This window comes from Allochromatium warmingii (genome assembly GCF_900107145.1).
Classification (GTDB): domain Bacteria; phylum Pseudomonadota; class Gammaproteobacteria; order Chromatiales; family Chromatiaceae; genus Thermochromatium; species Thermochromatium warmingii.
The window spans coordinates 57,672-115,342 of sequence record NZ_FNOW01000002.1; the positions used below are offsets into that span (position 1 = coordinate 57,672).

General features: G+C 56.7%; 51 protein-coding genes (2 of these 51 cut by a window edge). 25 read left to right on the forward strand and 26 right to left on the reverse strand.

Going from position 1 to position 57,671, the window contains the following annotated elements; all coding sequences use genetic code 11:
• Positions 1-688: the end of an amino-acid N-acetyltransferase gene (argA, locus tag BLW10_RS00995; protein ID WP_091331606.1), read on the forward strand. Its footprint begins 704 nt before the window's first position; the window shows 688 of its 1,392 coding nt (coding positions 705-1,392); the start codon falls outside the window, past its left edge; the stop codon is at positions 686-688.
• On the opposite strand, the gene BLW10_RS01000 is transcribed toward argA, so the two are convergent.
• Entirely contained in the window at positions 685-1,893 is a 1,209-nt protein-coding gene (locus BLW10_RS01000) for an exo-beta-N-acetylmuramidase NamZ family protein (protein ID WP_091331608.1), read from the reverse strand. The two genes, argA and BLW10_RS01000, sit on opposite strands and share 4 nt — an antisense overlap.
• A gap of 119 nt (positions 1,894-2,012) precedes the next feature.
• Here BLW10_RS01000 and queA point away from each other — a divergent pair, with 119 nt between their 5' ends.
• From queA to BLW10_RS01030, 6 genes are all read left to right on the forward strand, one after another.
• On the forward strand, positions 2,013-3,044 hold the full coding sequence (gene queA, locus BLW10_RS01005; protein WP_091331610.1) for a tRNA preQ1(34) S-adenosylmethionine ribosyltransferase-isomerase QueA: 1,032 nt from the start codon (positions 2,013-2,015) through the stop codon (positions 3,042-3,044).
• A gap of 119 nt (positions 3,045-3,163) precedes the next feature.
• Positions 3,164-3,553, forward strand: coding sequence for an H-NS histone family protein (locus BLW10_RS01010; RefSeq protein WP_091331612.1), 390 nt, complete (start codon positions 3,164-3,166; stop codon positions 3,551-3,553).
• A gap of 241 nt (positions 3,554-3,794) precedes the next feature.
• On the forward strand, positions 3,795-4,070 hold the full coding sequence (locus BLW10_RS01015) for an RNA recognition motif domain-containing protein (RefSeq protein ID WP_091331613.1): 276 nt from the start codon (positions 3,795-3,797) through the stop codon (positions 4,068-4,070).
• A 163-nt stretch (positions 4,071-4,233) separates the two neighbouring features.
• The gene (locus BLW10_RS01020) at positions 4,234-6,096 is read left to right on the forward strand and encodes a M61 family metallopeptidase (protein WP_091331615.1); all 1,863 of its coding nucleotides are present in this window, start codon (positions 4,234-4,236) and stop codon (positions 6,094-6,096) included.
• Positions 6,089-7,078: a bifunctional biotin--[acetyl-CoA-carboxylase] ligase/biotin operon repressor BirA gene (gene birA / locus BLW10_RS01025; RefSeq protein ID WP_091331616.1), complete on the forward strand. Its 990-nt coding sequence runs from the start codon at positions 6,089-6,091 to the stop codon at positions 7,076-7,078. The genes BLW10_RS01020 and birA overlap by 8 nt, the downstream gene beginning before the upstream one ends.
• A 9-nt stretch (positions 7,079-7,087) precedes the next feature.
• Positions 7,088-7,810 (forward strand): type III pantothenate kinase, encoded by a 723-nt coding sequence (locus BLW10_RS01030; protein ID WP_091331617.1) that lies wholly within the window; start codon positions 7,088-7,090, stop codon positions 7,808-7,810.
• A gap of 298 nt (positions 7,811-8,108) precedes the next feature.
• Here BLW10_RS01030 and sucD read toward each other — a convergent pair whose 3' ends face one another.
• Together sucD and sucC are read right to left on the reverse strand one after the other, a co-directional pair.
• A complete protein-coding gene (gene sucD / locus BLW10_RS01035) occupies positions 8,109-8,993 on the reverse strand; it encodes a succinate--CoA ligase subunit alpha (protein WP_091331619.1) in 885 nt (294 codons plus the stop codon).
• On the reverse strand, positions 8,990-10,171 hold the full coding sequence (sucC, locus tag BLW10_RS01040) for an ADP-forming succinate--CoA ligase subunit beta (protein ID WP_091331622.1): 1,182 nt from the start codon (positions 10,169-10,171) through the stop codon (positions 8,990-8,992). Before sucC ends, sucD begins: the two co-directional genes overlap by 4 nt.
• Before the next feature lie 189 nt (positions 10,172-10,360).
• Here sucC and BLW10_RS01045 point away from each other — a divergent pair, with 189 nt between their 5' ends.
• From BLW10_RS01045 to BLW10_RS01055, 3 genes are read left to right on the forward strand one after another with little or no spacing between them, the layout of a single operon-like run.
• Positions 10,361-12,124, forward strand: coding sequence for a hypothetical protein (locus tag BLW10_RS01045; RefSeq protein WP_091331624.1), 1,764 nt, complete (start codon positions 10,361-10,363; stop codon positions 12,122-12,124).
• A gap of 12 nt (positions 12,125-12,136) precedes the next feature.
• Positions 12,137-12,928, forward strand: coding sequence for a DUF2272 domain-containing protein (locus BLW10_RS01050; protein WP_091331626.1), 792 nt, complete (start codon positions 12,137-12,139; stop codon positions 12,926-12,928).
• 16 nt (positions 12,929-12,944) lie between these two features.
• Positions 12,945-13,505 carry a hypothetical protein gene (locus BLW10_RS01055; RefSeq protein WP_245709042.1) on the forward strand — a complete coding sequence of 187 codons (561 nt, stop codon included), beginning with the start codon at positions 12,945-12,947 and terminating at the stop codon, positions 13,503-13,505.
• Positions 13,506-13,582: 77 nt separating this feature from the next.
• On the opposite strand, the gene recJ is transcribed toward BLW10_RS01055, so the two are convergent.
• Positions 13,583-15,310, reverse strand: a complete 1,728-nt coding sequence (recJ, locus tag BLW10_RS01060) for a single-stranded-DNA-specific exonuclease RecJ (protein WP_091331628.1) — start codon at positions 15,308-15,310, stop codon at positions 13,583-13,585.
• Positions 15,311-15,445: 135 nt separating this feature from the next.
• Between recJ and BLW10_RS01065 the strand changes: the two genes are divergently transcribed.
• Both BLW10_RS01065 and lnt read left to right on the forward strand, forming a co-directional pair.
• A complete protein-coding gene (locus BLW10_RS01065) occupies positions 15,446-16,042 on the forward strand; it encodes an ankyrin repeat domain-containing protein (protein WP_091331715.1) in 597 nt (198 codons plus the stop codon).
• Positions 16,043-16,130: 88 nt separating this feature from the next.
• Positions 16,131-17,669 (forward strand): apolipoprotein N-acyltransferase, encoded by a 1,539-nt coding sequence (gene lnt / locus BLW10_RS01070; protein ID WP_091331630.1) that lies wholly within the window; start codon positions 16,131-16,133, stop codon positions 17,667-17,669.
• Here lnt and orn read toward each other — a convergent pair.
• Complete coding sequence (gene orn, locus BLW10_RS01075) at positions 17,639-18,187, reverse strand: oligoribonuclease (RefSeq protein ID WP_091331632.1); 549 nt, start codon at positions 18,185-18,187, stop codon at positions 17,639-17,641. The two genes, lnt and orn, sit on opposite strands and share 31 nt — an antisense overlap.
• 259 nt (positions 18,188-18,446) lie before the next feature.
• On the opposite strand from orn, the gene BLW10_RS01080 reads away from it, so the two are divergent.
• The 11 genes from BLW10_RS01080 to BLW10_RS01130 all read left to right on the forward strand — a co-directional run bounded on the left by BLW10_RS01080 (position 18,447) and on the right by BLW10_RS01130 (position 33,107).
• Positions 18,447-19,259, forward strand: coding sequence for a TOBE domain-containing protein (locus BLW10_RS01080; protein ID WP_091331634.1), 813 nt, complete (start codon positions 18,447-18,449; stop codon positions 19,257-19,259).
• Positions 19,260-19,372: 113 nt separating this feature from the next.
• Positions 19,373-20,125, forward strand: coding sequence for a molybdate ABC transporter substrate-binding protein (gene modA, locus BLW10_RS01085; protein ID WP_091331637.1), 753 nt, complete (start codon positions 19,373-19,375; stop codon positions 20,123-20,125).
• 16 nt (positions 20,126-20,141) lie between these two features.
• A complete protein-coding gene (modB, locus tag BLW10_RS01090) occupies positions 20,142-20,819 on the forward strand; it encodes a molybdate ABC transporter permease subunit (protein WP_091331639.1) in 678 nt (225 codons plus the stop codon).
• Between the two features lie 9 nt (positions 20,820-20,828).
• The gene (gene modC, locus BLW10_RS01095) at positions 20,829-21,914 is read left to right on the forward strand and encodes a molybdenum ABC transporter ATP-binding protein (protein ID WP_091331640.1); all 1,086 of its coding nucleotides are present in this window, start codon (positions 20,829-20,831) and stop codon (positions 21,912-21,914) included.
• A 176-nt stretch (positions 21,915-22,090) separates the two neighbouring features.
• Positions 22,091-22,315, forward strand: a complete 225-nt coding sequence (gene tatA, locus BLW10_RS01100) for a twin-arginine translocase TatA/TatE family subunit (protein WP_091331717.1) — start codon at positions 22,091-22,093, stop codon at positions 22,313-22,315.
• Positions 22,316-22,377: 62 nt separating this feature from the next.
• Positions 22,378-22,674, forward strand: coding sequence for a Sec-independent protein translocase protein TatB (tatB, locus tag BLW10_RS01105; protein WP_091331642.1), 297 nt, complete (start codon positions 22,378-22,380; stop codon positions 22,672-22,674).
• A gap of 159 nt (positions 22,675-22,833) precedes the next feature.
• Positions 22,834-24,012 (forward strand): efflux RND transporter periplasmic adaptor subunit, encoded by a 1,179-nt coding sequence (locus BLW10_RS01110; protein ID WP_091331644.1) that lies wholly within the window; start codon positions 22,834-22,836, stop codon positions 24,010-24,012.
• A complete protein-coding gene (locus BLW10_RS01115) occupies positions 24,009-27,131 on the forward strand; it encodes an efflux RND transporter permease subunit (RefSeq protein WP_091331646.1) in 3,123 nt (1,040 codons plus the stop codon). The genes BLW10_RS01110 and BLW10_RS01115 overlap by 4 nt, the downstream gene beginning before the upstream one ends.
• A 116-nt stretch (positions 27,132-27,247) precedes the next feature.
• Positions 27,248-30,127 carry a response regulator gene (locus tag BLW10_RS01120; RefSeq protein ID WP_091331648.1) on the forward strand — a complete coding sequence of 960 codons (2,880 nt, stop codon included), beginning with the start codon at positions 27,248-27,250 and terminating at the stop codon, positions 30,125-30,127.
• Positions 30,128-30,216: 89 nt separating this feature from the next.
• Positions 30,217-30,555 carry a hypothetical protein gene (locus BLW10_RS01125; protein ID WP_091331650.1) on the forward strand — a complete coding sequence of 113 codons (339 nt, stop codon included), beginning with the start codon at positions 30,217-30,219 and terminating at the stop codon, positions 30,553-30,555.
• A complete protein-coding gene (locus BLW10_RS01130; RefSeq protein ID WP_091331652.1) occupies positions 30,549-33,107 on the forward strand; it encodes a two-component system response regulator in 2,559 nt (852 codons plus the stop codon). The genes BLW10_RS01125 and BLW10_RS01130 overlap by 7 nt, the downstream gene beginning before the upstream one ends.
• 24 nt (positions 33,108-33,131) lie before the next feature.
• Here BLW10_RS01130 and BLW10_RS01135 read toward each other — a convergent pair whose 3' ends face one another.
• A complete protein-coding gene (locus BLW10_RS01135; protein ID WP_091331654.1) occupies positions 33,132-34,997 on the reverse strand; it encodes an LTA synthase family protein in 1,866 nt (621 codons plus the stop codon).
• A 226-nt stretch (positions 34,998-35,223) separates the two neighbouring features.
• Between BLW10_RS01135 and BLW10_RS01140 the strand changes: the two genes are divergently transcribed.
• Both BLW10_RS01140 and BLW10_RS01145 read left to right on the forward strand, forming a co-directional pair.
• On the forward strand, positions 35,224-38,583 hold the full coding sequence (locus tag BLW10_RS01140; RefSeq protein WP_091331656.1) for an ABC transporter substrate-binding protein: 3,360 nt from the start codon (positions 35,224-35,226) through the stop codon (positions 38,581-38,583).
• 134 nt (positions 38,584-38,717) lie between these two features.
• Positions 38,718-39,407, forward strand: a complete 690-nt coding sequence (locus tag BLW10_RS01145; RefSeq protein ID WP_091331658.1) for a DUF3334 family protein — start codon at positions 38,718-38,720, stop codon at positions 39,405-39,407.
• 45 nt (positions 39,408-39,452) lie between these two features.
• On the opposite strand, the gene BLW10_RS14085 is transcribed toward BLW10_RS01145, so the two are convergent.
• The 20 genes from BLW10_RS14085 to BLW10_RS01245 all read right to left on the reverse strand — a co-directional run.
• Positions 39,453-39,899 carry a DUF2934 domain-containing protein gene (locus tag BLW10_RS14085; RefSeq protein ID WP_218139681.1) on the reverse strand — a complete coding sequence of 149 codons (447 nt, stop codon included), beginning with the start codon at positions 39,897-39,899 and terminating at the stop codon, positions 39,453-39,455.
• A 176-nt stretch (positions 39,900-40,075) separates the two neighbouring features.
• Positions 40,076-41,185, reverse strand: a complete 1,110-nt coding sequence (locus BLW10_RS01155; RefSeq protein WP_091331660.1) for a sensor histidine kinase — start codon at positions 41,183-41,185, stop codon at positions 40,076-40,078.
• On the reverse strand, positions 41,178-41,759 hold the full coding sequence (locus tag BLW10_RS01160; protein WP_245709043.1) for a SpoIIE family protein phosphatase: 582 nt from the start codon (positions 41,757-41,759) through the stop codon (positions 41,178-41,180). Before BLW10_RS01160 ends, BLW10_RS01155 begins: the two co-directional genes overlap by 8 nt.
• Before the next feature lie 17 nt (positions 41,760-41,776).
• On the reverse strand, positions 41,777-42,244 hold the full coding sequence (locus BLW10_RS01165; protein WP_143116982.1) for an anti-sigma regulatory factor: 468 nt from the start codon (positions 42,242-42,244) through the stop codon (positions 41,777-41,779).
• A gap of 11 nt (positions 42,245-42,255) precedes the next feature.
• The gene (locus BLW10_RS01170; RefSeq protein WP_091331664.1) at positions 42,256-42,666 is read right to left on the reverse strand and encodes an anti-sigma regulatory factor; all 411 of its coding nucleotides are present in this window, start codon (positions 42,664-42,666) and stop codon (positions 42,256-42,258) included.
• Entirely contained in the window at positions 42,659-43,051 is a 393-nt protein-coding gene (locus BLW10_RS01175; RefSeq protein WP_091331666.1) for an STAS domain-containing protein, read from the reverse strand. Before BLW10_RS01175 ends, BLW10_RS01170 begins: the two co-directional genes overlap by 8 nt.
• The gene (locus tag BLW10_RS01180; RefSeq protein WP_091331668.1) at positions 43,048-43,905 is read right to left on the reverse strand and encodes an STAS domain-containing protein; all 858 of its coding nucleotides are present in this window, start codon (positions 43,903-43,905) and stop codon (positions 43,048-43,050) included. The genes BLW10_RS01175 and BLW10_RS01180 overlap by 4 nt, the downstream gene beginning before the upstream one ends.
• A 202-nt stretch (positions 43,906-44,107) precedes the next feature.
• Complete coding sequence (locus tag BLW10_RS14375; protein ID WP_091331669.1) at positions 44,108-45,376, reverse strand: methyl-accepting chemotaxis protein; 1,269 nt, start codon at positions 45,374-45,376, stop codon at positions 44,108-44,110.
• Positions 45,377-45,396: 20 nt separating this feature from the next.
• A complete protein-coding gene (locus BLW10_RS01190) occupies positions 45,397-45,771 on the reverse strand; it encodes a response regulator (RefSeq protein ID WP_091331671.1) in 375 nt (124 codons plus the stop codon).
• Positions 45,764-46,021, reverse strand: coding sequence for a hypothetical protein (locus BLW10_RS01195; RefSeq protein WP_091331672.1), 258 nt, complete (start codon positions 46,019-46,021; stop codon positions 45,764-45,766). The genes BLW10_RS01190 and BLW10_RS01195 overlap by 8 nt, the downstream gene beginning before the upstream one ends.
• A 53-nt stretch (positions 46,022-46,074) precedes the next feature.
• Positions 46,075-48,480 (reverse strand): chemotaxis protein CheA, encoded by a 2,406-nt coding sequence (locus BLW10_RS01200; protein ID WP_091331674.1) that lies wholly within the window; start codon positions 48,478-48,480, stop codon positions 46,075-46,077.
• Positions 48,477-48,851: a response regulator gene (locus BLW10_RS01205; RefSeq protein WP_091331675.1), complete on the reverse strand. Its 375-nt coding sequence runs from the start codon at positions 48,849-48,851 to the stop codon at positions 48,477-48,479. The genes BLW10_RS01200 and BLW10_RS01205 overlap by 4 nt, the downstream gene beginning before the upstream one ends.
• Positions 48,851-49,699 carry a CheR family methyltransferase gene (locus BLW10_RS01210; RefSeq protein ID WP_091331677.1) on the reverse strand — a complete coding sequence of 283 codons (849 nt, stop codon included), beginning with the start codon at positions 49,697-49,699 and terminating at the stop codon, positions 48,851-48,853. Before BLW10_RS01210 ends, BLW10_RS01205 begins: the two co-directional genes overlap by 1 nt.
• An 8-nt stretch (positions 49,700-49,707) precedes the next feature.
• Positions 49,708-50,331, reverse strand: coding sequence for a HEAT repeat domain-containing protein (locus BLW10_RS01215; RefSeq protein WP_091331679.1), 624 nt, complete (start codon positions 50,329-50,331; stop codon positions 49,708-49,710).
• A 4-nt stretch (positions 50,332-50,335) separates the two neighbouring features.
• Positions 50,336-51,415, reverse strand: coding sequence for a chemotaxis-specific protein-glutamate methyltransferase CheB (gene cheB, locus BLW10_RS01220; RefSeq protein ID WP_091331681.1), 1,080 nt, complete (start codon positions 51,413-51,415; stop codon positions 50,336-50,338).
• A 27-nt stretch (positions 51,416-51,442) separates the two neighbouring features.
• Positions 51,443-52,114 (reverse strand): DUF3782 domain-containing protein, encoded by a 672-nt coding sequence (locus tag BLW10_RS01225; protein ID WP_091331683.1) that lies wholly within the window; start codon positions 52,112-52,114, stop codon positions 51,443-51,445.
• A 156-nt stretch (positions 52,115-52,270) separates the two neighbouring features.
• Positions 52,271-53,923, reverse strand: a complete 1,653-nt coding sequence (locus tag BLW10_RS01230; protein WP_091331723.1) for a chemotaxis protein CheW — start codon at positions 53,921-53,923, stop codon at positions 52,271-52,273.
• A gap of 317 nt (positions 53,924-54,240) precedes the next feature.
• On the reverse strand, positions 54,241-56,157 hold the full coding sequence (locus tag BLW10_RS01235; protein WP_091331685.1) for a methyl-accepting chemotaxis protein: 1,917 nt from the start codon (positions 56,155-56,157) through the stop codon (positions 54,241-54,243).
• 221 nt (positions 56,158-56,378) lie between these two features.
• Positions 56,379-57,374 (reverse strand): sensor domain-containing diguanylate cyclase, encoded by a 996-nt coding sequence (locus BLW10_RS01240; RefSeq protein ID WP_091331686.1) that lies wholly within the window; start codon positions 57,372-57,374, stop codon positions 56,379-56,381.
• 12 nt (positions 57,375-57,386) lie between these two features.
• On the reverse strand, positions 57,387-57,671 hold the 3' end of the coding sequence (locus tag BLW10_RS01245) for a chemotaxis protein CheX (RefSeq protein WP_091331688.1). Its footprint extends 333 nt past the window's final position; 285 of the gene's 618 nt are visible here — the last part of the coding sequence; its start codon lies off the right edge, out of view; the stop codon is at positions 57,387-57,389.

Consider the following 57,671-nt stretch of genomic DNA (forward strand, 5'->3'; position numbering starts at 1 on the left):
TTTATTGGCACGCGAAGTGGATACACTGCTGGCAACCGAGTCGCTGCCGGATGAATTGGCGACCTGTTTGCGGGCGGGCGCTGCGGCGTGCCGACAGGGGATTCGGCGCGTGCATCTGGTAACACGGAGCACGCATGGTGCCCTTTTGCGCGAATTGTTTACGCATGATGGACACGGAACGCTCATTTCTGCTGAACCCTATGAAGAACTGCGTCCAGCGCGGATCGACGATGTGACCGGCATTTTAGAGTTATTACGTCCGCTTGAAGAACGCGGTGTGTTAGTGCGTCGTTCGCGTGAGCGGTTAGAAACAGAAATTGAGCGGTTTTATATCACAGAACGTGACGGATTGGTCACGGCCTGTGCTGCGCTCTATCCCTATCCGGCGGATAATATGGCCGAACTCGCCTGTCTTGCGGTGCATCAAGATTATCGCGGTGGGCGGCGCGGTGAGCGATTATTAGCGCATCTTAGCGCCCTAGCACAAGCGCAGGGAATTGCGCGGTTATTTGTGCTAACGACGCAAACCGCGCATTGGTTTCAAGAGCGCGGATTTCAGCCCGCTGGATTGGATATGCTGCCAATGGAAAAGCGGGCGCTCTATAATTTTCAGCGAAATTCTAAGGTGTTTATTAAAGAGCTGTTGGCTTTGAGCCATCAGCTTTTAGCTTCCAGCCACCCGCTTTAAGAATACAACCACACCCCACGCGCTGATTCCGCCCACTGCGCTTCATCAGCGCCCAAACGCTGCTTTAAATCCAAGGGTTTCGCATCTGGATCATCGACCCATTCGCGTAAAAAAGTGCCGCCACTGAGTAAATCAATCGCCAGCCGTTCGCGCTCGTATTCATAATGAAATTGCCGCCACAGCGGATAGTCTGGATACTCTAATCGAATACATTTCAGCAGCAGTGCGATCAAGCGATAGGGCTTAAATTCAGTGTGACAATAGGCGCTGCTATCCGTGTGCAGTTGTAAACCGGCACAGCGTTGACCAGCATGTTTATGAAAAGTCGGCTCAAACCAACACGGACGTATCAGCACGCCGCCTAGCCAGGCTGCGCATTCGCGCTGCATCCGCGCCAGTAACCGTTCCATCGCTAAATCCGGGGCACCGACTAATTCGAGTGCTGTCGTTGTGCCGCGCCCTTCAGATAAAGTTGTCCCTTCTAATAAGACCGTTCCGGGAAAGCAACGCGCCATATTGAGGCTGGACGCATTTGGGCTGGGATTGATCCACGGCAGTTCAAAAATCGGCCAGCCATAGCCGGGCGCGGTCTGCGGTTGATAGCCTTCCATTGCAATGACTTGCAACGCTAAATCCAGCTTAAAATGCTGCGTAAACCAGATTGCTAATTCTCCGAATGTCAAACCATGCCGCATTAAAATTGGGCCAGCGCCGACAAAACTCTCCCAACCTGGCTCTAATAAATTGCCCTCAATTGGACGCCCCGCCGGATTCGGACGATCTAATATCCAGACTGTTTTACCCTGCGCGGCACAGGCGCGGAGCATATAGACAAGCGTTGTGACATAGGTATAAATGCGCGTGCCGATATCTTGTAAATCCACTAATAACACATCAAAGGACGCGAGCATTTCCGGCGTTGGTTCACGCACTGCGCCATAAAGACTATAAACCGGCAGTTGATGACGTGTATCTAACTCATCCGGGGTTTCAATCATATTATCTTGTTTATCACCGCGCATTCCATGCTGTGGCCCAAAAGCGGCTGTGATGTGCAAGTCTGAGCATTCCATCAGTGCATCAAGCGCATGACGCCCAGTGCGGGTGACAGATGCCGGATGACCGAGTAACGCCAAGCGCCGTCCGTGCAGTGGTTGGCGTAATGTCGGGTTATCAAGTAAACGATCCAGACCGAGTTTAAACATGATGAAGGATGAAAGCCGCTGCTGTTGTAAGATGAGAGAGGTGAATGTGAGTCGGTGCCGATCCGCTCACTGTAATTGGTGCTATCCAAACGCCGCAGTTTTAGCCTAGAATAATGCCAATGCGCCGCTCTGATTTCCATTATGAACTACCCGCCGAACTGATTGCCCAGCATCCCCTGCCCGAGCGGTCGGGGTCGCGGTTGTTGGTGTTTGATGCCGCGACCGGTCAGCGATCTGATCGTCTGTTTACCGATTTACCCAGTCTGCTTCAGCCCCATGATTTGCTGATTTTCAACAATACCCGCGTGATGCGGGCGCGGCTATTTGGTCAGAAAGAAAGCGGCGGGCGTGTGGAAATATTGATCGAGCGCCTACTGACTGCCAATACCGCGCTGGCGCATGTTCGTGCAAGCAAAGCGCCCAAAGCAGGCACGCGCCTGCGTATCACAGATGGTGCTTGGCTGCTGGTTGAGGGGCGCGAGGGTGATTTATTTCGCTTGCGGGCGTTGGATGCCAATTTTGATGAACAAATGCGCCAACATGGGCATATTCCGCTGCCGCCCTATATCCAGCGACCTGATGATGCGCTTGATGAAACGCGCTATCAAACGATTTTAGCGCGGCATCTCGGTGCAGTAGCGGCACCGACTGCGGCATTGCATTTTGATCCGGCGCTGTTAGCGCGACTGGATGCGCTCGGTATCGCCCGCGCTGAAATTACCTTGCATGTCGGGGCGGGTACATTTCAGCCGGTGCGTGAGGATGACCTTGATCGCCATCCAATGCATTCGGAATGGCTGGAAGTCAATGCGCAGGTTTGTGAACAAATCGCCACCACGCGCCAATTCGGTGGGCGCGTGATTGCAGTTGGGACAACCAGCGTGCGCAGTTTGGAAACCGCCGCTGCTACGGGTATGCTCGCGCCCTTTTGCGGTGATAGTCGTCTGTTTATTCGCCCGGGTTATCGCTTCAAAGTCGTTGACGCACTGATTACAAACTTTCATTTGCCGGAATCGACCTTGCTGATGTTAGTGTCAGCTTTTGCTGGTCACGCCGCGATCATGGATGCCTACCGTCACGCCATCGCCGAACGCTATCGTTTTTTTAGCTATGGCGATGCCATGTTTCTGACCCGCTGCGACCCTGACTAAATATTTTTTCAGATGATCTGGAATTTCTATTCCGTTTTGTCATAGAATTGTGACACCGTTGATCGAAAAGCCATCAACGTCAACAACTGCATCATTCATAATCCACCGGAGAACTATCAGTGGAATATAACAATCTGAGTCTCGAAGAACTGCAACGTCAGTTGCAAGAAGCAGATGCCAAGCGCTCTGAACTTGAAAAAGTGCTCGAAGGTAAGCGTCAAGAAGGTAAAGGCGAGATCGTCGAGCGGATCAAAAGCATCATTCTCGATAATGGCTATGATCCAGAAGATATTATGAGTCTGGTGCTGCGTCGGCGCCGCAAATTCCTCGGCTCGCGTCAATACCGCCATTATGTCGATCCGAACAATCCGGATAACGTTTATTCGCGTGGCGTGCTGCCCGGTTGGATGAAATCGCGCATGATTGAGCAGGGCTATGATCCGTCCTCGAAAGAAGATCGTGAGACGTTTAAGTCCAATTCGCTGCGTTTAGTTGAGCCGCAAGGCTAATTATGTTCTCTCCCTCAGCGTGACCCACTGCGGTCGCGTTCTGTGCGCCGGACGTGTTGCACCGTATCTCTACGGATATACCGCGCCCGGCGTTTGCTCTATCGTCCCCCCCACTTTAAGCAACGGACGGCTTCTCTGACTATGCCCCGCGTCTGGGGACTAGGGCTGTCGAATTAGTTGTGCATTGATTTTTCGACTGTTTTCCTCTTCTCTTCAATGCGCTTTCCACGGAATTTGAACGATGAATATCTATGTCGGCAACCTGGCCTACAGTGTTACCCAGGATGAGCTGCGTGAGGCATTTGGTGCCTACGGTGAGATTTCTAGCGTGAATTTAATCACCGATAAATTTACCGGCAGTTCTAAGGGCTTCGGTTTCGTTGAGATGCCGAATAACTCGGAGGCTGATGCCGCAATCAAGGCTTTGAACGAGACTCCGCTCAAGGGTCGCAATCTGAAAGTCAATCAGGCCAAGCCGCGTGGCGAGCGCCCTGCCAGTCGCGGGCCGCGTTGGTAAGCGGTCTGTCGTGTTAAGTGTCTCGGGCGCGGTAAACGGTGAGCATAACTCGCTGTCACCGCTGCCCGAGGTGAGCGGGTTGCGGTCAGCGAACAGTTAACCACCGCCGCTCGATCTGTTACCGTTCTGACATTCGTTTCTCTGTTGTTGCGGATGTCGTCTCATGCTTCCCCCCGTTGTTTCTGCTCGTCCGGCACCGCGCTATCGCGTCTGTCCCGTCGCCCCGCACGCGCATCTGTTTGAAGTTGCAATCTGGATTGATGCGCCACCTGATGGCCCGCTGACGTTTTCGTTGCCGGCCTGGATTCCTGGCAGTTACATGATCCGTGATTTTGCGCGGCATCTGGTTAGCATCGCGGCCTATACGGTTGCGGATTCTGCTCCTCTAATATTGACGAAACTGGATAAGCAGACTTGGACGCTCGATCCGGCTGGTGCGTCCTGTCGCTTGGTTTATCGCGTGTATGCGTGGGAGCTGTCCGTGCGTGCCGCGCATCTCGATCACACTCATGCCTATTTCAATGGCCCGGCGCTGCTGCTGCGGGTACATGGCTTGGATCATTTGCCCTGCGAGTTGGAGCTGTTGCCGCCGCCCGCTGATCTGGGCGCACACTGGCAGGTGGCGACCAGTCTTACGCCGAGCGCGGTCGATGCGCACGGGTTCGGGCGTTATGTGGCCGAGGATTACGCCGATCTGATCGACCATCCGGTTGAGATGGGCGCGGTCAAGATGCTGACATTTTGGGTGCAGGATGTGCCGCATCGGGTGGCGCTCACCGGCCGCTGTGCGTTCGATTCAGAGCGATTTTTAGCCGATTTGACGCGCATCTGTGTCGAGCATGGGGCGCTGTTTGGGGAATTACCGCTGGATCGCTATTTGTTTTTAATCACGCTGTTGGGCGATGGCTATGGCGGGCTGGAGCATCGTTATTCCACCAGTTTGCTATGCGCCCGCGATGATTTACCGCCAATTGGTGAGGATGCGCCGAGCGACGGGTATCAGCGGTTATTAGGGCTGTGCAGTCATGAGTATTTTCATCTTTGGCTGGTGAAGCGTATTCGACCGCAGGCGCTGATTGACGCCAGCTTGGCGCATGAAGCCCCGACGCGCACGCTCTGGGCGTTTGAGGGGATTACTGCGTATTACGATGAATTGGCGTTGGTGCGGGCCGGTTGTATGACGCCGACCGATTATCTCAGTTTGATTGCGCAGAATGTAACGCGCTTGGCCCGTACACCAGGGCGGCGCGTGCAATCACTGGCTGAGTCAAGTTTTGATGCCTGGATTAAGTTTTATAAAGCCGATGAAAATGCGCCGAATGCGCTGGTGAGTTATTACGCGAAGGGTGCATTGGTGGCGCTGATGTTGGATTTAACGCTTCGGCGTGAGACCGAGGGCCGCTGTTCGCTCGACACCGTGATGCGCGAACTCTGGCGCGTACACGGACGAACTGGTGTTGGCGTCGCGGAACGTGGCGTTGAGGCGCTGGCGACAGCGGTCAGTAGCGTGGATCTCAGTGGCTTTTTTGCGCAGGCGCTGGATAGCACGGATGAACTCGATCCTACAGCATTGCTTGCCAGTGTTGGCGTGGCGCTGCGGTGGCGACCGAGTCGCGGTGAAAAAGACCTCGGCGGTGCGGTTGCAGCGTTCGCGCCGCTTGACGATAAACCACGTTGGACGTTGGCGATTCGACTGCGGTCGGGTGAGACCGTGATTCAAACTGTGCTCAGTGGCGGGGCCGGTGAACAGGCCGGTTTAGCGTCGGGCGATCAGCTGTTAGCGATCAATGGCTTGCGCGTTACGGCGACCAATTTCGATGCGCTGTTGAATCGTCTCGCTGCGACCGGTGAGCCGCTGACGCTGCATCTATTTCGGCGCGATGAATTGTTGACACTGACCGCCCAGCCGCATCCGGCCGCAGCGGATACTTGCGAACTGTGTTTGATGGATAACCTGACTGAGCCGGTGCGTCAGGCGCAGGCGGCTTGGTTGGCAAGTTGTGTTGTAGGTCAACAGGATGGATGAACGTCAGTGGGCGCTGGTGCGCTGTTTGGCCGACGGGCAGTTTCATTCGGGTGAAGCGTTGGCGCGGGCATTGGGGTTGACGCGCTCGGCGGTGTGGAAAATGCTCCACAACATAGCGGCAACCCTCGGCCTCGCGCTTCAGGCTGAACGTGGGCGCGGTTATCGGCTCGCGCAGCCGCTGGAATTGCTCGATGCGGCCTTGATTGCGGCGGACTTATCCGCAGTCGGGCGGGCGCGTTTGCAGCGACTTGCTATTCATCCCGTGATCGATTCGACGAATAGCGAATTGATGCGTTTGGCTGCTGCTGGTGCGCCTTCGGGGAGCGTGTGTCTGGCCGAACGTCAGACCGCCGGACGTGGGCGGCGCGGGCGGGATTGGGTGTCACCATTTGGGGCGAATCTGTATGCCTCGCTGTTGTGGCGCTATCCGTTCGCACCGACGCATCTGGGTGGGGCAAGTCTCGCTGTCGGCGTCGTGTTGGCCGATACGTTGCGCGAACTTGGTGCGACCGGATTGGCGCTCAAATGGCCAAACGATCTGCTTTGGCAGCAGCGCAAGCTCGCCGGTTTGCTGCTGGAAGTGGCGGGCGAATCGCAAGGGCCGTGTTATTTGGTTGTCGGGTTGGGGCTGAATCTGCGCATGACGGACGCGCAGGGTAGCGCGATTGATCAGCCCTGGACGAGTCTCGATGTGGTACTCGGTGAGCGGCAGATTGGGCGTAATCAGTTAGTCGCTCGGCTGCTCGACCGGTTGTTCGACGCGCTCGACCGCTATGAACGCGACGGACTCGCGTCTGTTCTCGACCGTTGGCGTGTGTATGATGCTTATTTGGGTCAGCCGGTGCAGGTGCAGATCGGCGAGCGTGTGATGATCGGCATTGCGGCAGGCATTGCCGCAGATGGGTCGCTGGTGGTCGATACGCCAGACGGACGGCGCATGTTTCAGAGTGGCGAGGTTAGTTTGCGTCCGGTGGATAGGTAAATAAATAACATGAATATGCTGATTGATATTGGCAATACGAATCTGCGTTGGACAGCGGATGCGACGTGGTCGGTTGGGATTGCGCGGCATTCGGGGGCGATTCCGCTCGATCTGCTGGCAACTTGGGAGCAACTGGCAGCACCGGAGCGGGTGCTTGTCAGTCAGGTTGGGGCGGCATCTGTAGCCGATGCGTTGGCGCGGGTGACGCGGGCGCTGTGGCAGGTGACACCGGAGTTTGTCCGCGTTGTACCGGGTGTTGCTGGGGTGCAGATTGCGTATGAATATCCTGAGCGTTTTGGTGTGGATCGTTGGCTGGCGCTGATTGCGGCTTATGCCGAGTGTCAGCAGGCGACGTTGATTGTGGATGCGGGGAGTGCCGCGACCTTTGATTTATTGCAGGCCGATGGTCGGCATCTCGGTGGGCTGATTTTGCCCGGCGTGGAGCTGATGCGCACCAGTTTGCTGCTCGGGACGCAGATTCCGCGTGTTGAATATGAGCCGACGGATGTGATTTGGGCGACGGATACGACGACGGCAGTTGCAGCGGGTAGTTTGGGGGCTATCGGTGCGTTAGCGACACGGCTGTATGATCGGTTGTGCGCCGAGACGGGTAGTGTGCCGCGTTTGCTCCTCACCGGCGGCGATGCCGAGCGGTTGCGTCCGTATCTCGACCGCCCGTATAGGGTGCAGCCAGATTTGGTGTTGCGTGGGTTGAGTGTTTTTTGCCGCTGAAATCGCTGAATAACGCAGAAAAAATCTTTTTTGTGACGAAGCTCCGTCTTCGTCACCAGAGAAAACTAAAACACCTCACCGCTACTAAAAACCTATGAAAATCTCACAGGTCTGTATACGCCGTCCCTGCCATTGCCTTAAAAGAATTTCAAGGTCTTACATGACTCTTGCGTACGGATTAACGTCCAGCCGTAGCGTGTCTGGACGGCGCAAAAAGCGCAAATGAAGTGTATTCGACGGCTGTTGTAGCGTCAAACGCCGATTAAAAACCACAGATTATCAAAGATAAGCAGAGATTTTATGGCGCAGTTACAAGCCCCAACCGCTCGGCCAACCGCACTCCCATCTGTGCCGGCGAGCGCACCGTTAGCACGCCAGCGGCCTCCAGCGCCGCATATTTGCCAGCCGCCGTGCCCGCGCCGCCGGTGATAATCGCGCCAGCATGACCCATGCGCTTGCCCGCTGGTGCGGTCACACCGGCGATATAGGCGACTACGGGTTTGCTGATTTCGCTACGGATCACCGCAGCGGCTGCTTCTTCGGCTTCGCCGCCGATCTCGCCGACCAAAATGATCCCTTCGGTCTGTGGATCGCGCTCGAATAGCCGCAAACAGTCACTAAAATCCAGCCCCTGAATCGGATCACCGCCGATGCCAACACAGGTGCTCTGTCCTAAACCAGCCTGCGTGGTCTGATACACGGCTTCATAGGTCAGGGTGCCCGAACGCGACACGATCCCGACCCGCCCCGGCTGGTGAATATGGCCGGGCATGATGCCAATTTTGCACGCACCCGGCGTGATAATCCCCGGACAATTTGGGCCAATCAGCACCGCTTCCGTTCGGCACAACGCTGCCTTGACGCGCAGCATATCGAGCACCGGAATGCCCTCAGTGATGCAGACGATGACGCGAATCCCCGCATCAGCGGCTTCGAGAATCGCATCAGCGGCAAAACGCGCCGGTACATAGATCATGCTGGCATCCGCGCCCGTGGCCTGCACCGCTTCGCTGACCGTATCAAACACCGGGCGGTCGAGATGACGTTGACCGCCTTTGCCGGGCGTTACGCCGCCGACCAGATTGGTGCCATAGGCAATGGCTTGCTCGCTGTGAAACGTCCCTTGCTTGCCGGTGAAGCCTTGACAAATCACCCGCGTGTTCGCGTCAACCAAAATGCTCATGCGTGACCCCCCGCGCTCTGTGCCGCTGCCGCGACCGCTAACTGTGCCGCTGCCTCCAGTTCGCTGGCCGTTTGCACGGCTAAACCGCTCGCAGCAAGCAACTGCAAGCCTTGCGGCGCGTTGGTGCCTTCTAAGCGCACAACAATAGGGACGGAGACGCTAACCTCGCGCACGGCTTGAATAATGCCTTCGGCGATCAGATCGCAGCGCACAATGCCGCCGAAAATGTTGACCAGAATCGACGCAACATTGGGGTCAGAGAGAATCAGCTTGAATGCCTCGGCGACCCGTGCCGCTGTTGCGCCACCACCGACATCGAGAAAATTCGCTGGTTGTCCGCCCTGAAGCTGAATCAGATCCATCGTCGCCATCGCTAATCCGGCCCCATTGACCATGCAGCCAATGTTGCCGTCGAGACTGATGTAATTCAGTTCATGGGCGCGGGCAGCGGCTTCGCGGGGATCTTCTTGACTCGGATCGCGCAGCGCGGCCAGCGCCGGATGCCGCATCAGGGCATTGTCATCGAGCGTAAGCTTGGCATCGAGCGCCAGCAGTGTGCCGCTTTCGGTCACTACCAGCGGGTTAATCTCGATCAGACTCGCGTCACTGTCGATGAAAAGCTGATACAGCCCATCAAGCAGGGTGGCGAGTGCGGGGATCAGCGCGGCATCCAGCCCCAGCCCGAATCCGAGCCGGCGGGCGTGATACGGCTGAACACCGACCACCGGATGCACGGCAAGGCGCAGTATCTGCTCCGGCGTTTCGGCGGCCACGGTTTCGATGTCCATGCCACCCGCAGCCGAGGCAATGAACAGCAGCCGTTCGCTGGCGCGATCCACGACCAGACTGAGATAGAGTTCGCGGGCGATAGCTGTCGGCTGTTCGAGCAGCACGGCGCTCACCGGCAGACCATTGGGGCCAGTCTGCGCGGTGACGAGTCGCGAACCGAGCAGACGGCGTGTTTCGTGCTCGACCTGTTCGCAGCTATCGGCCAGCACCACGCCGCCCGCTTTGCCGCGCCCGCCGCTGTGCAGTTGCGCCTTGACCGCCCAGCGTGTGCCGCCGAGGTGCGCACAGGCAGCGGGTACGGCTTCGGGTGTATCAAGCAAGATGCCCGCTGGAACCGCGAGACCGCGTTCCCGTAATAACTGTTTGGCTTGAAATTCGTGTAGATTCATAGAGATATCGTGAGCAGTCAGCGATCAGCAGCCAGCGATTAGCCGCCAGCCGCGTGGGCGATTGAAGCCTGTTGTCAGCGCGTCGCATCATACAACTGCATACAACCAATGACACGCGAAGCGCGAAGAACGCCACATCGGGAAACTGCTAAAATCCCCATCCAACTGGATTCAAACAGGGTGTGCGTTATGCGAGGACGGGGATTCGCAGTCGTCATCGGCTTGATTGTGCTGGGAGCTGTCGCGGCGACATCGGTGCTTGCCCAGCCGATGCCGCAGGAAGCGGTGCGTATCTGGACTGCACCGCTGCGTCCACAACCCGGTCAGCCGCTCGAAATCTTTGCTGTTGCCACCGATGGGGCGCTCGATGAACTGCGCTTGACCGATCCATCAGGTCAGGAGCAGCGCTTACAGGCGCTGGCCGATGGAGGGCCGCCCTGGAGTCTCTACAGCACCGTGTTTCGTCCCGAGGCAGGCCGACATCGTCTGGTCGCGGTGCGCGATGGCTACCGCGTCGCCGAGACTGAGCTTGAGGTCGGCGGCGGGCACAGTGAACGCGGCAGCGGTCAATGGGATTTAGCGACCGAAGCTTTGTATTCAGCCTGGATTGAGCATTTATTTAATGCCCCACCTGATGAAGCAGTCAGCTTTGAATCACTGACCCCCGTTTTGCGCGATCCGGCGCAGAATTTTTTATTTAATTATCTTGGCGCAAATGAAGATAACCAATTACGCGCCGAACCTGATTGTGCCGATCTTCCTTATTATTTGCGTACCTATTTTGCGTGGAAACTCGGTCTGCCGGTCGCTTATCGCGCCTGTAATCGCGGCAGCCGTAATAGTGCGCCGCGTTGTGAATCGCCGCGTTTAGAAACCCGTTTTATTGACAATCGTGCGTCTATTAACACCTTTCGCGAAGCTACACGCCGCTTAGTCGATACCGTGCATTCGGGCAGTGCCCGTACCGATTTACGCGAGACCGCAACCGATTTTTATCCCGTCGCACTCAGCCGCGAAACACTTTGGCCCGGTACACTTTATGCCGATCCTTATGGGCATGTTTTAATTCTGGTTAAATGGCTGCCGGGTGATGGACGCCGCGCCGGGCGTTTATTCGCAGTCGATGCCCAACCGGATAATTCCGTCGCCCGCAAACGCTATTGGGAAGGGAATTTTTTATTTGCCCAGACGCCCAGTGCCGGGCCGGGGTTTAAAGCTTTTCGTCCGCTGGTGCCGCAGGGCGCAAGTTGGCGACCGCTGACGAACCGCGAACTCGATGGCCGCAGTGGGCATCCGGCCTTTTCACTCGAACAAGCGACGCTCGATCCCGACAGCTTTTATGCGCGGGTCGAGGCACTTATCAATCCGCGTGGACTCGATCCCAGCGCCGCCTATGAATCCGCGCTGGAGGCGCTGTTAGAACAGCTCGCAACCCGCGTGATCTCAGTCGATACCGGCGAGCAATACATGCGTAAACAGGGCGGCGCTGTGGTCGCTATGCCGAGCGGCGCGGCGATTTTCGAGACCGTCGGCGCTTGGGAAGATTACGCCACACCCTCGCGGGACATGCGGCTGTTGATCGCCCTCAAAACCGTTGAACAACTGCCCGAGCGCATCCGTCAGCATCCTGAACTCTACGCGCTCGGCGGCGAGAGTCCATTTAGTGCTGCCGAGCGCGTTGCGCAACAGCACGCCCGCCAACTCAACGCTCCGGCGATCACCTACACCCGTAGCGACGGCCAGCCGCAACGTCTGAGTTTGGGCGATCTCTATGCGCGACGCGCCAATCTGGAGGTCGGCTATAACCCCAATGATTGCGTTGAAATCCGTTGGGGCGCGAGTGCTGAGAGCGATGAAGCTGCCGTCTGTCGGCGTCGTGCGCCACGCGAGCAGCAAGCGCGGATGGAGCAGTATCGCGCTTGGTTCCGCGACACCACCCGCCCGCCACGCTGAGGAATGCGGCTTATGTTTTCGTGTGATTTTCGGGCGCGTGCTGGCGCAATGCTCATGGCGCTGGCGGTGAGTCTGGCACTGGTGGCCTGTTCATCGCCGCCATCAAAACCAACGGGGTCAGGTAAGCGCCCCGGCACCTGGTCGGATTATCGCAGCGGCACCGCGCCGCGCCCGAATCCGGCATTCAAGCGGGCGATCATTGCCCGTGCTGAACAGGAATGGCAGTTTTTTGGTCGGCAAGAAGTCGTCTTTCAGGGTGAGCTAGAGAGTATTCCGCGTGTTGGCGCGTGGGAAGATGAGGATGCGCAACATAGCGAGCGCGTGAATGCTTATTGGCGATCAGCGGGTCAAACCCAATTAACCGGCATGGATTGTCAAAAACCCTGGTCAGCGGCATTTATTAGCTGGATTATGCGCAATGCTGGGGTTCCGGATTATCAATTTCCGTCCGCAATTGCGCATTGGAGCTATATCGCCGATTTAATCGAATATGCCAGTTTACCCGGGCGCTATTTTGTGCCGCGTCGCTTGCAGGATTACAGCCCGGAGCCAGGTGATTTAATTTGCGCTTATCGGCAACCATCGCGGGCACCGCTCAAAGATGGATATGTGCGAGCGAATTTACTGATGGGCTTGCGGGCGCATTGTGATTTAGTGACTGCAAAACACGAACAAACGCTCGAAGTCATCGGCGGCAATGTCCGCAATTCGGTCTCAAAAGTACGACTTCAGCTTAATCAGCGCGGCTATTTGCAGCCGATGCCGCGCCGTCCGTGGTTTGTGATTTTGCAGAACCGTTTATGATTCGGAGAATGCGCCCATGTTTTCACGTTTTAGCCTGTTGTTATTGCTGTCATTGAGTGTATTAAGCTTTGCGCTGGTGCTCGGCGGCTGTGCTGCTGCGCCGCCCGGACAGCGCGGGCCGCTGGTGCAGTCGATTACGCCGGATGAATATGGTGAGCGGCTCTGTCGGCATTTGGATTTGGAAGAATATTCAGCCTGTTTGAGTGAAGTGCTTGAATATTTTGAAACGCATCAATCAAATACGCTTGCTGATGGGCGTAATTCGACCAGCGGCCCGATTGCTTTGATTTTAGAGCGTCAGGTTTATCTCGGTCAGTATGCGATTTCACCGCTGGCAGCGCGATTTCGTGTGACGCGGGGTCAGCAGTGGTGCGAGGGCAGTTATAATGCGATGACCGGATCAGCGGATGCAATTCATCGTGTGGTGTGTTCCGATGGTCGTCGTGGGCAAGCTGAATTAACATCGGATTTAGATGGGCGCAATGGGATCGGCGAGTTAATCCTCGATGATGGCACCCGCGCTGATTTGGTTTTTGGTTATCGGGCGCTGGGTATTCCAGATGCAATTAAAAAATAAAGCCGCTGAATGCGCGGAAAATCGCAGAATAAAGACAGTAATTTAGGATTTTGACCTAAGAACTGAGCAATGCGGCATCAATTCGGCGCAGTCAAATAATCAACCAATAATTGCAGCGTCTGGCGCCCGCGATAGTGATTCACATCAAGCCGATACACCAGCCGCACCGCGCCGTGCGCCTGCTCTAACTGCGCCCCAAGATTAAACCCAATCGCCTCGATCACCGTGCCGCCGGTTGCGCTGACCTTGAGTTTCAAATGCTGCTGTTCATCGCCGACACCCCGCGCTTCGATAATCTGGAATACGTCATCAAAACGCGGTTCGGGAAAATCCTTGCCCCAAGGGCCAGCAACGCGCAGGGCTGCTGCCGTTTCCAGCGTCAGCAGCGCCGCCGGTAGTGCCCCATCAGAGCGCAGTTCCGGCGTCGGCGGCACCTCGCCAAGCTGTATCCGCACTGCGTCGATAAAGGCGGCACGAAATCGCTCGAACATCCCCGCGTGTAAGGTCAAGCCCGCCGCCATCGCGTGACCGCCAAAATATTCGATCAAGTCGGGATACTGACGATTGACCCAATCTAGTGCATCGCGCAGATGCAGCCCCTCAATCGAGCGCCCCGAACCGCGCAAGCGCCCATCGCCCGCATCAGCAAAGGTGATCGTTGGACGATGATAGTGCTCGCGAAGGCGAGCGGCGACGATCCCTAACACGCCCTGATGCCAGTCCGCACCGAACAGACACACCCCCGGCGGCAGTGCCGCGCCGTCGAGCATCAGCGCCACGAGTGCCGCTTCTGCCGCCTCTTTCATTTCGCCCTCAATCGCCTTGCGCTCGCGGTTGAGGGCGTCGAGCTGCTGCGCCATCGCCCGCGCTTGGATCGGATCGTCGGTCAACAGACATTCAACGCCGAGTGACATTTCGGTCAAGCGTCCGGCAGCATTGAGGCGCGGCGCAACAAAAAAGCCAAAATCCGTTGCCGTCGCCCGCGTCGGCTCACGTCCGGCGACCTCTAGCAGCGCCAGCACACCCGCACACGCCCGCCCAGCGCGAATGCGCCGCAAACCTTGCTCGACCAGAATCCGATTATTGCGATCCAAACTGACCACATCTGCGACCGTGCCGAGTGCAACGAGATCAAGCCGGTCAGCTAGATTCGGTTCTGGCCGTGCTGCACTGAACCAACCCAGCTCGCGCAGGCGTCCGCGCAGTGCGGCAAGCAGATAAAACACCACGCCGACACCAGCTAGATGTTTGCTCGGAAAGTGGCAAGCGGGTTGATTCGGATTGACAATCGCGTCTGCGGTCGGCAGTGCATCGCCGGCCAAATGATGATCGGTGATGACGACAGCGATGCCCAGTTCATTTGCCCGCGCAATCGCCGCGTGACTCGAAATGCCGTTATCAACCGTCAGAATCAGATCCGCGCCCTGTGCGTGCGCCGCATCGACCAGCGCCGGACTCAAGCCATAACCGTTAGAAAAACGACTCGGCACCAAAAACGAGACGCGCCGCGCTCCCAGATCGCGCAAACCGCGCACCGCAAGCGCACTGCCGGTTGCGCCATCGGCATCGTAATCACCGACAACCAAAATCTGCTGATCCGCTTGCAGCGCCGCAATCAGCCGCGTCACCGCGCTGTCGAGTCCATGCAGCGTGGTCAGTGGCGCAAGGGCGCTGAGTCCGGGCGCGACCTCCGCCGGATCGGTGACGCCGCGCTGCGCATAGAGCCAGTTGCAGAGTTCATCTGGCGTGTGCGCCGGAATCGCGGCAAGCTGTTCGGGAAAACGACGAATGCGAAGAGTGGACACGTTCGTAACCGCGCATTGCAATAATCAAAAAATGAGCTTGGCAGTGTGTCGAGAATACGCGCACGCATCAAGTCGCCCGCTGTGAACTGCGCATTGTCATTGGCCGTTGCTGGTTTGCGCATAAGAATGCAGGCCATGAACACATCCTATACACACTTGCTTGTTATCTTGCTCCTGACCGCATTAGTTGGGTGCGATACCGCTACAGCGCCATCCGCGTCTACATCCGGTTCTAACACTGGATTAGCAGCCGCTGGCGCTGGTACTGCGCTCATTGAAGCAGCGGAACAGGGCGATCTCAGCAGCGTCGAGCAACTCTTAACCCGCCAGCGCCAGCCCAACATCCGTGATAGCTGCGAGTGGACGCCCTTAATGAAAGCGGCGCTCAATGGTCATGCCGCCGTAGTCGAGCGGCTGTTGCAGGCCGGTGCCACGGTCGATGCCCAAGATACCGGCGGCTACACGGCGATGATGTTGGCCGCTTCCAATAATCACGCCGCGATTGTCAAGCGTCTGCTCGAACGCGGCGCGATGGTCGATCATCAAGAAACAACGAAAGGCTGGACGGCGCTGATTTGGGCCGCGAAACAAGGACATACCGCGAGCGTGCGCGTGTTGCTTGAACAGCGTGCTGATCGAACGCTCAAGGATTTTGCGGGTAAAACCGCCGCAGAGTGGGCACGCGAGGCGAGTCATCAATCAGTGTTAGAACTGTTGTCATCGCAACCGTAACCGTAACCGTTGCGGCACTGCGGGCGCAGGCAGCTAACGCTATAGTTAGGTAATCCGTTAGCCGCCACGCCCGCGTCCGCTTTCCATAATGAATCTCCGCATCCGCCCCCTGCCACCGGCACTCCTCGCCCTCAGCGCCGGTGCCCTCGCTGTTCTCAGCTTCGCGCCTTTTTCGCTGTTTCCGCTGGCGGTGCTCGCTCTCGCCGCTTGGTATGAATCACTCACCGCCACCACACCGCGCCGCGCTTTTTGGCGCGGCTGGCTGTTCGGACTGGGACTATTCGGCTGTGGCGTGTTCTGGATTCGCATTAGCCTCAACGAATTTGGCAACATGGATGCGTGGATTGCGCATCTGCTCGCCGCGCTGTTTATTGCCGTCGTCGCGCTCTACAGCGGCGCAAGTGCTTGGCTAATCCGCCGTCTGGACAGCAACAGCGCGTTATCACACTGGCGCGGGCCGCTGCTGTTGCTGCCTGGCGCGGTGGTGCTGCTGGAATGGGTGCGCAGTTGGCTATTGACCGGCTTTCCCTGGTTGAGTTTCGGTTATGGGCAGATCGCTGGGCCGCTGGCTGGCTATGCGCCACTCGTCGGGATCTATGGGGTCAGTTTACTGGTCGCGCTCTCAGGCGGCTTGCTCTGGGGTGCGATCCGCTGGCCGACGCGCCGCGCTCGCCTCAGCGCCCTCAGTGCGCTCGCTGTCATCTGGATCAGTGGGGCCGGACTCCAGACGCTTGATTGGACACAACCGCTCGGCGCACCACTCCGCGCCAGCGTGATTCAAGCCAATATTCCGCAGTCGCTCAAATGGGATCCCGAAGCGCGGCTGATGATCGCCGAGACCTATCTGGATCTGACGCTGGCGCATTTGGATGCTGATGTGATCGTGTGGCCCGAAACCGCCCTGCCGGATTTTGTGCATCAGATTCGCGCCCCATTGCTCGATCCGCTCGCCGCCCGCATCCGCGCTGAAGGCGTAGAACTGGTGCTCGGCGTGCCAGTGTTGGAGCCGGAGAGTGAACGCTATTTCAATGGGGTCTTAGCTATCGGCAGTCAGGAAGCCTTATACATGAAGCGGCATTTGGTGCCCTTTGGTGAATATCTGCCGTTCAAAACTTGGCTCGGGCCGTTGGTGGAGCTGTTCGCGGTGCCGATGTCGGATTTTAGCGTTGGGGATGCCGCCCGCCCGCTGCTTCAGGTCGGCACCCATCCGGTCGGCGCGTCAATTTGCTACGAAGATGCGTTTCCGGCTGAGGTGCGCGAGGCGTTGCCCGAGGCGGCCTATCTCATCAATGTCAGCAATGATGGCTGGTTTGGCGATTCGCTCGCGCCGCCACAGCATCTGGAGATAGCGCGGATGCGGGCGCTCGAAAATGGCCGAGCGTTGCTGCGCGCTACCAATACTGGCGTGTCGGCGCTGGTCGATCATCGCGGGCGCGTGCTGGCCACCGTGCCACTGTTTGAGCGCGGCGCTGCAACAGCGGAAATTCAGCCGCGTCAGGGCGCAACGCCCTTTAGTTATCTCGGCAATGCGCCAGCGGTCGGCATGGCTCTGACCCTGTTGTTAGTCGGCGGCTGGCGGCAGCTTTGGCGTGCGATTCAATCAATCTTGAGCAAATGGGTGCGATAGTGGCGCAATTCGTCGATAGATTCGCGGATATCGTCGAGTGCCAGATGCCGTGACGCTTTCTTAAAACTCCGCGCCACCTCCGGTGCCCACCGCTGCGCGAGGATTTTGAGCGTGCTCACATCCAGATTACGATAGTGACAATAGGCTTCCAGACGCGGCATCCAGCGGGCCAAAAAGCGCCGATCCTGACAGATGCTATTGCCACAGAGCGGCGACGCCCCAGCGGGCACATAGTGCGCGAGAAAATCGAGCGTCGCGGTTTCCGCGTCGCTGACGCTATAAGCACTCAAACGCACCCGCTCCAGCAGCCCAGATGCGCCATGATGGGTGCGATTCCACTCATCCAGATCGGCCAAAATCGCTTCATCCTGATGAATCGCCATCACCGGCCCTTCGGCAAGAATGCGCAGTTCGCTGTCGGTAATCAGGGTGGCGATCTCTAAAATGCGGTCGCGGCTGGGATCGAGTCCCGTCATCTCCAAATCAATCCAAATCAGATTGTGCTTGCTCTTACTCATTTCGTGCCCATATCCGGTCGCTGGTTCACTGGTTCAATTGCGCTCGGCATTGTCGCATCATTGTTTGAAGCACGACGCCGTTTGCAGCGGAGTCGCAGCGATCCGCCTTGCTGGGTTTAGCGCCCGGCGCTGCTAAAGTATTGACTAGCCGCACATTTGATAGACAGATCCATGAATTACAGATAGCCGGCCTGAAATTTGCTTAATTACTGGCGTTATGTCGTCTATGATATAACGCCCCACTCGGAGCGCGAGACCAATGACACAGCGCCTAGAACAGGGTTTAGCGACCAGCGGCGCACTGCGGCTGGATCTCAACCAGCAGCGGTTTGCTGGGCATGGCCGCATCGATCTGTTGCGCCAGATTGCTGCAACCGGCTCGATCTCGCAGGCGGCCAAATCGCTCGGTTTGTCTTACAAACAAGCGTGGGATGCGGTCGATGCGATGAATAATCTGGCACCAGAACCGCTGGTGCGGCGTCAGGTCGGCGGGCGGCAAGGTGGCGGGACGGCGCTAACCGAGGCGGGGCAACGCCTGATTGCAGTGTACGCGGCAGCAGCGCGTGAGCATCAGCGGTTTTTGGCGCGGCTGAACGCGAGCATTCAGGATTTCGACCAATTTAATGCCCTATTAGGAACACTGAGTATGAAAGTCAGTACCCGCAATCATTTACGCGGTCTGGTATCCGCGATCAAACTCGGCGCGGTCAATGCCGAAATCACGCTCGATATCAATGGCGATCCATTGGTTGCCATTATTACGAATGACAGCGTTGAGGCGCTCGGATTGACTATTGGCGCGGAAGCTTTCGCGCTGATTAAAGCTTCATTTGTTATTCTGGCAACCGAAGATGGCGGCCTCAAAACCTCAGCACGTAATCGGCTGTGCGGTGTTGTTGAACGCATTGTGACCGGCGCAGTGAATACCGAAGTGGTGCTGGCGCTCGATGGTGGCACGCGCTTGACGGCGATGATTACCAATGACAGTACAACTGAATTAGGTTTGACGGTCGGCGGTCGTGCTTGTGCTTTAATTAAAGCGCCGCATGTCATTCTCGCCGTCAAAGATTAAGCGGCCCGCGCTCATGTTTAATATTTAACGATTTTTTAAGGTCAATCGTTATAGTAATTCTAATATAGCGATTGACTGAATAACCCGATCAATCATTCTCTGGAGTTCTCACAATGCACAGCCTGACCAAAACAATCAGCGCCTTTGCTTTATTAATAATGACTGCAACCACGCACGCCGAAACCGTACAGATTGCAGTCGCGGCTAATTTCACTGCGCCGATGAAAGAACTTGCCGTCGCATTTGAAGCCGAAACCGGACATCGCGTCGAAGCCGCGTTCGGCTCATCGGGCAAGTTTTACGCGCAGATTAAAAACGGTGCGCCCTTCGCCATGCTGCTTGCTGCTGATGCCGCCACGCCCGCAAAACTCGATGAAGAAGGTCTGGCCGCGCCCGGCACGCGCTTTACCTATGCCATCGGCTCGCTCGTGCTGTGGAGTGCGGATCCCAAGCGCGTGACCGATGGGGCCAAAGTACTCAGTCGCAACGACTTCCGCAAGCTCGCTATTGCTAATCCGACGCTTGCGCCCTATGGCGCGGCGGCGGTCGAAGTGATGCAGGCACTTGGCTTGGAACAGATGCTCGAACCCAAGCTGGTCAAGGGTGACAACATCGCGCAGACCTATCAATTTGTTAGCACCGGCAATGCCGAACTCGGCTTTGTTGCGCTCTCTCAGGTCGCCAAAAATGGCCAAATTCGTGAAGGTTCTGGCTGGATTGTGCCAGCGGAACTTTACACGCCGATTCGTCAGGATGCGGTGACGCTCAAATCCGGCGCGGACAATCCGGCAGCGCAGGCGTTCGCCGACTATCTCAAGGGCGAGAAAGCGCACACGATCATTGAAGCTTACGGTTATCGGTTCTGAGCGGGGGTGACAGGCGATGGGATTTTCTGACGCCGATCTACAGGCTATTGGGCTGACCCTGCGGCTGGCCAGTTTAACTACGGTGCTGCTGCTGCTGATTGGGACGCCGATTGCGTGGTGGCTGGCGCGTACCCCATCGCACTGGAAAGGGCCGGTTGGAGCGGTGGTCGCGCTGCCGCTGGTGCTGCCGCCGACGGTGCTTGGGTTTTATCTGTTAGTGGCAATGGGGCCGAATGGCCCGCTCGGTCAGGTGACACAAGCGCTCGGCATCGGGCTGCTGCCGTTTACGTTTTGGGGCTTGGTGATTGCGTCGGTGTTTTATTCGATGCCGTTTGTGGTGCAGCCGATCCAGAACGCGATTGAAGCACTCGGCGACCGGCCGCTCGAAGTGGCCGCGACCTTACGCGCTGGCCCCTGGGATCGGTTTTTTACTGTCGTCGTGCCATTAGCGCGACCGGGCTTTTTGACCGCCGCGATTCTCGGCTTTGCCCACACGGTCGGCGAATTTGGCGTAGTGCTGATGATCGGCGGCAATATTCCGGGCGAAACGCGCCTCGTCTCGGTGCAAATCTACGATCACGTCGAGGCAATGGATTATGCCCAAGCGCATTGGTTAGCGGGCAGCATGGTGCTCTTTGCCTTTTTGGTGCTGCTCGCGCTCTACACTCTCAACCCGACGCAACGCCGTTTTTAAGCCACGCTCATGTCTGATACCCATATTCACGCCCGTTTTCAGCTCACCTATGCCGATTTTGCGCTCAACGTTGATCTCACCTTACCCGGACGCGGGGTCACGGCGCTGTTTGGACATTCAGGTTCGGGCAAAACGACGCTGCTGCGTCTGATTGCGGGCTTAAAAACCGTGCCAACTGGCTATCTGTGCGTCAATGGCGAGGTCTGGCAAGACGGAACAACCTGTGTGCCGACGCACAAACGACCGCTCGGCTATGTGTTTCAGGAAGCAAGCCTGTTTCCGCATCTCTCGGCACGCGGCAATCTCGAATACGGCATGAAGCGCGTCGGCAGCGCGATGGATCGCGCCGCGCTAGAACAGGCCGTCACATTGCTGGGCATCGGCCATCTGCTCGAGCGGCGGGCGCATCAGCTCTCCGGCGGCGAGCGGCAGCGGGTGGCGATTGCGCGGGCGCTGGCACTGCATCCACGTTTATTGCTGATGGATGAGCCGCTGGCGGCGCTCGATCTGGCGCGTAAACAGGAAATTCTGCCGTATCTGGAGCGCCTGCACGATGAACTCGAGATTCCGGTGCTCTATGTCAGCCATGCGCCCGATGAGGTGGCGCGGCTGGCTGATACCGTAGTGATGATGGAGCAGGGCGAGGCGCGGGCGGTCGGGCCGGTCGCCGAGGTGTTTAGCCGACTGGATCTGACGCTGGCGCAGGATCAGGAGGCAAGCGCGATCATCGAGGGCGTGGTGTTGAGCCATGATGATGACTATGCGTTGACGCGGCTGACGATTCCCGGCGGACGGCTGACCGTTTCGCGGCTGGCGCGGGCGCTTGATGAGCGGGTGCGGGTGCGCATCCATGCACGGGATGTCAGTATAGCGCGGGATGAGCCGGGGACATCGAGTATCGTCAACATTCTGCCAGCGCGGATTGTCGAACTACGCGAACTCGATCCAGCACAGGTGCTGGTGAAACTGGCCACCGGCAGCGGTGAGCAAACGCCACTGCTGGCGCGGATTACCCGCTATTCCTGCGACCGACTGCATCTTCAGGTCGGACAGCCGGTGTTTGCGCAGGTCAAGGCGGTGGCGTTGATGGATTAGGCTGTGCTAGAGCGGTCAGCAAGAAAACAGTCGCTTCATACTGGCCGCTGGAAGCTGGTGGCTGATAGCTGGAAGCTCCCCGCCGCTTGCGTTATCATCCGCGCCCTGATTGTTTCAATTATTTCACTAATTTTGATCCCAGTCGTGAGCAGTCACGGGGATCAGCGGAGCACAACATGGGTGTCGGCGGCATCAGTATTTGGCAACTGTTGATTATTCTGGTCATCGTCGTGTTGTTATTCGGCACCAAGCGCCTAAAAAACATCGGCGCTGATCTCGGTGACGCGATTCGCGGCTTTCGTAGCTCAATGTCGAACTCCGAAAACAAAGCGGACGCCGATGCCGCCTCTCAGCCCAATGACACGACCACCACAACGACTACCAAGTCGGATCGCGCTTGAACTGCGCCGTATCTGTCCTGTTTCTATCCTTTTAGCGACCTGATTTCAGTGAGCCTGCCGCGATGTTCGACGTTGGCTTTCAAGAACTGATTCTAGTGGCGATTGTCGCCCTGGTCGTCATCGGCCCCGAGCGCCTGCCGCGTGCGGCGCGGGTGGCCGGTAAATGGGTCGGTCACGCTCGCCGCACGCTCTCTAATGTCAAGCACGAGATCGACCGCGAACTCAAGGCCGAGGAACTGAAAAAAGTGCTTGATGAGCAGGCACGCTCTTATCCGCTCGATACCCTGCTCGACGATCCCGCGCCGCCAACCACGCGCCGCGCCGATCCGTCTCCGCCCTCGCAAACTCCCCGTTCCTGATTGATCGCACGGCATCAAACCGATCTATCTCATTGATCTGTTTGATCGATTTGCGCGAACTGACCGATGCGTCCCCAGCGGGCGCTTGTTCCAACGCCGTGCATCCCTCATGTTGTCGTGGCCACACTCCATTCACTTTAGCGAGTCTAGCCAACGTTCATGCTGCGTCGAAGCCTCCCGATCCTGATTCTGCTTGCCGGCGTTGGGATCTTCGTTTTACTCAAATTAACCCGCCCCGCGCCGCATCCGGTTGCGCCAACTGAACGCATTTGGCGGATCGAAGCCGTCGCGGTGCAGCCGAGCGCCCAGCATCCGATACTGCCGCTCTTCGGTCAGGTCGAAGCGCCCGACCGTGTGCAGGTTGCGGCACCGGTCGCCGGACGCCTGCTGGAACTGCGCGTGCGCGACGGCGAACAGGTCGCCGCTGGTACTGTTCTGGGGCAACTCGATCCGCGTGATCTGCAACCGCGTGTCACCAAAGCCCGCGCCGAGTTGGAGAAAGAGCGCCTAAAACTCAGTCACGATCAACAAGCATTGGCGCAAGAGCGCGAGATTTTGCGTTTGGCACAGGTGGCGCTCGAACGCGCCGAGACCGTGCAAGCCAAGCAACTGGGTTCGGTGTCGAGTGTCGATGACGCCCGCGAGCGTCATGCACGAGCGCAACTAGCCGTGACCCTGCGTGAGCAATCACTTGCCGAGCATCCGGCACGGCTTGCGGCGCTTGAAGCCGTGCTGTCGGAAGCTGAACGCGATCTGGCACGCGGCACGCTGCGTGCGCCCTTTGCCGCCCGTATTGGCGTGGTCAAAGCGGCGGCGGGCGATCAACTGCAAGCCAATCAAACGCTGCTGACACTCTATCCGCTTGCTGGTCTCTATGTACGCGCCAAGATCCCCGGCCGCTATAGCGACGAATTGCGCCAAGCACTGGCCGCCGGGGAACAGCTCACCGCCAGCGGCCAGTCTGCCGGACGGACTCTACAGGCGGTGCTCGAACGGCTGTCCGGTGAAGCTGATGCACGCGGAGTCGATGCGCTGCTGAAGCTCGCGCCCGACGCGCCGCTGCCACTCGGGGCGCTGGTTGAACTGCGCTTACAACGTCCGCTCGCGCCTGACACCATCGCCGTGCCCGTTGCTGCGCTGCATGGCGGGGATCGGCTGTTTGCGGTGCGCGATGGGCGCTTGCAGAGCGTGCCGATTGAGCGCGTCGGCGAACTCGATACCGGCGCGGGAGCTGGTCAGGTATTGCTTCGGGTGCCGACGCTGCAACCCGGTGAGCGGGTGATGACGACCCATCTGCCCAACGCGATTGATACGCTCAAAGTCGAGGTTGTGGAATGAATCCTGGGCTGATCGCCGTCTTTGCGCGTCATCGGCTGTTGGCCAATCTGTTGATGGCGGCACTGCTGATTCTCGGCGTCATCAGCTTGACGCGGATGAATATTCAGTTTTTCCCGACCTTTGCGCTCGATGTGATTTCGGTGCGTGTGGTCTGGAGCGGCGCATCAGCGGAAGATGTCGAGCGCGGTATTGTGATTCCGCTCGAAGAACGGCTCAAAACCGTCGATGGCCTCAAAAAACTCACCGCGACCGCCGCGCAGGGCATCGCCAGTCTGTCGGTCGAGCTGCAAGAGAACACCGATCCGCTGCTGGCGCTCGATCAAGTCCGGCAGCGCGTCGATGAGTTCCGCAATCTGCCCAAAGATGCCGAAACGCCGCAGATTAGCCGCGTCTCGCGCTATGAATCTGTCGCACGGGTGCTGGTTTCGGGGCCGAGTGTCGAAGCCCTGCGCCCCTGGGTGCGGCAGTTCGAGCGCGATTTGCTGGCACGCGGCATTGATCGCGTCGATCTCTCCGGTTTGCCTGAAGAGCGGATTGCGATTGAAGTGCCCGGGCCGGCGCTAGAGACACTCGGCCTCTCGCTCGATGGCATCGGCGAGCAGGTGGCGCGGATCGCCCGCGATCTGCCAGTTGGCATCGCCGGTGACGCCGACGGCGCCCGCGAACTGCGCAGTTTGGAGCAGCGCCGCGAGCCGCTGGCTTTTGAAGATCTGCCGATTCTCACCGATACGCGCACGCTGGTGCGGCTTGGTGATGTGGCGACCATCGTGCGCGAGGCGCGTCCGGCGAGCTTGGCGCTGGCACCGATTCCGGTCGGGCTGGATGCTGAAGCCTTGCAACAGACGCCGGTCACGGTCGAACTGCTGGTGCAACGCGCCGAGCAAGGCCATTCGCTCAAAGCAGCGAAGATTTTCGAGCAGTGGTTAGCTGATACCGAACCGACCTTGCCGCCCGCTATTGAACTGACTGTTTTTGATGCGCAATGGCAGGTGATCGAAGATCGCATTGATCTGCTGATTCACAACGGCCTGCAAGGGCTGACGCTGGTGTTGGTGATGCTGTTTGTCTTTCTGCCCGGGCGCGTCGCGTTCTGGGTGGCGATGGGCATTCCGGTTGCGTATATGGCGGCGCTGGCGCTGCTGTGGGCGTTCGGCGGCACCATCAACATGATGAGTTTATTTGGACTGCTGCTGACACTCGGGATCATCGACGATGATGCCATTGTGATTGGCGAACATGCTGAGGTGCGGTTTCGGCAAGGTCTCTCGCCGACGGATGCGGCGATCAGCGGCGCACAACGCATGTTCTGGCCGATTTTCGCCTCCGGTTTGACGACGATTGCCGCTTTTTTGCCGCTGATGCTGGTCGGCGGTGTGATGGGGAATATTTTGGGTGATATTCCGTTCGTGGCGATCATGGTGCTGCTGGCGTCCTTGATCGAAGTGTTTTTAATCATGCCGGCACATCTGCGCTCGGCCTTTGAGCATCACGCCGAGGCGATTGTCCCGCGCTGGCGCGTGCGCGTGAATGCGGCATTTGACCGCTTCCGCGATCAAGTTTATCGGCCTATCGTCGTCTGGGCGCTGCATTGGCGCGGGGTGACGGTGAGTATCGTCGCGGTGCTGCTGCTGTTGGCGATTGGGCTGCTGGTCGGCGGGCGGGTGGCGTTCGTGTTCTTCCCGACGCCCGAATCTCAGGTCGTCTTTGCCAATGCGACCTTTGTTGCTGGCACGCCGCGTGAGCAAACCGCTGAATTTTTAGCCGAACTCGAACGCGCTCTGACTAAAACTGACGCGGATTTCGGCGGCGGACTGATTGAATCGGCGGTGGCGCGACTCGGCGCAACCGTCGCTGCCGAGGGCGGATCCGGGGCAGCGGGCGATCAGTTGGCCTCGATTCTGGTGCAATTGGTCGCCTCCGAATACCGCGAGGTGCGCAATGAGCAATTTTTAGCCGCGTGGCGGGCGAATGTGCGGATGCCAGCCGGATTGGAAAGTCTGGTGATTTCCGCCCGTCGCGCTGGGCCGCCGGGCCGCGATCTGAATTTGCGCTTGATGGGTGAGGATGGCGAACGGCTCAAAGCGGCGGCGCTCGAATTGGCGCAAAGCTTAGAAAGCGTTCCGGGCGTGTCCGATTTGGTCGATGACATGCCGTTCGGACGGGAACAGTTGATCTATCGCCTCACGCCCGCTGGACAGGCGCTCGGCTTTACGACTGAATCATTGGGCCGTCAGTTACGTGCCGCCTTTGATGGATATTTGGCACAGCTCGTTCAGGTCGGTCAGGATGAATTAGAGGTGCGCGTGCTGCTGCCGCGAGCTGAACGGGTGCGCCTCAATGCGCTCGAACAGTTACAGGTGCGCACCGCAGATGGCCGCTTTGTGCCACTGAGTAGCGTTGCCCGCTGGGAAGCGCGGCGCGGTTTTGAAGCCTTGCGCCATGCCGATGGGCGGTTAGCTGTTGAGGTTTCGGCAGACATCGACCGAGCGTTAGCGACGCCAGACACTGTGCGACAGGCGCTCGAACGCGATCTGTTGCCGCGTTTGGTTGCCCAATACGGGCTTGATTACAGCTTTGAAGGTCGCGCCGCCGATCAACGCGAAACGCTCGGCGATATGCGTCTCGGGCTGATTTTGGGGCTGGCGCTGATTTATATGATTCTCGCCGCTGTGTTTAGCAGTTGGGGCTGGCCGCTGGTGGTGATGACGGCAATTCCGCTCGGGCTGGTCGGCGCATTGGGCGGGCATTGGCTGCTGGGACTGGATTTGACGCTGCTGTCGCTGTTCGGATTGTTCGGATTGTCGGGAATTGTCGTCAATAACGCGATCATTTTGGTCAGCATGTATCACGAACTGCGCGAAACCGGCATGGATGTTGACGACGCGCTGGTTGAAGCGGCGGTCTCACGATTGCGGGCGATGTTGCTAACCTCGGCGACTACGGTGGTTGGCTTGGGGCCGTTGATTTTTGAGACCAGTCTGCAAGCGCAGTTTTTGATTCCGATGGCGGTGTCGCTGGCGTTCGGCGTGGGCTTTTCGACCATTTTGGTGCTGATCTTTACGCCAGCGTTATTGTCACTGCATGAGAGCGCCCATTGTTGGTTACAGGGGGGGCGATGAAACCCATCTGTTGCATTGAGACAGCTATGCTTCACGCGATTGACAACACACGTCTGCGGGCGCAGGTGCGCCGACTGGCATAACCGCCAACAACTGTTTCGAGGGTGCCGCGTTTCATGGTTCTACGCTTACACCGCACCCACCTTCCCCATCGCGCCGCGCTGGTGCTGCTCAGTCTGCTTGTACTGCTGACCGCTGGCAGTCTGTGGCTCTGGCTGGCCAGCGACGCACCGCACGCGCCGCGCTTGGTGCGCGTCGGTCTCTATCAAAATCCGCCCAAAGTTTACACCGATGCCACCGGCCATCCGGCTGGGCTGTTTATCGAGTTGTTGGAGGCCATCGCCCGCGCCGAAAATTGGCAGTTAAGCTATGTTCCCTGCCAATGGTCAGACTGTCTCGACCAGCTCGCCGCTGCTGAACTCGATTTGATGCCCGATGTCGCGTTTTCGAGCGAACGGGCGCAACGCTTTGACTTTCATCAGGTGTCTGTCGCAAGCAGTTGGTCGCAGCTCTACAGCCGCCCGGAGTTGCCGATCTACAGTCTCGACGATCTGGCCGGGCGACGCATCGCGGTGCTGCACGGCGGCATTCAACAGACGTTTTTCGATCAGTTGATGCGCGGGGTCAGTCAGGATTATCAAGCCGTGCCAGTCGGCTCGCTCGAAGCCGGCTATGCCGCTGTGGTCGCCGGAGCCGCCGATGCGGTGGTGACCAACAGCTTTTTTGCCGCTCGCAATGGCGCACAGTATCGCCTGCGCGAGACGCCGATTCTGTTTCTCCCCAGTACGCTCTATTTTGCGACCACCAAGCAGCACAACGCCGATCTGCTTGCCCAGCTCGACGCCCATCTCACCGCATGGCGACGTGATGCCAACTCGATTTATTTCACTGCACTGCGTCAGGCGATGGCATTGCCGCCGCAGGTGCTGATTCCGCATTGGGTCGGCTGGTCGCTATTGGGCTTGGGTGTGGGGCTGGTACTGCTGCTCGTGCTCAGTATGCTGTTGCGCTGGCTGGTCGCGCAGCGCACGCGGGCGCTGGTGCGCACCACCCAGGCGCTGGAAGATGAACGGGCCAATCTCGAATCTCAGGTCGCGGCGCGTACCGCAGAGCTGCAAGCCTTGATGGAAGAGATGCAGGCGGCGCGATCCCTCGCCGAAGCCGCCACGCGCCTGAAATCGGAATTTCTCGCCAATATGAGCCACGAGATTCGCACCCCAATGAACGCGATCTTGGGCATGTTGCATCTGGCGCTCAACAAACCGCTGACGCCCGATGTCCACAATCATCTGAGCAAGGCGCATCAATCGGCTCAGACCCTTTTGAGCTTGATTGATGACATTCTCGACTTTTCCAAAATCGAGGCTGGCAAACTCACGCTCGAACAGGTCGAATTTGGTCTCGACCGTCTGCTCGAACAGGTGACGGATACCATCGGCGGACAGGCCGAGCGCAAGGGCATCGAGTTTTTGATCCGCTATGACATCGACATTCCGCCGACGCTGATCGGCGATCCGCTGCGCTTGACGCAGGTGCTAGTGAATCTGTGCGGCAATGCGCTCAAGTTCACCGAACGCGGCGAAATCGAACTGGCGCTGCGCCAGCTCAGTCGGGATGCGCAGACACTGAGGCTGCAAATTTGTGTGCGTGATACCGGCATTGGCTTAACTGCCGAGGCGCAGGCGCGGCTGTTTGCGACCTTTACTCAAGCCGATCAATCGACCACGCGCCGCTTTGGTGGCTCAGGGCTAGGCTTGGCGATCAGCAAACGCTTAGTTGAGCTGATGGGCGGGCGGCTGTGGATCGAAGAATCAACTCCGGGTCAGGGCACGACCTTTTGTTTGACGGTGCGCTTGCAGATCGCGCAGCAGGCGTTGGCACGACGCCAGGCGCTGATTGCGCAAACCAGCCCGCTGCTCGACGGCGTGCGGCTGTTGGTCGTCGATGACAATGCCGTCTCGCGGGAAATTCTCGCCGAGATGTTGCGCGTGTTTCAGATCACCGTCGATACCGTTCCCAACGGGGCAGCGGCGCTCACCGCCGTGCGGGCCGCGACCGCACAGCCCTATGATCTAGTGCTGATGGATTGGCGGATGCCGGGCATGACTGGCGATGAAACCACGCGCTGTATTCATCGTGACCCGCTGTTGATGCCGCCGCCCAAGATCGTCATGGTCACGGCCTATGGACGCGAAGATGTGCGACGACTGGCCGAACAAGCCGGCGTCGATGGCTTTTTGATTAAGCCGGTCTCGCCCTCAACCCTGCTCGATACCACGCTCTCGGTGCTTGGACGCGGGCGACTGCTTGATGCGCCTGAAGCGCCCAGTACGCACGCGCCAACGGTCGCCGCACCGACCCAGTTAGCCGGAGCGCGGGTGCTGTTGGTCGAGGACAATGCGATTAACCGTGAATTTGCCAGTGAATTACTGCGCAGTGTCGGCTTGCTGGTCGATGAAGCCGTTGATGGGCAAGCCGCCGTTGCGCAGGTACAGCAGGCGGATTATGACGCAGTGTTGATGGATATTCAGATGCCCGAACTCGACGGCCTCGAAGCCACGCGCCGCATTCGCGCATTAGCCGCGACCGTGCCCGATGGCGAGCGGTTTGCGCAGTTGCCGATTATCGCCATGACCGCGCTGGCGATGGCGCAGGATACCGAACGCAGTCGCGCCGCTGGGATGAACGATCATGTCAGCAAACCGATCAATCCGGCGCATCTGTTCCAAGTGCTCGCGCACTGGATCGGGCGACCGCTTGCGCCCGACGCGCCCAACGACCGCGACTCTGTGCCGCTGCCGCCGGAATTAGCCAAGCTCACAACACTGAACGTGCGCGAAGGTGTGCATCGCATCGGCGGGCGTGTGGACGCCTATCGCAAACAGTTAGCGCGTTTTCGTCAACATTACACAGAGGCAGCGCCACGCTCGAACGACTGCTCATCACCGCGCCTCTGTCTGAAGCCGAGGCGTACTGTCATGCGCTCAAAGGCTTAGTCGGCAATCTCGGCGCAACTCAGCTTTATGACCAGCTCAATCAACTCGACGAGCAACTCAAGCGCACGGAATGCCCGTCTGCCGCTACCTTGCAGCCGTTACATGACAACTGGGCGCGGTTGATCGACGAGATCACAACCCTCGAACAGGCGACAGATGCGCTGGCCCCCGCGCCCGCCGCCGCGCCGCTGACCCGCGAACAGCTACAAACAGTGGTCGCGCATCTGCTCCAAGCCTTAAGCTATGATTTAGGTGCAGTTGAACCGCTGCTGGCGCAATTACGCGCCGCTGCCCCAGATGCGACCGTCGCCGCTGCGGTCGCCGCGATTGCTGAACAGTTTGAAGTCTTTGCAATCGACGACGCCTTAGCACTGACTCATGCCTTGCGCACACGTTTAGACACTGAAACGGATGTTGCCTCATGCTGAACGCGCACCGCCCGCGTCTTCTGATCGTCGATGATGTGCACGAAAATTTGCACGCATTGATGCAGATGCTCCGCGACGATTACGCCATCACTGCCGCAACCAATGGGGAAAAGGCGCTCGAACTCGCGCAGCGCACGCCGCTGCCGGATCTGATCCTGCTCGATATTAAGATGCCGGGCATGGACGGCTATTCGGTACTCGCGCATCTAAAAGCTAATCCGCTCACGGCTGAAATTCCGGTGATCTTCGTCACCGCGCTCGCGGAATCCGCTGATGAAGCACGCCGCCTCAAACTCGGCGTTGCCGATTACATCACCAAGCCGATCAACTCCGAACTGTTGCGCCGTCGCCTCAGCACGCACCTGCAACTGCGCCACTATCGGCGACAGCCGCTGCTGTTTGACCTCGCCGCGCCAGTTGCGCCGGTCGATTTGAGCCAGCGCCCCAGTCTGCTGGTCGTCGATGATATGCCGGGCAATATCCACGAACTGCTTGAAGCCCTCAAAGACGACTATCGCATTCAGGTCGCCTGTTCGGGCGCGAAAGCCGTCGAGCGCGTCGCCAGTGCCCATCCGCCCGATTTGGTGCTGCTCGATATTTTGATGCCCGAAATGGATGGTTATGAAACCTGCCGTCAGATTAAAGCCTTGCCGGTTGGGAATCGGCTGCCGGTGATTTTTGTCACCGTCATTGATGCGACCGAGCAAAAAGTACGGGGGTTTGCTGCTGGTGCTGCCGATTACATCACCAAGCCGTTTGATATTGACGAAGTGCGCGCACGGGTACGCACACATTTGGAATTAGCGCGTCTACGCCATGAACTCGAAGCGCAAGTCGCCCAGCGCACAGCATTATTAGAACAGAGCGAAGAAAAATATCGCGTGCTCGCTGATTATTCGCCAAATTGGGAATATTGGAACGGCCCCGATGGGCAATATCTCTATGTCTCACCGGCGTGCGAGGCGATTTCTGGCTATGCACCAGCGGAATTTTTTGCCGATCCCGAGTTAATGGAGCGGCTGATTCATCCCGATGATTTGAGCAATTGGCGCAACCATGCCAGCAATGCCGAGGGTACAGTTGGCCCGTTGATGTTTCGACTGCGCTCACGCCAACAGAATGAACGCTGGATTGAACATATTTGCACACCCGTTTATGACCGTTCAGGGCGCTATTTAGGGCGGCGCGGTTCAAATAGCGATATTACTGAGCGCCGTCGCGCTGAACAAAAACTCGACTTTATTACCCACCGCGATCCCTTAACGCGCCTCGCCAATCGCTCGCTGTTTCGGGAATTACTCCACAATGCCATTGAGCACGCAGCGCATACGCACAGCCGTTTAGCGTTGCTGTTTCTCGATCTCGACAATTTCAAAACCATCAATGAAAGCCTCGGGCATAGTCTCGGCGATTTACTCATTATTGCCGTCAGTCGTCGTTTGCAGGCGCTGCTGCCCGATAATCGAACATTAGCGCGGATTGGTGGCGATGAATTTAATGTCATTCTCGATTTTGACAGCGAGCAACCCGGCATTGATTTAAGCGCCCAACATTTGCTAGATAGCTTAAAACAACCATTTTTAATCGACGGCACTCCGGTTTATATTGGGGCCAGCATTGGCGTGGCGCTCTATCCGACTGATGGCGCAGATGGCGAGCTGTTACAGCGCAATGCGGAAACGGCGCTGCATCAAGCTAAACAACAGGGACGCGGGTTATTACGCTTTTTTTCACCCGAAATGACGCAACGCGCTAAAACGCGGCTTCGTTTAGAAGCCGATTTGCGCCGCGCTATCGAACGCGATGAATTACTGTTGTATTATCAACCGCAGGTTGATTTGCCGCACCGCAAATTAGTTGGGCTAGAAGCCTTAGTGCGCTGGCGACATCCACAGCGCGGATTAGTGCCGCCTGGGGATTTTATTCCTCTGGCCGAAGAAAGCGGTTTAATTGTAAGCATGGGTGAATGGGTGTTGCGCACCGCCTGTCGCCAAATTAAGCATTGGTTAGAAACCGGCATTGCGCCGCAACAAACAGCGGTGAATGTCTCAGCCGTACAGCTCAGTCATGGTAGTTTAGTAGAGCGCGTGCAGAAAATTCTGGATGAAACCGGCATTCCGCCGCAACGCCTCGAATTAGAAATCACCGAAAGCTTTATTATGGCTGACAGCGAGCAGTCTTTTACATCATTAACGGAATTGCGGGCGCTTGGCGTGCGGCTATCGATTGATGATTTCGGCACCGGCTATGCGTCATTTGGGTATTTGCAACGCATCGCTGCGCAAAAACTCAAGATTGATTTATCTTTTGTCCGCGATATGACCACTAATAGCAGCAATGCCTCGATTGTCCGCGCCATTATTGCACTCGGGCATAGTCTGGGATTAAACGTGCTCGCCGAAGGTGTGGAATCATCGGAACAAGCCGATTATCTGCTGGCGCTCGGATGCGATGCGATTCAGGGCTATTTGATTAGCCGCCCGCTGCCCGTTGATGAAATCACGGCGTTTTTGGTGCAGGCGCGGGGGGATTTTTCCGGTCACGACGCTTGAGCTTCATGACCAACCCCCCCCTACTCACAACCCCACCCCCGCCGCCCGTAGCCGCTGCTTGGGTCGATGCAGGTCTAACAGCGTATGTTGCTGACCGCTAAATAGATCGGTGCGCACCGTTTTTAACGCTTGCAGCCAGCGCGTTGAAGCGGCGCAGTCCGGCGCATCGTTCGCCTGCCCACGACATACCCGCTCCCCATGCGCCGTCACCGCCCAATGCACGCCGGGCAACGGGCGCACGCGCTCGGCGGTTTGCTGCGACGCAGTTAGCTGCAACAGACTCGGGCGCGTGTCGCCGAGCAATTCCAGCAGCAGCGCCGGAAGCTGATAGGCCGGCAGATCGCCGACGGCCAGCGGCCCGCGCTTACCATCAATTACAATCAACGGCGTTGCGACTAAAGTACGAAACATCGCATCGGTCAATGCGCCGCGCTGAGGTGCTAAGACACCCGATTCGGTATAGCCGCCAAAATTCGGTTTTAATGCTGGCAAATGATCGCCAAATAGTACAATTAACGCTTCGGGATCGGTTGCGCGTACAGTGCGCACAAAATCCATCAATTCACGCGATTTGTAATACAGCGTATTGGCATAAGCGGCGATGATGTCATGTCCAGCAGCGGCGGTGATAAGCGGCGGACGGTGTTCGTTTAATGGATAAGGCAGATGACCAAAATAGGTGAGGATATAATTAAACACCGGACGCGGATCATGCGCTTGATGCGCCAGCTTATCCATGACTTGTCGATATAATGACGCATCGCTGAGAAAAGCGCGATTCATGTCATCTAATACAAAATCGCGCTCTGACCAATAGGTTTCAAAACCAATGCGCCGATAGGCATTAACGCGATTCCAAAATGATGCAGCATTCGGATGCGATGCCAGACTGTGATAACCCGCTTCACGCAAATGCGCTGGTAAACAGGGCACATCGCGCTTGAGTCCGGTTTCAAAAAAGACGTTATCTGCGGTGACTGGAAAACCGCAGAGCACTTCAAATTCGGTATTAGCTGTGTAACCGCCGAATACCGGCGCGAGCAAATGCGCTTGACCGGCTTGCGCCCAGAGTTGCCGAAATGCCGGATCGAGCGGATCGGCAGATAAGTGCGCGGCGGTTAATAGCGTCGGATCCCAAAACGATTCGAGCACGATCATGTGCAGCGCACGTTTTGGATGCGGTGCCGCGAGCGATGTGTTGACGGGCAGCAGCGGCGCAGTAGACAACTCCGCAAGCTGTTGCAGCGCAGTATCGACCTGCGCGACCGTCGGCGGTGGCTCGCGCCGCGCCAGAGCGCGGCTGGTTTCTTGCAGTAGATGAATCGGCAAGCCACGCGCCTGATAATTCGCTGGTTGATTCCAGACGGAATGCCCAAAATGGCGATCCATCTGGGCTATTAGCGGTACCGGAAATTGCAGCAGCGCCGTGATCGCCCCCGCGAGCAGTGCCAGCGTGATCCAGGTTGTGCGCCGCGTCCAAGCGATTGATCCGAGCACCAGCAGTGTCGGCACCGCCACCAGCAGCCCCGCGCCGATCAGTGTCCAGCCCTCGAAGAGTAGGAAGAGATTGCGAGCGGCGGCGAAGTCATCCGGCATCAGTGGTGCGCCGAGGGTGGCGAGCTTCATCGCATTGCTAAAGGTCAGCACACTCAACAGCGCCATTGCTGCCAGCAAAAAGCGCGGTAACGACTGTGCCAGCGCAAACAACACCGCGCCCAATAACAGATGCGCGAGCAGATCGCGCAGATAGGCGGCATCCGCGAGGCGCATGTCGAGCAGATGATTGCTGATCCAGAGCGCAAGCGCGTGCCAGAGAGCGACAGCCATCAGCGCCGCACACCAAGCGAGCAGACGCGGGTAAGGATGCGTGAGAGCAGGAACACGGATCATGGCGGCGAAAACATCCAAAATAGCAGTGACAAAGCCGATTGTGACCGGAGAAGCGTACCGAATGCGTCACAGCGTTGTCGCAGAATCTTCACCAAATCGCCATTTTTCCATAATGTTTCGTCACTGAACCGCGACCCCAGCAACTTGCCTATAATCGACCTGTTTTGCAGCCGCGCTTGCTCTTGATCGCGGGTCGCTCACGTTTCGCCGGATCCCTGGATGCACCATGACCGATTTCATCACGTCCACCTCGCCGATTCGCTTAGGTCTGCTCAGTCCCTTGACGGGCTTGGTTTCTATCTATGGCCAAGAGATTGTTTGGGCTGGGCAGATTGCGTGCGCTGAAGTCAACGCCGCTGGCGGCGTATTGGGGCGACCGCTCGAACTGAGCGTCGCCGATGATGGCAGCTTGCCGGAAACCGCTGTGCCTGCTGCCGAACGCCTGCTAGATGAATCCGGCTGTGTGGCGCTGATTGGGAATTTGCTCTCCAATTCACGCATCGCGGTTGCCAGTCAGGTCGCTGATGTGCGACAAGTGCCCTATCTGAATTTCTCGTTTTATGAAGGCAGTATTCACAGCCGCTATTTTTTCCATTTTGCCGCCCTGCCGAATCAACAAATCGACCGCATGATTCCCTACATGGCCCGCGCAATTGGGGCCAAGATGTTTTTTGCTGGCAGCAATTACGAATGGCCGCGTGGCTCAATTGACGCCGCACTGCGTGCGCTGCGTGAATGGGGCGGCGAGGTGGTGGGCGAGGACTATTTTCCATTAGGCCAAGCGCCAATTGATGAACTGCTCGACCGCGTGCGCTATTCGGGGGCGGATGTGTTTGTGCCCTATTTTGTCGGCTCCGAACAGGCGCAATTACTCACGCGCTTTGCCCAGCTTGGATTACAACGGCGTATGGCGGTGGTCATGGGGCATTATGACGAGGCGATGGCCGCAACCCTTGCGCCAGAGGTGCGCGACGGGCTGTACTCGTGTAATACCTATTTTATGGCGCTCGACACCCCCATCAATCACCGCTATCTCCAAGCACTTGCGACACTGCCGGACGTTACCGGCCTGTGGCCGACTGGCAATGGCGTGTTGACCAATTTTGGCGAAGGCGTCTATCTGTGTGTGCAGGCATTTGCGCACGCGGTCAATCAAGCTGGTTCGCTGCAAACAGATGCGGTGCTGACTGCCTTAGAACAGGTCACCATCGACGGCCCACAGGGAACCGTGTGCATGGATGCCGCAACCCATCATGCCCACGTCAACACCTATTTGGCACGCGGCACGCTGGACGGGCGTTTTGAGATCGTGACCGCCTTTGGTCGCCTGCCGCCGCATATTCCCGAACGCTATCGCGCCAACGCACAGCGCACGTCTCAGCTCCCCGACCCGCAGCCAGCGGCAGCTGCGCTCGCGGCGACCGCGACCGACACCACGCACGACAGCATTCTTGCCAACATTGATATTGGCGTGCTCGCTATCAGCGCCGATGGGCTGATTGCCGAGGCCAATCGACGCGGCGCGGACATGTTCGGCTACAGCGTCGCAGAGTTACTCGGGCTGCCGCTGCACGCATTGATTCCGCCGCAATTTCGTTCAGCGCATGCTGGTCATATCGCACACTTTTTGCAGGAGCCGATGGCCGAACGGCGTATGAGCGAACGCTCCGAACTGAGCGGGTATCGCAAAGATGGCTCTATATTTCCGATTGAAATTTCACTCTCACAGTTACGAACCGGCACGCGCACCCTGATTATTGCGACCCTGCTCGACATCACCAACCGCAAACGCGCTGAAGAAGAATTAGTGTGGCAGGCGATTCACGATCCGCTCACTGGCCTACCTAATCGCACTTTGTTTCAGGAACGGCTCGAACGCGCACTGCGCCGCTCAAAACGTCAGGGCGCAAGCGTTGCGCTGCTGTGTATTGATTTAGATGGGTTTAAGCTCGTCAATGACAGTCACGGCCATCAAATTGGTGATGAATTACTCAAAACCATTGGGCAACGCTTAGTCGATCATGTGCGTCCGGGCGATACCATTGCCCGCTTAGGCGGTGATGAATTTATCATTCTTTGCGAGCAGATTGACGCACCTGCGACGGTCGCCGGTCTCGCGGATCGGATCAATGATTTATTGCGCGAGCCGGTCACTATTTTAGGACAACAATTATTTGCGACAGCCAGCATTGGATTAGCCATTGGTCACGGCACCACGCATAGCGCCGATGATTTATTGCGCAATGCTGATTCAGCGATGTATCAGGCCAAAGAACAAGGCCGCGATGGCTGGCGATTTTTTAGCGAAGAAATTCACGAACAAGCCCGCCGCCGTCTCGATATTACCAATGGTTTAAGACAAGCCATTGAGCGCGATGAATTTCAAATTCGCTTTCAGCCGATTCTCTGTGCGCAGTCGCAAATTGTGCGCGGTGCGGAATTACTCTTGCGCTGGTTTCCGAGTGGTGGCGAAGTCTCACCCGCGCACTTTATTCCGATTGCTGAAATGAGCGGCTCGATTGTGCCGATTGGCAAATGGGTGTTTCAACAAGCCTGTTTCGCTGAAAAACAGTGGCGCGATCAATTTGGCACTGAAGCGCCCTATGTGAGCGTGAATGTCTCGGCGCGTCAATTAAATGACGATGGGCTGGTTGATGAATTTCGCGCCATGCTCACCGCAAGCGGAGCCGATCCCGAGCGGATTGTGCTGGAATTAACGGAAACCTCGCTGATGAGCGATGTGATTTTTAATCTCAGCGTGCTGCATCAATTAGCCAGTTTAGGGTTGCGCGTCGCAGTCGATGATTTTGGCACCGGCTATTCATCTTTAGCGCAATTATTGCGCTTACCGCTGAGTACGCTCAAAATCGACCGCGAATTTGTCGATGGACTGGATAAGCGCCATGATAGCCGTGCGATTGTGCGGGCGGTCTGTGGTATGGCGCGAGCGATGAATCTCAAGGTGATTGCTGAAGGCGTAGAAAATGCCAGTCAGTTTGGCTATTTGCGTGATCTCGGCTGTGATTATGTGCAGGGTTTTCATTTTTATCGCCCGCTGCCGCCGGATGAATTTGTCAGCTTGCTGCATGAATCGAGCGCCGCTGGTCGTTTAGTGACATCGGATGATTTGTATTCGCTGCTCTATGTTAGTCAATCCGTGCGCCCAATGAACGAAGCAGAATTAAAAACGCTGCTCGATGGCACACGCGAACTCAATCGTGCTCAGGGCATTACCGGCTTTTTATTGTATTTTAATCAATCGTTTATGCAAATACTTGAAGGCCAACGCTCGCGACTGCAAGCTGTCTGGGAGCGGATTCGCCGCGATCCACGCCATCATAATTTGCGCATTGTTTTTGAGGGCGGGATTCAACAACGCGCATTTGTTGGCTGGAGTATGGGTTTTCGAGATATTGAACATATTCGCCCGGGTTCGCTCTTTCAGGGTCAATGCGGACGTGCCATTGATTTTCTGGAAATGGCGCAAGATCCGCGAGTCTGTTACAACTTTATTGTCGCGTTTGCACCGGAAACCCAGTCGTTACCGACGAATTGGGATGGTGGGCGTGATGATCCGAGGCGTTGAATATAAGCTGCCAGCTATCAGCTTCCAGCCGCCAGCTTATCTGGTTACGAAGCGTCAGCTTCTCATCCAAAATAGCTGGAAGCTGGCGACTGAAAGCTAACAAACACCCCCCACTCACTTGAGGAACGACATTCGTGCTCAAAAAAGATGTTATTTCAACAGACGATATCCTGTTGATTCTCTGCACTTCGGTTAAACGGGTGCTGTCAGCGGCGACCAAAACTCAGATTGAGTATTCGCCGATGGTGCAAAAAATTACCCGCACCTGTCTGCGACCCGATATCGGCTGTTTTGTGCTATTCGATGGCGGCTTTTCTGGCTTGGTCATCATCAATTTCTCGGCGCAATCCGCAATGGAACTCTATCGCGCCTATATGATGAGTATGGGAATGCCCGAATCGGAATTAGCGACCCGCCATACCTCAGAAGAAGTCGGCAATATGCTCGGCGAGCTGATGAATCAAATTGTCGGGGATTTTACTGGCAAGATCGGAAGTGAGCTGCTGGTTTCGATCAATCAAAATCAGCCCAAAATGCTCACGATCAATAAAGAAGTCTTGGTTAGTATTGATACGAATCTCGATCAACCCCAAGCGCGGCGGGTGGCGTTTTCAACTGCCGGTCATAATGTGTTTTATATGGAGCTGGCGATGGATCGCACTAAGTTTATTAAGCTCCATGACTTCGAGAGCGAAGAAATCAATCCTGATCGCATCGTCGAAGAAATTAACCAGAAAAACTTAGCCGCGCAATCATCATCTGCTCCGCAAAATGCCAATCAATCGCTCGTCGATCAAGATTTGCTCGACGAGCTAGGAATTTGACGCTGCGTTAAATAGCAGTCATATAAAATGATCGGGCGCGATACATTAGCGCCCGGTCATCACCCGCGCCCGCGCAATCAGTTCGTCAATTTCACGCTCGGCGGCGGCCCAATCTTCCGCATCATGGCCCGGGGCAAAGTTGCGTTTTTCAGCTTTGTAATAGGCTGCTTCGCGGATCATATCTTGGCGTTTTTCTTCTGAAACTGTCGCTAATTGGCGCAAACTACCTTGATGATCGGAAAGCTTGGGCGGCGCGGCGGCGGCACTGGTTTTGCCACGTTTCGCGCTTGCCGTCGGCGCAGCGGATGCAGTCTTGCTGGCTGCTTTCGTGGCGCGTTTGGGTGCGCTGGTCGCTTTGCTGGGGTGCGCCGCTTGAGCAGCGGGTGCGGCAGGGGTCGCGGGCGCGGGCGCAGACGGGGCGTGCTCGACCGCTTTAGGTGTGCTTGCTTTTTTCGCTGCGGTTTTTTTGGTTACGATCTGATTATCAGCCATGTCGTCGCTCGTTTTTTCGATTCGGTTGGCATGTTGTATAGCATACACAACAATTCTGGGATACGGCGGGTTTATAACGGTTTGTGCCTGAGTTGTCGCACTGTTATCAGTGCCAAGCAGCGTGACTGACAGCATTGATTGGGCCGTGATTGACCCGCTCGCCGCTCACGCTCCGCTCAGGGTGCTGCCGTATCCGCATCAGCTCCATCGCCGGATTCTGCCTCTGGTTCGGCGACCAAACGCGGCAACTCGATCACAAAGCGGCTGCCGTGTCCGGGTTCGCTTTCTAGCTCAATCTGCCCGCCGAGTTTGCTCACCAGCCCATGCACCACCGATAACCCCAGCCCGCTGCCTTTGCCCGGCGCTTTGGTGGTGAAAAAGGGATCAAATACCCGCTCGCGCACCTCGGGCGTCATGCCTTCGCCGTCGTCGCTGATGGTCAGGCGCAACCATTCTGGCGTTGCGTGTGCCGCGTCGGCGGGCGCTGGTTTGGGCGCAAGCTGGATGTCGATATGGCCGCCGCTCGCGCCCAGCGCATCGGCAGCATTGATGCACAGATTCATCACAATTTGCTGAATTTGACTCGGCTCGGCCAGCACCCACGCGGCATCGAGTTCGGCGGTAAAGGCGACCCGCGCATTGACCGGCAGCGATGCGCGGAGCAGCGTCAGGGTTTCATCGACAAGCGCGATCACCTCGACCGGCACCGGCGCGTCGGTCAGATCGCGGGCAAAAGCAAGCATCCGCGCAATCAGATCGCGGGCGCGAAAGCTGGCTTGTTGAATATATTGCACATGACGGCGACCGGCTGATTCGGGAGCCAGATCATCTTCAAGCAGCTCGCTAAAACCGAGAATCGCGCCGAGGATGTTATTGAAATCATGGGCAATGCCGGCGGCTAGGGTGCCAATCGCTTCGAGGCGGCGCGATTGTTCGAGCCGCGCATTCACCAGCGTCATGGCGCGGTGCTCAAGCTGTTCACGAAACGCCAAGCTATAGGCCATCGACGCTTCCATCAGCGGCGCGGTAACGCGAGCGGCGACCTGTCCGAGTGGCAAGCTGGGATTGGCTTGTGCCAGATGCAGCAAGGCTTCGTGATGCAGTTCACCGACCTCTTCGAGCGGAATTTCGAGCGCAATCAGATCGCGCCCCAAATCAGAGGCTTCGATCAGCGCCATTTCCAGTGTGATCGCATCTTTCGCAAACACGGCTCGCTGTAAAACATCGGCATAAAGTCGGGCGATGTCGTGGCGCGATGACGCAGAAACGAGTTCGGATTCAACCATGACGATAGAGCAACAGGCTGGCATCGTCACGCACAGTGGCCCAGTGTTCGAGCCACTGTGCGGCGAGTTGGTCAGAGGGTGGGTGGAGAGCGTGCGGCACGGCGTCGAGAAAGCCGGCATTTTCCGGCAAGCCATCGGAAAACATCAGCAGCCAATCGCCCGCTGTCAGCGCGAGCTGTTCGAGGCGCAGGCCATCGAATCCGGCCCCAACGATCCCGCGTGCTCCGCTGAGGCGTTTGGTGCCCTGCGCCTGTTGGAGCACGGTGCGAATATTGCCGACTGCGGCTTGTACGAAACGTGAGGCGGTCAAATCAATATCCACCACCGCCAGCGCCACCCCGCGTGTATCTATCAGGGCGCGGTCGCAGTGGTCAAACAGGGTGTTGAGATCTAGGTCAAGATGGGCGCTTAACTCGCGCATCACGCGGGTTGCCGCCTGATGCGCGGCGCTGCCGTGACCTAAGCCATCGGCCAGCGCCAGCCGCCAGCCGTTCGGTTGTCGCCAACAGCCAATTTGATCGCCGCAGACCGGCTCGCCGGGCAGTGGCCGCAGGGCGCACCCGATTTGCGCCACAGGTTGAGCCAGCGGTGTTACCGCCATTTGATCGCCCGCACGCGCACCCCGCCGCTCGGCACTGCTTCGAGGCTAAAGGCATCCATCAAGCGTTTGACACCGGGTAGACCACAGCCCAGCCCCGAGCCGGTGCTATAGCCGTCGGTGAGCGCCAGTTCGGGATCGGCGATCCCTGGGCCGCTATCCTCGACGATCAGTTCCAGACCGATGACGGTTTCACCCGTCGCATCAAACAGCGCATTGGCATAGAGCCAACCGCCGCCGGCATGGAGCCGCGCATTATTGGCCAGCTCCGAGGCAGCGGTCGCGATGTGATAGGCGGCACTGCGCGAAAAGCCTAAGCGTTCGGCTAACTGACGTGCTTGACGACTGGCGGCCATCACATCCGATTCCCAATGAATCGGCAGATAGACCGCTGTCTCATAGCCGTAGGGAGTTGGCCAATGCAGCGGTGGTGGCACCACGCAATCCTGTATCAACAACATACCGGTAGCCGTTATCCACGTTTGATGAGAGCGATGGTGATGCGTGTTGCTCCGGGTGCGGATTGGATCTCAAATTCATCGACCAGACGGCGCGTGCCCGGCAAGCCTGCGCCTAATCCACCGCTGGTGCTGTAGCCGTCGCACAAGGCCTGCTCCAGATCGGGAATGCCCGGCCCGTGATCTTCGATACAGACGCGGATGCAGCGGTGTGTACCCTGCGAGTCGTCGGCGATGCTGCACTGACCTTCACCAGCGTACTGGATGACGTTGCGGGCCAGTTCTGACACCGCCGTGGCGATGCGCGTCTGATCGGCCTTGCCGAAGCCGAGACGCTCGCAGAGTTCACGAGCGGCATGACGCGCCGTGACGATATCGAGCATGGAGCGAATCGGCAGGCGCTCAGTAGCAAAATGCTCAGACATCCTCGTCCTCGATAAAGCGGGTATCGCCCCGCTTGGCGATGCGACGCTTGAGGATTTCGAGGGCTTGCGCCAAGTTAAACGCGCAATCGGCCCCGAGCAGGCCGCGCCCCATTTCGATCAACGTCAGGGCAACAAAGGGCTGAATGCCGCAGATCACCACCTCGGCCCCGAGCAGGCGCACCATGTTAGCCGTATCGTTGATGACCCGCGCCATGTACGAATCGACCACATCGAGCGCGGTGATGTCGATAGCGACGCCCAGTGCCTCGATTTTGGCCACGCGCTCGACGAGATCGGATTGAAACTGCATCGCGTCGTTGTCGGTGAGATCGACTTGAATCGACACCAACACAATCCGCTCCAGCTCCAGAATCGGGATCCTCATAGCTGGCGCTCGCTATTGAGCGGCGCAATACGCCGCTCGACAATCAACAGCGCCTCGGCGATGCCAGCGCGGAGCGTGGCGCGGCTGACGACATCGGCAAAGCGGATGCCGAGTTTAGTGAGCGTTTGCGCCCCTTCGGGACTGATGCCGGTCATCACGATGCGCGTTCCTAACAGTCGCGCCGCGTCGATAGTTTTCATCAGATGTTGCGCAACACTGGTATCGAGCACCGGCACGCCGGTGAGATCGAGGATCGTCACCCGCGCTTCATGCTCGGCGATGGCTTCGAGCAGCCGTTCGGTGACTTGACGGGCACGCAGGGTGTCAATCACACCCACCAGCGGCAGCAACAGCACCTGATGCCAGAGTTTCAGCACTGGGGTCGAAAGTTCAAGCAGCGACAAGCTTTGCTCGGTAATCAGTCGTTCGCGGATGTCCACAAAGGCTTTGAAGGCAAAGAGTGACAGCGCATCAAACAGCCGATCCAGCCACAACAACGATTCGACGACCGCATCGCTGCTGAGATCGAGCGCGAGCAGAGCGCGTGCCAGCCGTTGCTTGAGCGCCAACAGTGACCCGACGGTTTCCGACGGACTCGCCAGTTGCCGCGCCTGCTCGGTGACCAAGCGGTTGAGATAGCGCCCAAGTTCGCTATCGGGGTCGAGCATGAAATCGTGAGCGTTGGGACGCTCGGCCAGCGTCGTCAGAACCGCATCAAACAGCGATTCGCGCTGCGCATCAAGGCCGGGCGGATGCGGGGAATGCCGGTCAACCGCTGCTGCCAAATGCTGCAACCAGTCGGTGAGAATCTCAGCGCGGTGCTCGCGTTGGAGGCGTTGAAAGGCAGTATTCATATTAAAATCATAATTCCTAAAAAGGCGCAGGGATGGTTCGCAGTGCTGACCCTAATCTTAGACCATTTCTGGCGATGAGCGGGATGGTGTGTTGAAATTAGACAGGATTGACAGGATTTCTCAAGATTAACAGGATTTTTTAAAAAATTTATAGCTTGTTAATCCTGTCATAATTTTGTCAATCCTGTCTAATCCTCTTCTTTCAGAATAATTCAATATTCGGCGGCCCACTGCTGGCACCATTTGCGCTGATTGGTGAGCGTGCGTGCAATGATTCATCTTCTAAATATTCCACATGCAAATCATTCAGCGCATCGGGAAGTGTAAGCAGACTATCCGATGGCGCTCCGGCAGCCACTAATAACTCCGAGCGCCGACGCATCGTGACCTGAAGCCGTGCTAATCGCTGCCCAACCACATCTTGATATTGCAAAATACCAAGCATATCGCCGATTTGTTCAGCTAAACTGGTATTGTGCTGGGTGACAACCGAGAATAGCGTTTTGTAAAACTGACGCATATCTTCATAATTATCACGCAGACGATGTACCGAACCGACAACATGCGTTGCTTGCTCAAGTTGTTGATCGGAGTCACTGAGAAAATTCAACTCCATACTGCGCTCAACGGCGCTGAGAGCTTTATTTAATCCAGCTTCGATACTATTAGCCGCTGCTGTGGCGCGACTGGCCAGCGCCCGCACTTCACCGGCAACCACTGCAAAGCCGCGCCCCGCTTCGCCCGCCCGCGCCGCTTCAATCGCGGCATTGAGCGCCAGCAAATTGGTCTGTTTGCTGATGTCTTTAATTGAAGTTGCCAGCCCTTCTAATTGACTGATGTCTTGGATAATCGCCTGAATCGCATTCATATCATTGCGAATTTTAGCAGGCAATTCTTGGACAAACCGCGCAATTTCGCTGATATCATCAACACCAGTAGTAATATCCTGCTCCATCTCCGTAACATCCATGTTGGAATGATGCAGATAATTGAGCAATGTGCTGGCTGAATCATTTAAGCGCGTGGCGCGACTAATAACATCAAGCGCCGAATTTTCGGTATCGTGAATGGCTTCAGTAATGCGTTCATCAAAGGCATGATCGAGCGCCGCTAGTTGCAGCAGCGACGCAGAACCAGCCTGATGCCGTAATTCATTGTCTTGGAGCGTGGCATCAAAGCTATCAAGCGCTTGGCTCATCGCACCGGTGGTGCGGAAATTGAGCCGAAAGACAAACCAGCCGACGAGAAAATTAGTCGCAAGCAGCGTACTGCCAACCAGCAAGGCTTCTAACAGCCCTTCGTCGATGTCGTGTTGTGCGGATATCAACGCAATCCAATCATTCGTTTGATACACCAATAGCGATAGCACGAGGGTACCAATGAGGGTCAGGGCCGCCATTACCCGCCGCAAGGCACGCGACTGGGCTAGGGTCGCTTCAATCAGAGAACGACGCGGCTTGACAAACGGCATAACGACGCGCCCCTATTCTTTTAAGCGCCGGGTAACACTTGTTTGATGACCTTGACCAAATCAGCACCGCCCACCGGCTTAACCAGCCAGCCGGTCGCGCCGATTTGTTTGGCCTCATCGCGCTTGGTCTGCTGGCTTTCAGTCGTCAGCGCCAAAATCGGCGTAAAGCGCAGTCCGGGCAGGGCGCGGGCGTTACGGATAAAGTCCATGCCGCCCATATTGGGCATATTGATATCCGTGATAATCAAATCAGGCTTGACGCCAGATTTGAGTTTATCAAGCGCCTGCACGCCGTCACCGGCGGTCTCAACCTTAAAACCAGCCATTTCGAGGCTGGCTTTCAGGCTCATCACCATCGTCGCTGAATCGTCAACAACCAGAATCGTTTTAGACATGGGGGGCGTGTTCCTCAGACAACAAAGCGGCCTGTAGCCAGTCAGCAAGGGCAGCATGACGTGGCCAGGCACTAATTTTGGGTCGAGCGGCCAACAGCACTTGCAAGCTGGCCGCGTGGACATGGGTACAGTCAGTCAAATCAAGCTGGCCGCGTGGATGCTGGATCAGCCATTCGAGCACGGTTTCAGCTTCTTCGACACTCAACAGCTCGCGGGCAATCAGGGTGCTGTCGCTCAGTTCAATCGCCATCGGCTCGCGGTCTCCCAGTCACATCGCACACAATATGGCTTATATTCACGGATTCACAATAATTCGCGTGGATTCAGAATCAAGAGCACGGAACCATCCCCGAGCAGCGCCGAACCGGCATAACCGGCCAGATTGCCGAGAAACCCAGCTAATGGCTTGAGAATAATATCAATGGTCTCGCGGCAGTCATCGACGATGATACCCAAGTATTCCTTCTCGATGCGCACCACCAGCACCGCCAGTTCGTCATCGTCGTTGGCCAGTTGCGCCGCGTCGAGTGCCAGCAGATCATTCAGCGCCACCAGTGGCACCAGCCGTCCGCGTAGCACCGTCGTCAGACGCTTTTTAATTAACCGAATATCGCGCTGTGCCACCCGCACGGTCTCCGCGACCGCATCCATCGGCACCCCGAACCGCTGGCCGGCTGATTCGACGATCATCACATTGGTCACCGCCATCGACAGCGGCAGCGATAGCCGCAACTGGGTACCCGCGCCAACGCGACTGCGCAGATCAATGGTGCCATTGACCCGCGCAATGGCGTTGCGCACCACATCCATGCCCACACCGCGTCCCGAAAGATCGGTAATCTGTTCGGCAGTTGAAAAGCCAGCGGCAAAAATTAAATTGATCGCCTCTTGATCGCTCAAGCGTTCGAGTGCTGTTTCATCAATAATGCCTTTTTCATAGGCTTTATGGCGAATGACCGTCGGATCAATGCCACGTCCATCGTCGCTAATTTCAATCAACACCCGGTCAGATTCCTGCCGCGAACTAATCGTCAAGCGCCCTTCCGGTGATTTACCAGCCGCTCGCCGTTGTTCCGGTGTTTCTAAGCCATGATCGAGACTATTGCGCACAATATGAATCAATGGATCGGCTAAGGCTTCGATAATATTTTTATCCGCTTCCGTGCTTTCACCGTCCATGATTAAGCGTACTTCTTTACCGAGTTTATGCGCAATATCGCGCACCAAACGCGGAAAACGCTGAAAGACAAATGAGACCGGCAGCATCCGAATCTGCATAATCGCATCTTGCATTTCTTCGGCGATGCGATTGATGACGCCATATTGCGCTTTAATTTCGCGCGATAATTCGCGCACCCCATAGCGTTCTTCGGCACGCGCTGCTAAATACGGCAGTGCATTTTTAGCGACGACCATTTCGCCGATTAAATTCATCAAGCGATCTATTTTGCTTTGATCGACCTTGAGCGTGCGATTGGTTGCTAATTGATCGTCAGCACGCCGCCCGAATTTAACCGACTCATCGCTGGCACGCGGTGCGCCAGCGCCCTGACCTAGCGGTGCAGGCGTGACAATCGCCGCTCGCACGGCTGGCGCAGCGTGCGCTGTCGGCCAGGTTTGATGATCGAGCCAACGCAATAAATAGGTGCCGGAATCGGTCGCCAACGCTGCTTCTAAGGCTGTTTCCAGCCCGCTGGCGACTGGATCGCGCTCCAGCGTCGCCAAAATCCCCAGCAAGGTCGCGCCAACCGCCCGCAACCGACCGCTGAACCAAGCTGGCGTATCGGTCAGCGCCAAAATCTCGCGCTGCGCCTCTAACACCACGCGAATCGACTCCAGCGCCTCGGCGCTCAAGCGCGTGCTGTCAGCCGTGGTCGTCGCCGTTGTGTTGCCATGCGTCGTTGCAGCCGATGCCGACGCAAGCGAACAAATCTCAACCTGATCCGGCACATAGCGGAAATGCTCAACCAGCGCCTCCAACGCGGCGCACACGATCACTTCAAATTCCAACACACAACGATAGGCGTCCAATTCTGCCAGCGGCGGCCAGCTTGCGACCGCTCCGACCTGTCGCCAGAGCACTTCGGGAAGCTGCATGATCTGAAAAAACGGATCTTCGCCCTTAAAAAAGCATTCAGCTTCAGGGCGATAGCGCACCCAGCACAGTGCTTCACCTGCCGTCAGCCGCGCTTGCACCGCCATGCGCACCGCCTCGGGCAGGTGCTGGCCATCAGCCGCGAGCGACCAGCCGCCGCCTGCCGCTGACGGCTCGCTGGAAGCCGGAAGCTGGCCGCTGGTTGCCGTCAGCTCTCCCCCCAAAAATCCACGCAATGCCGCACCTAAACGCGCCGCATCGGTCGCATGATGACTGGTGCGCGGCGGTTGCCCGTCGTCGCTGCCCTCAGCAATTTCATCAATTAACAATGAGACAAAATCCATTGCTTCGAGCAATTGATCGGCCAGCTCGCGACTAAATTCCAAGCGCCCATCGCGCACCGCATCCATTAAATCTTCAGCCGCATGGAGCACGCGGGTCATTTCGGGCAAATCAAATAATCCCGAATTGCCTTTCAGTGTATGTACCAGCCGGAATAATTCGTCGATTAACGGCCCTGGATCAGTGGTGCGTTCGAGTTCAAGCAGTTTTGCGCCAATAGCTTCGAGGAAATCCCGCCCCTCGGTTAAGAATTGATTGAGCAACGCATTCATGCTGAATGTCTCGCGCCAAGCAAAGTCAGAACATGAGCGAGCAATTGCGCCGGTTTCGCCGGTTTGACCAAATACAGATTGGCACCGCTGGCATAGGCGCGGCGCTGATCGTTGTCCTCGGCCTCAGTTGAAACCATAATTGCTGGGGCTTGCGGCATGTCTTTCGCCCGTAATTCGCGCAAAAACCCATAACCGTCGAGCTTGGGCATATTGATATCGACTAAATAGAGATCAAATGGCCCCTCGGCGAGCCGTTCTAAGGCTTCCAGTCCATTGACTGCCTCGCTGACTTCAAACCCCGCTGATTCCAAAATCCCACGGTGATAGAGCCGCACCGTTGCCGCATCGTCGATGACCAGAATCCGTTTCATCACCGTGCCTCCCAGGGTTTTTGATAGACAATGGCTTCGGGGAATTTACGCACCCGAAATAAGGATGAAATCCGGCTCATGGATTCCGAATGCCCCAGACAAATAAATCCACCTGGATTGAGCGCATCATAAAAGGATTCAGCGGCACGTTTGCGTGACAGATCATCGAAATAAATCAACAGATTGCGACAAAAAATGACATCGAAATTTCGATGCAACCGCATATCCGCCGGATCGGTCACGTTGGCGCGGGTAAATTGCACCGCATCGCGCAGACTGTCATCAATTTGATACAGCTCGCCGACGCGCGTGAAGTATTTTTTTAACAAGGATGCCGGTAAATGCTGCACCGCACGCGGACTATAGCGCCCTTGTCGTGCTTGGGTGAGAATATTGGTATCAATGTCAGAAGAAATAATCTCGACATCGATTTCTTCAATGCGCGGCCAATATTCGAGCAAATAAATCGCAATGCTATACGGTTCTTCACCCGAAGACGATGGAATTGACCAAATGCGAATTGGCGCTGTGGGATTTGTCCGTTTGGCGGCGATTTCTTCGAGCATCGAGCCGACGAGACATTCAAATTGATATTCTTCACGAAAAAAATAGGTTTCATTCACCGTCATCGTATTGATGAGGGTCTGGAGTTCATCGCCGGATGCCTGAAACCGGAGCATCGTAAAATAACTGCGAAAATTCTCACTATCGGTTGATTCCATGCGATCAATCAGCCGTTTATCGACAAAATAGCGTTTACTGTCTTCAAACAGAATGCCAGTTTTGCGATAAAAAAATTCGCGGAATTTCTGGAAATCCTCGTCGCTAATGTGGCGCGGATCGTTCATAGTATTATTTAATCGGCGGCAATCCGCTTGAGCGCAAGGTCAGCGGCGAACTGAATATAGGGTTCATCGGCGAACCGCTGTTTGAGGGCCAGCAGCGCCGGTTGTGCGCGTTCAGAGCCGACCTCGCCGAGCAAATCAACCGCTGTTGCACACACATTGACATGCGCATCCTGGGTGATGACACGAATCAACCACTCTTCAACCTGTGGATGACGCAGGGATTCGAGCACATCGACGGCAAAAATGCGCACATCGGGGTTAGGATCTTCAAGCAACCGCCCCATCCAGGGCGCGACCTCCTCAGGTAGTTGCTTCATCGCCTCAATCGCGGCGTTGCGCAACATCGCATCTTCACTGCGTAAACATTCGCTGAGTCCGGCAACGGCAGTTTCATCGCCAATCAGCGTCAGACTGGTGAGAATCACTTGGGTTACGCTCGGCTCGCTCTCGACGCTCAACCGCTCCACCAGCGCCGATGCTGCATCGGGATGTTGCGCCAGATCGCGGGCCGCCCAGCGCCGCGCCAACGGATCGGTGTCGGCGAGCGCGGTCAGCAATCCGGCCAGATCACGCGGCAAGCGCCGTTCGTCCTGACTGGTTGTAGGCATATCCTGAGATTTTTTCAGTCCCATGCGGTTATCGCTCCACCCAAATCTGAATTTGATCGGCGATGCGCTCGGCGGGTAGCACCAGATTTGCGCCGCCGCGGGCGATCAATTCGGCCGGCATCCCGAACACCACAGCGGTTTCTTCGGATTCGGCAATCGTCCGCGCCCCGCGTCGCTTGAGTTCGGTGAACGCATCAGCGCCATCGTAGCCCATGCCGGTGAGCATCACGGCGATCACAGTGGCCGGATCGCAATGTTCGAGCGCCGAGCGCCCAAGTAGCTCAACCGATGGATGCCAGAGAAAATCCGGATTTTCAGGACGTGGTAACGCGGTGAGCTTACCGACGCGACGCGCCAGCACCAAATCTGCGCCGCCCTTACCGATATAAATATGCCCTGGCTCAATTGGCGTCGGGCGACTGGCTTCGGAGACTTCGAGTGCGCACAATCCGTTCATGCGTTCAGCAAAGGGCTTAGTGAAGCTTGGCGGCATGTGCTGCGCGACCAGCACCGGCCAGGGAAAGTCCGCCGGAAGCTGCGGCAAAATATCTTCGAGCGTTCGCGGGCCGCCGGTTGAAACGCCGATCAACACCACACCTTCGCCGCGTATGCCGCTGCGCCGGATCACCCGTTGGGTTGATTCTGTCCGCGCTGCTGCTGGACGCGGTGCGGCACCATTGCGAATCCGCGCCGCCAGACCGCGTGACGATTTCAGCCGCGCCCGGGCCGCCGCCCGCACTTTGGCGATGATCTCGGCTTCGATTTCGACCATCGACAGTGAAATCGTCCCACCGGGTTTGGGAATGTAATCAACCGCGCCGAGATTGAGCGCCTCTAAGGTCGCCATCGCGCCTTTTTCGGTCAATGACGACACCATCACCACCGGTACCGGACGTTCGGCCATTAATAACGACAGTGCCGTTAAGCCGTCCATCTCCGGCATATTAATATCAAGCGTGACGACATCCGGCTCAAATTCACGATTTTCCTCAACAGCTTCGCGCCCATTACGCGCCAGCCGGATTTGAAAATCGCCTTCGGCCTCAAAAATCGCATTGAGCTGACGGCGCATCAGCGCCGAATCATCGACGATCAGCAGCTTAATCATACGTGACGCTCAAAATACTCAAAATACTCAAAATACTCGCGGCTGAAAATCATCGGGCACATTCAATTCAAAAACATTGTCATGAATGCGTGCGACATAAAAGCCCTCGCGCATAGCACGTTCGCGCAGGGCTTCAGAACAATCGACCGCTGCGAGAATACCGTAAAGCTGTTTATCGCGATGCTCGGGGAAAAACTCACGAAATGATTCAAGCAGCGTGCGTAATTGCGCAATCGCCTCTTCACGCAAATGGCTTTTAACCTCGACGATATAGGCCGCGTTAATCAAGCCATTCGCATAGGAAAGCGTGTCGATTTCCAGATGTCGCCCGTCTTTACTCACGCGCACGCTGGGACTAACCACTTCCATGCCGAAGCGTTCGCGCAACAGTCGTTCCATTGACGGCAGCGCCAGCCCTTCGGTAAAGCTACCGAATTTCTCACCCAAGCCGCCGATTTGCTTACCCAATTCCTTGAGCTTACGGTCAGTTTCTTTAAATTGACGCTCGGTCTCTTGGAATCGGCGATCTGTTTCTTTGAATTGCAGGTCGGTTTCTTTAAACCGTTCCGCAATCTCTTTAAACTGGTGTTCAGTTTCTTGAAACCGGCGATCCGTTTCTTTGAATTTCTGATCGGTCTCGCGTTGTGCGGCGATTAACTCGCGCAACATCTCCCAAACATCTTCGGCTGTGGTTGCCATATTAAGCGCCTCTCACACGTTTTGCTGTCAAACCAAGATCACAACAGAATTAGACAGGATCAACAGACTTAAAATTATTTAATCTCGTCAATCCTGAAGCATCCTGTTAATCCTGTCTAATGATTCATCGCCGCATCCGGTAGACCGCAGAACTGCTTACACCTCGCCGAGTGCGGCTAATTCCTCGCGCTGCTCTTCGGCGATCAAGCGCGACGGTTCGATCAACTGAATCATGCGCTTTTGCTGCTCCAGATTCGCCACCCGCGCAATTAACCGCGCTTGTTCTAGTGATAAACGCGGCGAGGTTTCAATCGCATTTTTAGGAATCTTGAGCACTTCGGCAACCGAATCGACAATAAATCCAGTACGCACACCATCCAGCAAAAATACCATAATCCGCTGTCGATCATTGCGTGCCACAGTTGCCATCCCTAAGCGGCGGCGTTGATCAATTACCGGCAGCACTGAACCACGCAGATTAATCACCCCTTCAACAAACGGCGGTGCTTTCGGTACATGCGTTAATTCATCCGGCACGCGCACAATTTCCTGCACGCTTTCAATTGGCACACCAAATTCTTCTTTATCGAGCCGAAAGACAACAACTTGCTCTTCATCGTCATTATCTTCATCACTATTATCGGTCTCATCATCGAGCCGTTCGTTATCGCGCAATTGATCCATGTTACTCAGCGCCTCGCGAATGGTTGCATGACGGAATAAATTGTCGGTCGAAATAATCGATACCAGCCGTTTTCCGGCATTGAGTCGGCAAATCTCAGCGATTTCCGATAAATCGCCGTGCCGCGCCAAAAGTTTTGGCATTGCATCAACGGCTGATTTTGGTACGCGCAACACTTCATTGACACTATCGACTACTAAACCAACCGCCATATCACCGAGACGAATCACGAGAATACGACTGCGTTCATCGGCGGCGCGGGCATCCAAATCAAATAAACAGCGCAGCGAGACCAGCGGCAAGAGCCGATTACGCAGCGTCATCACCCCTAATACATGTGCTTCAGAACGTGGCACATGCACCACTTGTTCGGGGAATTGCACGATTTCCTGTACATTTTCAATTGGGACGGCATATTCCTGCGCCGCGACCTCAAAACTGACTAATTGTAATTCATCGCTGCTGGCCTCTTCTTCGTCGGTGGCCGCTTCATGCTCCAAACCGCCGAGCGCCCCGCCCGCTGTAGCGTGCGCGAGATGAGCGATAGCGGCAAATTCATTACCAATTAACCGCTCAAAATCGAGCACCATCACCATCGGGAAGCCACTGACTTCTTTGAGCAAACCAGCCAATAGCTCAGTTTTCACCGTTGTTGTCAGAGCGCCGACATCCTCGATGCGCCCTGGCTCGACGCCGACCACGCTATGCACGCGATCCACAACAAACCCCAACGGCTGCCCGAGATCAATCACCAGCGCACGGGTTGAATCGTCATTTTCGCGCTCAGGAAAGCCAAACAGCCGCCGTAAGCTGATGATTGGCAACACTTTTCCGCGCAGATTGGCTAATCCCTCCAGCGTCGCTGGGGCCAGCGGCACTCGCACCACATCTGGCACGCGAATGATTTCTTGCACCGGAGCCATATCGACGGCAAACACTTCGCTGCCGCCAATAAAAATCACGAATTGACGAATATCGCCTTCGTGCTCCTCGCTGGCCACATCATCCGCTGTATCCGCTGTGACAATCGGCGCAATTGCGGTCGCCGCTTCCGGCTCTCGCTCCGGCTCAGTTGTGACGACATCCTCTAATGGCTCAACCACTGGCTCGACCTGTTCATGGGTCATGCTGGCATTCTGCTCCATTTAACTTGAGCGAATGTGCTCAATGGATTTATCTGCACTTGGTTGACGCGGCGAACCGCCCAACTCAAGCCCTTGACGCTCAGTGGCGCCGGATTCCCTCAATCGATCAGGCTCTCCAGAGGTTTCATCCCCGTGCGGTAAAGCGCCAAACGAAAGCTTGGCCACTTGCAATGTCCTCTATCAGCTCGTCGTTGAACCGCTGTTAGCGGTCTCAAGCAATACTCATCCTGAGCATCTGTCAATACGTTTAAACAAAAATCAGCGATCAGTTAGCAGCTCCCGCTCACTGACATTCGGACTTAGGCGCTTTGCAGTTCATCGGCCAGCGAGGCGATCTCCTCGATGGCAGCGGCCAATTCTTCCGCGCCCTGCGCCTGTTGTTTAGATGCAGCAGCAGCTTCGGTGGCAGCTTTTTCAGCTTCCTGCGCAGCGGCAGAAATCTGCTCAACGCCGGTTTTAACTTGCGCAATCGCCGAGGCGATTTCACTGGCAGCGGCAAGAATTTCGTTGGTACTGTTTTCGACAACACCAATATCAGCTTCGATGGTATTTAAGCCGGTGGTGATGGTTTTGGCTTTTTCGGCTTCGGTCGTGGCTGAGGACATAATTTCTTCTAAATCACGCCCAACAATGCCGATTTGATCTTGCACCGCCTTGACTAAATCTTTAATGCGGTCGGCATTTTCGGCAGAATCATGGGCCAAATTACGAATATCAGTCGCAACGACCACAAAGCCTTTACCAAATTCACCGGCCCGCGCTGCTTCAATTGAGCCATTGACGGCAAGCATATTGGTTTGAATTGAGACCGTGGTAATCGCATCGACGATTTTATCAATGCGTCGCGAAACCAATTCCAGATCCTTGATTTGTTTTAAGCTGATGCGCGAAGCGGTCACCGAATCTGCAACACCGCCAATCAAGGATACAACGCTTTGCTTATTGAGCGTTAGCAGTTGACTGATGGATTTAACTTTTTCACCGGCATTTTGCGCCCGTTGCAATGCGACCTCTAGCCCTTTTTCAATCTGTGCAATAGCAGCGGCTGATTCTTCGGTCGCAGAGGCTTGCACTTGGGCGCTTTTGCGAATCTGATCGACAGCGGCCATAATTTGCGAGCCGGAACGATTGATTTCCTGCACCGCCGAGGATAATTCTTCAGCAGCCGAGGCGACTTCTTCGGCGCTTTTGGCAATATCGGTCGAGTTTTTTAATTCCTCGGCCAATTCTGACAAATTCTGCGCCGCTTGCTCGCATTCGGCTAACGCTTGCGTTTGTTCGGCGACAGTTTTTGCTGATTCTTCCGATGCAGCAGATTGCTCTTCAGCCGCAGCCGCGATTTCTTCCGTACCCTTGAGTGCTTGCAGGGCAGCGGCGCCTGATTGTTGGGCACCGGCGGCTACGTCTTGAATGCCGCGTGTGATCTCGACAACATCGACGCGGATTTGCTCAAGTTGGCTATTGATGGTTTTGCCGTTTTCGACTTCGCTCTTGACCTTTTCCGCCGAATCATTGATGCCGTCGGAGATGGTTTTGACTTCGCCTTGAATCTGCGCGACTAAATCCTGAATTTGCTTGGCGCTTTTTTCGGACGTTTCAGCGAGTGTGCGCACCTCGTCGGCGACTACCGCGAACCCTTTGCCGTGTTTGCCCGCACGCGCAGCTTCAATCGCTGCATTGAGTGCCAGCAGATTGGTCTGATCGGCAATGCGTGCCACAGCTTTGACGATGTCACCAATATTGGAGGCTTGCTGTTCGAGTTCCGCCACCATTTTGACGGAATCGGCCTGCCGCTGGGCCGCGACGCTGACATTGTTAATTAAGCCAGTGACATCGCCGCTAACCCGCAAAATCAGTGATTGCGAAGTTTCGATCTTGATTTGCGAGTCTTTGGCGCTGTTGAGCTGACGCGCCAGCGCGACATTGACCTGTTTGAAGGCAGAGAGCGATTCCTGGGCCGCACCTGAGGCTTCTTCCGCGCCAGTCGCAATCTGATCGGCGGAGCGTTTCAGTTCCTCAGCAGCAGAAGCGGCTTCGTTAATTCCTGAAGCTAATTGGGCCGTGGCTGAGGCCACGCGCTCGGCGGCCTGCTGTTGCTTGGCGAGCGTGCGGGCGCGTTTACGCTGGGCTTCCGCTTCACGGGCGGTGGCGGCGCTGGAACGTGCGTCGTTGGTGGCAGCGGCGGACGAACTGGAGGTCTTTTTTACGAGTGCCATAACAATGTCCTACAGTGAAGTTCAAGTAACTGGCCGGTTACACCCGCGATGCCGCGCACAGCCGGGCCAGTGTGTGATGGTCGATCTGGCTGTCTCACGCATCGTGCCGATCTTAACGCGCCGCATGTGTCAACACACTGATACGGGTCAACTGAGCGTTCTATTTTCGACTTGACGTAGGACGCTTGACAATGATGCGCCGACGGGCGGATGGAGCATAGCTAATCGACGGCGAGATCCGCGATGAGCGAGGCGGGAAGTGGGCTGGCGCTCCCGCTGGCGGCGTCGTACCACATGCAGCAGTTGCGCCCGGCATCTTTGGCCGAATATAGCGCCAAATCGGCTTGCGCGACCAAGATGTAACAGAGCTGTTCGCGTGTCGGAATCATAGCGGCTACGCCAATGCTGACACTGACATGCCCAATGCCCGACGCGAGCGGATGCGGGAGATTGAGCTGTTCGACCGCCATCCGCAACCGTTCAGCTACCGCGCAGGCCGCCTCGCGGTCGGTCTCACTGAGCAAGAGCGCGAACTCTTCGCCACCATAGCGCGAGACGCGATCCCCATCGCGGCGCAGGCCTTCACGCAAAGTCCGCGCCACCTGAATTAAGCAGGCATCGCCGCCCTGATGCCCAAAATGATCGTTATAGGCTTTAAAGTTATCGACATCGATCATCAACATCGCAATCGGACGCTGCTTATCTTGGGCTTGACGAAAGCGTTGCGCTAAATCTTGATCAAAGCGTCGCCGATTGCCCACGCCAGTGAGCGCATCCTGATAGCTGGTTTCAATCAGTTGCGTCGATTGCGCACGCAAGCGCCGCTCGCGGCGCAAGGCGGCGGTCATATCGTGAATCTGGATTAAACAGGCGCAGCGTGGATGGCGCAGCGGCGTGATGTAAATCAACTGCTGCATCCGTTGATCATGCTGACGATCAGCAGGCCGATGATAGAGCGGCAGCAGATTCGGATTCAGACTCGGGGCAAGCATCGCCGAGAGTTTAAACCGCAGGGTATCGGTAATGCTCGCTTCGAGCCGACTGCCGCTGATGTCAGGAAAACAGGTATCGAGTCGCTGCCCACGCACATCAGCGAGCGTCAAGCCGCTGTGATGCTGCATCCAGCCATTCCAAGATTTTATCCGTCCTTCATGATCGAGCAGAATCAGCCCCACACGCAGACTGTCGATCAATTGTTCGGCTAATTCGATATCCATGCGTGCTGTCCGTTAAGCCATACCAAAGCGATCAAGATAGCGTTCCAGACAGGCACTCAGGGCTTGCAGCGAGCTGAAACTCAATAAAAACAGTAAATGCCCTTGCACGAATTGCTGGCGCATATTGAGCTGAATTTGCAATAACAAGACCAAGTGATCGGCACTATCAGCAGCAAACTGCGCCAGCGAATCGGTATCGCAAAAAAAATGTTCGGGCAGTCCGCCGTGTAATTCGATCTGAAATTCATCGGCCAGCGTGCTCATACAGGCATTTAAAATAATATTGCCAATTTCGCA

Coding starts and splice junctions, on each gene's coding strand:
- BLW10_RS01205 (WP_091331675.1), bottom strand. CDS start 48,851: ATGAAACGGATTCTGGTCATCGACGATGCGGCAACGGTGCGGCTCTAT.
- tatB (WP_091331642.1), top strand. CDS start 22,378: ATGTTCGACGTTGGCTTTCAAGAACTGATTCTAGTGGCGATTGTCGCC.
- BLW10_RS01235 (WP_091331685.1), bottom strand. CDS start 56,157: ATGGCACTCGTAAAAAAGACCTCCAGTTCGTCCGCCGCTGCCACCAAC.
- BLW10_RS01165 (WP_143116982.1), bottom strand. CDS start 42,244: ATGTTGTTGATACAGGATTGCGTGGTGCCACCACCGCTGCATTGGCCA.
- BLW10_RS01065 (WP_091331715.1), top strand. CDS start 15,446: ATGAACACATCCTATACACACTTGCTTGTTATCTTGCTCCTGACCGCA.
- BLW10_RS01015 (WP_091331613.1), top strand. CDS start 3,795: ATGAATATCTATGTCGGCAACCTGGCCTACAGTGTTACCCAGGATGAG.
- BLW10_RS01120 (WP_091331648.1), top strand. CDS start 27,248: ATGGTTCTACGCTTACACCGCACCCACCTTCCCCATCGCGCCGCGCTG.
- sucC (WP_091331622.1), bottom strand. CDS start 10,171: ATGAATCTACACGAATTTCAAGCCAAACAGTTATTACGGGAACGCGGT.
- BLW10_RS01230 (WP_091331723.1), bottom strand. CDS start 53,923: ATGACCCATGAACAGGTCGAGCCAGTGGTTGAGCCATTAGAGGATGTC.
- BLW10_RS01020 (WP_091331615.1), top strand. CDS start 4,234: ATGCTTCCCCCCGTTGTTTCTGCTCGTCCGGCACCGCGCTATCGCGTC.
- BLW10_RS01110 (WP_091331644.1), top strand. CDS start 22,834: ATGCTGCGTCGAAGCCTCCCGATCCTGATTCTGCTTGCCGGCGTTGGG.
- tatA (WP_091331717.1), top strand. CDS start 22,091: ATGGGTGTCGGCGGCATCAGTATTTGGCAACTGTTGATTATTCTGGTC.
- BLW10_RS01080 (WP_091331634.1), top strand. CDS start 18,447: ATGACACAGCGCCTAGAACAGGGTTTAGCGACCAGCGGCGCACTGCGG.
- modC (WP_091331640.1), top strand. CDS start 20,829: ATGTCTGATACCCATATTCACGCCCGTTTTCAGCTCACCTATGCCGAT.
- modA (WP_091331637.1), top strand. CDS start 19,373: ATGCACAGCCTGACCAAAACAATCAGCGCCTTTGCTTTATTAATAATG.
- birA (WP_091331616.1), top strand. CDS start 6,089: ATGGATGAACGTCAGTGGGCGCTGGTGCGCTGTTTGGCCGACGGGCAG.
- BLW10_RS01055 (WP_245709042.1), top strand. CDS start 12,945: ATGTTTTCACGTTTTAGCCTGTTGTTATTGCTGTCATTGAGTGTATTA.
- BLW10_RS01135 (WP_091331654.1), bottom strand. CDS start 34,997: ATGATCCGTGTTCCTGCTCTCACGCATCCTTACCCGCGTCTGCTCGCT.
- BLW10_RS01180 (WP_091331668.1), bottom strand. CDS start 43,905: ATGAATACTGCCTTTCAACGCCTCCAACGCGAGCACCGCGCTGAGATT.
- lnt (WP_091331630.1), top strand. CDS start 16,131: ATGAATCTCCGCATCCGCCCCCTGCCACCGGCACTCCTCGCCCTCAGC.
- BLW10_RS01130 (WP_091331652.1), top strand. CDS start 30,549: ATGCTGAACGCGCACCGCCCGCGTCTTCTGATCGTCGATGATGTGCAC.
- BLW10_RS01175 (WP_091331666.1), bottom strand. CDS start 43,051: ATGAGGATCCCGATTCTGGAGCTGGAGCGGATTGTGTTGGTGTCGATT.
- BLW10_RS14085 (WP_218139681.1), bottom strand. CDS start 39,899: ATGGCTGATAATCAGATCGTAACCAAAAAAACCGCAGCGAAAAAAGCA.
- BLW10_RS01155 (WP_091331660.1), bottom strand. CDS start 41,185: ATGGTTGAATCCGAACTCGTTTCTGCGTCATCGCGCCACGACATCGCC.
- BLW10_RS01215 (WP_091331679.1), bottom strand. CDS start 50,331: ATGGGACTGAAAAAATCTCAGGATATGCCTACAACCAGTCAGGACGAA.
- BLW10_RS01140 (WP_091331656.1), top strand. CDS start 35,224: ATGACCGATTTCATCACGTCCACCTCGCCGATTCGCTTAGGTCTGCTC.
- BLW10_RS01050 (WP_091331626.1), top strand. CDS start 12,137: ATGTTTTCGTGTGATTTTCGGGCGCGTGCTGGCGCAATGCTCATGGCG.
- queA (WP_091331610.1), top strand. CDS start 2,013: ATGCGCCGCTCTGATTTCCATTATGAACTACCCGCCGAACTGATTGCC.
- BLW10_RS01170 (WP_091331664.1), bottom strand. CDS start 42,666: ATGTCTGAGCATTTTGCTACTGAGCGCCTGCCGATTCGCTCCATGCTC.
- BLW10_RS14375 (WP_091331669.1), bottom strand. CDS start 45,376: ATGCCGTTTGTCAAGCCGCGTCGTTCTCTGATTGAAGCGACCCTAGCC.
- BLW10_RS01225 (WP_091331683.1), bottom strand. CDS start 52,114: ATGGCAACCACAGCCGAAGATGTTTGGGAGATGTTGCGCGAGTTAATC.
- BLW10_RS01200 (WP_091331674.1), bottom strand. CDS start 48,480: ATGAATGCGTTGCTCAATCAATTCTTAACCGAGGGGCGGGATTTCCTC.
- BLW10_RS01240 (WP_091331686.1), bottom strand. CDS start 57,374: ATGGATATCGAATTAGCCGAACAATTGATCGACAGTCTGCGTGTGGGG.
- BLW10_RS01210 (WP_091331677.1), bottom strand. CDS start 49,699: ATGAACGATCCGCGCCACATTAGCGACGAGGATTTCCAGAAATTCCGC.
- sucD (WP_091331619.1), bottom strand. CDS start 8,993: ATGAGCATTTTGGTTGACGCGAACACGCGGGTGATTTGTCAAGGCTTC.
- cheB (WP_091331681.1), bottom strand. CDS start 51,415: ATGATTAAGCTGCTGATCGTCGATGATTCGGCGCTGATGCGCCGTCAG.
- BLW10_RS01045 (WP_091331624.1), top strand. CDS start 10,361: ATGCGAGGACGGGGATTCGCAGTCGTCATCGGCTTGATTGTGCTGGGA.
- orn (WP_091331632.1), bottom strand. CDS start 18,187: ATGAGTAAGAGCAAGCACAATCTGATTTGGATTGATTTGGAGATGACG.
- BLW10_RS01190 (WP_091331671.1), bottom strand. CDS start 45,771: ATGTCTAAAACGATTCTGGTTGTTGACGATTCAGCGACGATGGTGATG.
- BLW10_RS01030 (WP_091331617.1), top strand. CDS start 7,088: ATGAATATGCTGATTGATATTGGCAATACGAATCTGCGTTGGACAGCG.
- BLW10_RS01195 (WP_091331672.1), bottom strand. CDS start 46,021: ATGGCGATTGAACTGAGCGACAGCACCCTGATTGCCCGCGAGCTGTTG.
- BLW10_RS01000 (WP_091331608.1), bottom strand. CDS start 1,893: ATGTTTAAACTCGGTCTGGATCGTTTACTTGATAACCCGACATTACGC.
- modB (WP_091331639.1), top strand. CDS start 20,142: ATGGGATTTTCTGACGCCGATCTACAGGCTATTGGGCTGACCCTGCGG.
- BLW10_RS01115 (WP_091331646.1), top strand. CDS start 24,009: ATGAATCCTGGGCTGATCGCCGTCTTTGCGCGTCATCGGCTGTTGGCC.